We start from the raw sequence: 55,463 nt of genomic DNA, 5'->3' as shown, positions 1-55,463 counted from the left end.
CGTCGAGGAGGCCGGCGCCAAGGCGAGAATCGTCGCCAATTCGCTCGCCGAACTCGGCGAGACACGGGCGGCGCTGAAGGCGGACGCGACCATTCCAGGCACGTCCTGGGCGACCGACCCGGTCAGCAACAAGGTCGTCGTCACCGCCGACCGTACGGTGTCCGGCGCCGAGTGGACCAAGCTGAGCAAGGTGGTCGACGGGCTCGGCGGCACGGCCGAACTCAAGCGCTCGCACGGGGAGTTCAAGCCCTTCCTCGCCGGCGGCGACGCCATCACCGGCTCCGGCGGGCGCTGCTCGCTCGGCTTCAACGTGGTCAAGGGCGGGCAGCCGTACTTCCTGACCGCCGGGCACTGCACCGAGGCCATCTCCGACTGGTCGGACTCCTCCGGCAAGGCCATCGGCACGAACGAGCAGTCCAGCTTCCCGGGCAACGACTACGGGCTGGTGAAGTACACGGCCGAGGTCGACCACCCGAGCGAGGTCGACCTCTACAACGGCTCCACCCAGAAGATCACCGGTGCCGCCGAGGCCACCGTGGGCATGAAGGTCACCCGCAGCGGGTCGACCACCCAGGTGCACTCCGGCACGGTCACCGGGCTGAACGCCACCGTCAACTACTCCGAGGGCACGGTCAGCGGTCTGATCCAGACCGACGTGTGCGCCGAGCCCGGGGACAGTGGCGGCTCGCTGTTCTCCGGCAGCGACGCCATCGGCCTGACCTCCGGCGGCAGCGGCGACTGCACCTCCGGCGGGGAGACCTTCTTCCAGCCGGTCACCGAGGCCCTGTCCGCCACGGGGTCCCGGATCGGCTGACCCCCGTCCTCCGCAGCCCCGTCCCGGCCCTGTCCGGGGCGGGGCTCCGTGCTGTGCGGCGGGGCGTTTGCGCAGGTGGGAGGCGGTCGAACGGATGTCGTACATGCGTTCGAGAATGGGGGTATGGTGGGGGGTGAGGTAGGGAACTGATGTTCGAGAGTCGTTCGGGACCGACGAGTGCGGGAGGTGTGTGTGCCGGGCTTCGCGCATCTGCACACCGTCTCCGGGTTCTCCCTGAGGTACGGGGCGTCCCATCCGGAGCGGCTGGCCGAGCGTGCCTCGGAGCGGGGCATGGACACCCTCGCCCTGACCGATCGCGACACCCTCGCCGGGGCGGTGCGCTTCGCCAAGGCGTGTGCCGGGGCGGGCGTCCGTCCGGTGTTCGGGGTGAATCTGGCGGTTGCGGGGGAGGGCGCACGGCGGACGGGCGTTCCCCCGCGCGAGCGGAGCCGGGAGGGGGAGAGGCGGCGTACCCCGGTGCGCGGTGGCGCCTTCACGGACGAGTCGGCTCCCCGGGTGACCTTCCTCGCCCGGGACGGCGCTCGCGGGTGGGGCGATCTGTGCCGGCTCGTCTCGGCCGCGCACGCGGACGGGGCGACCCCGCTGCTTCCCTGGACCGCCCAGCAGGGCGAGGGGCTGGTGGTGCTGCTCGGGCCCGGGTCGGACGTGGGGCGGGCACTGGCCGCCGGGCGTCCCGACCGGGCGGCGGCGCTGCTCGCCCCGTGGCGCGAGGTCTATGGCGACGCGCTGCGGCTGGAGGCCGTCTGGCACGGCCGCACGGGTACGGGGGCCGGCTCCCTGCGGCTCGCGGCCCGCACCGTCGGGTTCGCCGCCGAGCAGGGGGTGCGGCCGGTGCTCAGCAACGCCGTCCGCTACGCCGATCCCGGTCAGGGGCCGGTCGCCGACGTGCTGGACGCCGCGCGGCGGCTGGTGCCGATCGATCCCCGGGGCGAGCTGGACTCCGGCGAAGCCTGGCTGAAGGACGCGCAGGCCATGCTGGATGTCGCCGAGCGGGTCGTGGAGGCCGCCGGGTACCGGCGGGACACCGCCCATCGGCTGCTGGAGCAGACCCGGGCGACCGCCGCCGAGTGCCGGGTCGACCCCGAGGGCGATCTCGGCCTCGGGACCGTTCACTTTCCCGAGGCGCACCTGGTCGGCGCCGGCCGGCGCACCGCCCAGCGGGCGCTCGCCTCGCGGACGGCCGCCGGCATGCTGCGGCTCGGGTACGGCGGCCGGCGCGCGTACTGGGAGCGGATGCACCACGAGCTGGACATCATCGCCCACCACGGCTTCGCCTCCTACTTCCTGACGGTCGCCCAGGTCGTCGACGACGTACGGGAGATGGGGATCCGGGTGGCCGCACGTGGCTCCGGCGCCGGGTCGCTCGTCAACCACCTGCTCGGGATCGCGCACGCCGATCCCGTCGAGCACGGGCTGCTGATGGAACGCTTCCTGTCCAAGGAGCGCGTCGTGCTGCCGGACATCGACATCGACGTGGAGTCCGCCCGGCGGCTGGAGGTCTACCGGGCGATCATCGGCCGGTTCGGGGAGGAACGGGTCGCGACCGTCTCCATGCCGGAGACCTATCGGGTCCGGCACGCCATCCGGGACGTCGGTGCCGCGCTGTCCATGGACCCGGCCGAGATCGACCGGGTCGCCAAGTCCTTTCCGCACATCCGGGCCCGGGACGCGCGGGCCGCGCTGGAGGAACTGCCCGAGCTGAAGAAGCTCGCGAGGGAGCATCAGCGGGAAGGTGCGCGGTACGGCAGGCTGTGGGAGCTGGTCGAGGCGCTCGACGCGCTGCCGCGCGGGGTCGCCATGCACCCGTGCGGGGTGCTGCTGTCCGACGCCTCGCTCCTCGCCCGTACGCCGGTGGTGCCGACCAGCGGCGAGGGGCTGCCCATGTCGCAGTTCGACAAGGAGGACGTGGAGGACCTCGGGCTGCTCAAGCTGGACGTGCTGGGCGTGCGGATGCAGTCGGCGATGGCGCACGCCGTCGCCGAGGTGGAGCGGGTGACGGGGGAGAGGATCGACCTGGACGCGGTACCGGCGGGGGACCCGGAGACGTACCGGCTGATCCGGTCGACCGAGACGCTGGGGTGTTTCCAGATCGAGTCGCCCGGGCAGCGGGACCTGGTGGGGCGGCTGCAGCCGAGCACCTTTCACGACCTCGTCGTGGACATCTCACTGTTCCGGCCCGGCCCCGTCGCCGCCGACATGGTGCGGCCGTTCATCGAGGCGCGGCACGGGCGGGCACCGGTGCGCTACCCGCACCCGGACCTGGAGGAGCCGCTCGCGGGGACGTACGGCGTCGTCGTCTTCCATGAGCAGGTCATCGACATCGTCGCCCGCATGACCGGGTGCGGGCGGGGCGAGGCCGACCGGGTGCGGCGCGGGCTGTCCGACCCGGAGTCGCAGGAGCGGATCAAGGTGTGGTTCGCCCAGCGGGCGGCGGTCCGGGGATACAGCGCGGAAACGATCCAGCGGACCTGGGAGATCGTGGCGGCCTTCGGGTCGTACGGCTTCTGCAAGGCGCACGCCGTCGCCTTCGCCGTGCCCACCTACCAGTCGGCGTGGCTGAAGGCCCATCACCCGGCCGCCTTCTACGCCGGGCTCCTCACGCACGATCCGGGCATGTACCCCAAGCGGCTGCTGCTGGCCGACGCCCGGCGACGGGGGGTGCCGATCCTGCCGTTGGACGTGAACGAGTCCGGGGTCGCCCACCGGATCGAACTGGTGTCTGAATCGCCGGAGGTGTGGGGGCTGCGGCTCGCCCTCTCCGACGTGCACGGCATCAGCAAGGCCGAGGCCGGCCGGATCGCGGACGGGCAGCCGTACGCCTCCCTGCTGGACTTCTGGGAGCGGGCCCGGCCCAGCAGGCCGCTGGCGGGGCGGCTCGCCCAGGTCGGCGCCTTGGACGCGTTCGGCGCCAACCGGCGTGATCTGCAACTGCACCTGACCGAGCTGCACCGGGGCGCCCGGGGCGGTGGCGGCGGCCAGCTCCCCCTCGCCGGAGGCAGGAAGACCGCGCCCGCCGGCCTGCCGGACCTGACGTCGGCGGAGAAGCTCAGCGCCGAGCTGGGCGTGCTGTCCATGGACGCCTCGCGCAATCTGATGGACGACCACCGGGAGTTCCTCACGGAGCTGGGCGTGGTCTGCGCACGCCGGCTGCGCGAGGCCCGGCACGGCGAGACCGTGCTGGTCGCGGGCGCCAAGGCGGCCACCCAGACCCCGCCGATCCGCTCCGGCAAGCGGGTCATCTTCTCCACCCTGGACGACGGCACGGGCCTGGTCGACCTCGCGTTCTTCGACGACTCGCACGACGCGTGCGCCCACACCGTCTTCCACTCGTGGCTGCTGCTGGTGCGCGGAGTGGTGCAGCGGCGCGGGCCGCGCAGCCTGAGCGTGGTGGGATCCGCCGCCTGGAACCTCGCCGAACTGGTCGAACTGCGCGCCGAGGGCGGTCTCGACGAGGTGGCGGCGCGGCTCGCGGAGCCGGTGGCCGAGGGTGCGGGCGGTGATCCGACCGGTGGGCGGCGGATCCATCTGCCGACCGGATACGCGATGCACCCGTGGGCCGACCTGCGGCCCGCGGGCCAGGAGGCCGCACAGGGGCCCGCGGCGACACGGAAGTTGTGGCACCAGAGTCCGGGGAGTGCGGGATGACCATTCTCTGCGTACGTTTCCAGCTGCCGCCGATGTACGAGGCGGCCCTGCCGGGACTGCTCGGGTTGCTGGAGGAGTTCACCCCGGTCGTGGAGGCGCTGCCGCCGGACGGGGCGCTGGCCGATCTGCGTGGCGCCGAGCGGTACTTCGGGCGCAGCGCGGTGGAGCTGGCCTCGGTGATCCGGGTGCGGGCCCTCGCGCGGTACGGCGTCGACTGCGCGATCGGCGCCGGGCCCGGTCCGATGCTGGCCCGCGTGGCGCTGCGTGACGCCCGGCCCGGGGTGACGTGTGCCGTCCCCGAGGACCCGGACGGCATCGCGGAGTTCCTCGCCGAGCGGCCCGTGTCCGCGCTGCCCGGCGTCGGTACGGCCACCGCCCGCACCCTGGACGAGTACGGCCTGGACACCCTGGGCCGGGTCGCCGCCGCGCCGCTCTCCACGCTCCAGCGGCTGATCGGCGCGCGGGCGGGCCGTGAGCTGCGCGAGAAGGCGAGCGGCGTCGACCGCGGCCGGGTCGTGCCGAACGCCGTCTCGCGCTCGCTGATGACGGAACGGGCCTTCGGCATCGACGAACTGGACCCCGGCCGGCACCGCAGGGAGCTGCTGTCGGCCGCCGAGGAGATCGGCGCCCGGCTGCGCGTGGTGGAGAAGGTCTGCCGCACCCTGACCCTCACCGTGCGCTACGCCGATCGCTCCTCGACCACCCGCAGCCGCACCCTGAAGGAGCCGACCGCGCACTCGGCGGCCCTGGCCAAGGCGGCCTACGGCATGTACGAGGCGCTCGGCCTGCAACGGGCCCGGGTCCGCGCGCTGGTCCTGCGCGCCGAGGGCCTGACCGCCGCCGACCAGGCCTCCTACCAGCTCACCTTCGACCCCGTGGACGAGAAGGCCCGCCGTATCGAGGAGGTCGCGGACCGCGCGCGGGCGAAGTTCGGGCCCAGGGCGGTGATGCCGGGGGCGCTGGGGCGCGGCGGCGGCTCCTCGGCTGTCAGTTGGCCCAGGGCGGCGTGATGCGGGTGCCGTCGGCCAGCTCCGCCTCCAGGCCGATGGAGGTGGTGACCCAGGAGAGCGCGGTGTGGTCGGTCGGGTTCTCCACGCCGAAAGTCGCACCGGGGTTGACGATCACCGTGTCGCCGGCGGATATCCGCTCGGTCCGGCCGTCGAGCGTGATCAGCAGCTCCCCGACGAGCAGATGGAAGACCTCCTCGCGGCTGACGGTGTGGGCGGGTGCCTTGGTGCCGGCCGGGATCTCCCCGCGCCAGGCGCACAGCTCCTTGCTGCCGGTGAGCGGGGTGGCGTACGAGACGAAGCGGGCGCCGTGGATCTCATGAGTCGTGGCCTCGGACGAGCGGATGACGGGCATGGCGGTGATCTCCGTTCAAGTGGTCAAGTGGCTTGACTATATGGTCAAGCTGCTTGACTAAACTGTCAAGGGTGTTTGAATGCCTCCGTGCAGAACTCCGAAGCCATGGCCCTGTCCGCCGCCGTGCTCGCCGTCGCCGGTGACCTCACGCAACGCATCCACGAAGGGGTGATGGCGCGCGGGTTCACCGACCTGCGGCCGGCACACGGCTTCGCCTTCGCGCGGCTCGCTCCGGGCGGCGCCACCGTCACCGACCTCGCGACGCACCTCGGGGTGACCAAGCAGGCCGCGAGCCAGTTGGTGGACGAGATCGTACGCAAGGGGTACGCCGAGCGGCGGCCGCATCCGCAGGACGCGCGGGCCCGGCTGATCGTGCTGACCGAGCGCGGGTGGGCCTGCACCCGGGCGGCCGAGGGCGCGGCGGCCGAGGTCGTGGAGGGGTGGGCCGAACTGCTGGGCGAGGGTGAAGTGCGCGTGTTGGGCCAGCGTTTGGCGCGGATCGCTCCCTATGGTCCGATCAGGCCCGCCTGGTGACGATCCGTCAACCCCCGGTGATGCTCCGGTTATCACTGGAAGTTTTTACTGCCGCGTAACTTCACACCTGGACTACTCGCCCGTAACTTGACGAGTGAACAGCATCCTCGTGATCCGGATCACAGGGTAAGGCCCCCACCTCCCTTGAGCCGCAAGGAGATCACCCGATGCTGCCCTGGAAACGAGTGCTCAGACCCCTCGCCGCGCTGCTCCTCACCGCCGCCGTCGCCACCGTTCCCGCCGCCGCCACCGCCGCTGCCGCCGACACCGCCCCCTCCAGTGGCTGGAACGACTACTCCTGCAAGCCCTCCGCCGCCCACCCCCGCCCCGTCGTCCTCGTCCACGGCACCCTGGGCAACTCGGTCGACAACTGGCTCGGCCTCGCCCCCTACCTGCAGAGCCGCGGCTACTGCGTCTACTCCCTCGACTACGGCCAACTGACCGGCGTCCCCTTCTTCCACGGCCTCGGCCCCATCGACAAGTCGGCGGAGCAGCTGTCCGCCTTCGTCGACAAGGTGCTCGCCGCGACCGGAGCCGCCGAGGCCGACCTGGTCGGACACTCCCAGGGCGGCATGATGCCCCGCTACTACCTGAAGTTCCTCGGCGGGGCGGGCAAGGTGAACGCCCTCGTCGGCATCGCCCCCGACAACCACGGCGCCAGCCTGAGCGGTCTCACCAACCTGCTGCCGTACTTCCCCGGCGCCGAGGACCTGGTCAAGGCCACCACCCCCGGCCTCGCCGACCAGATCCCCGGCTCCGCCTTCCTCACCAAGCTCAACGCGGGCGGCGACACCGTCCCCGGAGTGCGCTACACGGTCATCGCCACCAAGTACGACGAGGTGGCCACGCCCTGGCGCAGCCAGTACCTGAGCGGTTCCGACGTCCACAACGTCCTGCTGCAGGACCTGTGCTCGCTCGACCTGTCCGAACACGTCGCGATCGGCCTGCTCGACCGGATCGCCTTCCACGAGGTGGCCAACGCGCTCGACCCGGCGCACGCCACCGACACCACCTGCGCGTCCGTCTTCAGCTGACGTGCCGCCGGGGCCTGTCCGGCCTGAGCCGCCGGACAGGCCCCGGAACCCTCACCGGCGGTGGCCGCCGCCCGCCGCGCGCCGCCGCACCGACAGGAACAGCGCGGCCGAGCCCACCGCCAGCGCCGCCGCGCCGCCGATCGCGAGGTACGAGGTGCCGGTGGACGCACCCGTCTCGGCGAGGTCCGCCGAAGTCCCGGCCGCCTTCGGCCGGTTGGCCGCGGCGGCGGTGGGCTCGGCCGAGGTGCTCGCGTCGTCGTCCCCGTGCCCGTGGTGCTCGACCGTCGACTTGTCGGCACCGGCGGAGATCTGCTCGTCCGAGGGTGCGGAGGCACTCGGCGCGGGGGTCGTACCGCCGTCGCCGCCGCCGAAGTCCACGTCCGAGCAGGAGTAGAAGGCCTCCGGGCTGTCCGAGCGCTGCCAGACCGCGTACAGCAGCTGCCGGCCGGACCGCTCGGGCAGGGTGCCGGAGAAGGTGTAGAAGCCGCCCGACGGGGCCGGGTCGGTGGCCGTCGCCACCGGGTGCTCCAGATCCAGGGCGGACCAGGCCAGCGGCTTCGCCGGGTCGTACCCGGGCTTGGTGACATAGACCTTGAAGGTGCCCTTGTGCGGGGCGGTCACGCGGTACTTGAAGGTGTACGACCCGCCGCGCACGCTCGTCGCCGGCCAGTCGGCGCGGGCCAGGTCGAGCCCCTTGAACTCCTCGTTGTTCGCGCTGCACAGCTTGCCGTCCGGGATCAGCTCCTGGTGCCGGCCGGCCGCGTCGCCGATCCGGATGCCGTTCCAGTCGTACAGCGCCTGGGTGCCGCCGGCCGCCACGGCCGCCTTGCACGCGGCCGACTCCGGGCTCTCCGGTCCCTCCGCGTAGCACTGCGAGACCCGGCTGACCGGGTCGCCCATCGAGCCGTGCGCGGACGCGGGGACGGCGGACAGCGCGAGCGCGGTGCTGCCGAGGGCGGCGACGGCGGCGGCCTTGCGGCGTGCGGACATGGGGAACTCCTCGGAACGGTCCTCGGGCGTGGGTGAATCCCGTGGGGGCGATCAGAAACTAGCCCCGAGAAACCGTGAAATCGCCTGCTGGGAGCGTGCGGAGGAGATCCTTATGGTTCGCTTAAGGAGGTGCTCAGGCTGCGCTCAGGTACTAGCGTGCCGCCATGATCGACAAGGACCTCGACCGGGGTGAGGAACGCGTCCGGCCCGCCGTCGCGGCGGACGTGCCGGCCGTGAAGGCGGTGACGGACGCGGCCTACCGCCACTACATCGAGCGCATCGGTGTGGTTCCGCAGCCCATGGAGGCGGACCACAGGGCGGACGTCGGCGCCGGCAAGGTGTTCGTCACCGGGGAACCCGTCGTCGGACTCGTGGTGATCGAGGCGTTCGCCGACCATCTCTTCCTGGACAGCATCGCCGTCCGTCCCGCGGCCCACGGCACGGGCGTCGGACGGCGGTTGCTGCGCTTCGTCGACGCACGCGCGCGGGAACTGGGCCTGGACGAGATCAGGCTCTACACGAACGCGATGATGTGGGAGAACCAGAGGATCTACCCGAAGTACGGGTACGAGGTCGTGGAGCGCCGGGTCGACGGTCCGTACGACCGCCTCCACTACCGCAAGCGGCTGGACTGAGGAGTCCCGGCGTCAGGCGTCGGGCCACCAGGTTCGTGCTATGTCCCTGCGCACTTCGGGGCGTCCCGCCGGGCGTTCGTCCGCCTCCTCACGGAGCCGCCGGCTGTCCGTCCTCTTCGGGGGCTTCTGCATGGTCACGCGGCGCATGGCTGCCTCCTTCAGAGCCTACCGAGTTCCGCGTTGTCACGGAGGTAGACGCTTTTGGGGAGAGTTCCTCATCGGTGCCGAGATGTCAGTGGTGTGTGTCACTCTCCGGGCATGACGAGCAAGAGCACACACACGGTTGCGGCTGCCCCGGAAGCGGACTGGGATGCGCGGGCCGCCGCCTTCGACGACGAACCGGACCACGGCCTGCGCGACCCCGAGGTCCGCGCGGCCTGGGCGGACCGGCTGCGCGCCTGGCTGCCGGGGCACCCCGCCGACGTCCTCGACCTCGGCTGCGGCACCGGCAGCCTGTCACTCCTCGCCGTCGAGCAGGGGCACCGGGTGACGGGTGTCGACCGGTCCCCGGCGATGGCCGAGCGGGCCCGGGCCAAGCTCGCCGGGCACGCCGCGACGATCCTGTGCGGGGACGCGGCGGCCCCGCCGGTGGGGGAGCGGCGCTTCGACGTGGTCCTGGTACGGCATGTGCTGTGGACGCTGCCGGACCCGGCCGGGGTGCTGCGGCACTGGCGGGACCTGCTGCGGCCCGGGGGGCGGTTCGTGCTGGTCGAGGGCGTCTGGGGGAAGCTCAGCCCGGTCGGCATACCCGCCGAGCGGCTCGCCGCCCTCCTGGCGCCGCTGACCCGGGACGTGCGCGTGGAGCGACTGTCCGGCCACTCCGTGCTGTGGGGAAAGGAGGTGGACGACGAGCGGTACGCGGTGGTGGCCACGGTGTGACACCGCGCCGCCCGGGCGGGTCAGGCCAGCAGCTCCTCGAAGCCGCCGGCGCGGCCCGCCAGCGCCTCCAGCGTGTCGAGAGCGGCCACCGCGGCCGACGCGGCCTCGGGATCCGTCTCCGCCAGCCCGCTCTCGGCGAACTCGTCCTCGTCCAGCCGCCGCACGTCCCGCCCGTCCGCGGAACGCCACAGGTCCAGGTCCAGGTCCTCCACCACCAGATCCGTGCCGGTGCGGACCGCGGGGCGGGTGATGTCGCAGTACCAGCCCTTGACCGAGCCGTCCGCGGCACGGACCTCCTTCACCGAGTACCACCGGTCCCGCCAGTAGTACTCGGTGAACACGTCACCGGGCTCGAAGCGCACGAATCCGAAGTCGCGGACCCCGGCGCCCGCCCAGGGGGCGCGTACGGCGATCCGGGTGCCGTCGTCCCGGAGCAGCTCCGCCGGATAGCGGATCTTCGTCCGGCCCGCCTTGACCAGGACGACCTCCAGCCGGTCTGCCGGCTCAGCCGAGTTCGCGGACATAGCGCACCTCCGTGGCGCAGGTCTCGTACCCGAGCCACTTGTTGACGGCGATCATGGGGGCGTTACCGGTGTCGTTGCCCGTGAAGGCCTCGGTGATGCCGGCGGCCCGGGCCCGGTGCAGGGAGTGGATCTTGGCGAGCTTGGCCAGACCACGGCCGCGGTGGGCGCGGGCGGTGCCGGTCATCGCGGTGGAGTAGCGGCCGTCGCCGTCGGTGTAGGCCACGGTGAAGGCAACCGGACGGCCGTCGACACAGGCGGCCACGGTCAGCTCCCGGTCCAGCAGCGGGTGGTTCCAGTTCTCCGCGAGCCAGACGTCGTAGTCCGTGAACGCGAAGTCCACGTCGCTCGGTTCGTCGAGCGTCGTCTCCGCGTCCAGCTCGAACAGCGGCCGGGGATCGTCCGCGAAGTCGGCGGCCGTACGCAGTTCGACGCCGGGCGGGACCTCCAGGAGCGGCGGGAGGGTGCCGTGCGCGAGATCGAGCCGGAGGAAGTGGGCGGAGCGGCCCAGGCGGTAGCCGCGCCGCTCGGCGAAGGCCCGGTTGGCCGGCTCGTCCAGGGCCCAGGCGAACAGCTTGGTCGCGCCCAGACCGGTGAGGTACTCCTCGGCGGCCTCCGCCAGAAGCCGGCCGGCGCCGCGGTGGGTCCGGTCCGGGCGGACGTAGATGTTCAGGGCGCCCTGGCCCGGGTCGCGGCTGTCAGGGATCAGATGGACCTGAGCCGTACCGATCACCTCGCCGTCCTCCTCCGCGACCAGCGGCCGGAAGCGGGCGTCGGGGTGCATGTGGGCGGCGGTGTGCCGGACCGAGTCGGGGGTGAACAGGATGTACGGCAGAGCGAGCCGGCGGACACGGGCGAAGCCTTCGGCGTCCGCGGGAACGTCGGCCCGGAGAGGGCGCACGAGGACGGTCATGATCAGGCACCGTACGGGGCGGGGACGCCCGGCTGCCTCTCATTTTCCGGCGGGTGCGGGACAATCGGCCCTGTGAGCCTGAAGATCCGCATCGATGACAGCGCGCCCCCGTACGAGCAGGTGCGGGCGCAGATTTCCGAGCAGGCGCGGTCCGGGGCGCTCCCGGTGGGGTACCGGCTGCCGACCGTGCGGGGGCTGGCCGAGTCCCTGGGGATCGCGGTGAACACGGTGGCCAAGGCGTACCGGGCGCTGGAGGGCGACGGGGTGATCGAGACGCGGGGGCGCAACGGCACGTTCGTGGCCGCCGCCGGCTCGGCCGCGGTGCGTGAGGCGTCATTGGCCGCGCAGGCCTACGTGGAGCGGGTGCGGCGGCTCGGGCTCACCGAGGACGAGGCGTCGGCCGCCGTGCGGGACGCCCTGCGGGCGGCTTACGGGGAGTAGGAGCGGCATCGGGGTCCGGGACGGGGAGAGCCGGGCACCGCCGGAACGCGTCGTCGTGGTCGGCCGGGTTGCGTGGGCGCGGCGGATGCCGGAGTCACCGGTGTGTCGCCGGCTCCGGGGTCCGGGTCGTCCTCAGGTTCGCCCTTCTCGCCGTCCTCCCGAAGGTCACCGCGTCCTCCACCGCCGCCCCGCCCGGGTCGTTGTTGAAGTAGGCGTACACGTCCTCGGCGTCCGACCACGTCGTGGCGATGCGGTCCACCCAGGTCTCCAGGGACCGTGTGCCGTAGCGCGGCCAGGGGCGGGCGCGGCCCTCGTGGAAGCGGACGTAGCCCCAGTCCGTGGTGCGCCACAGGGGAGTCACCGGGCGGGCCTGCACGTCCGCCCAGCACAGGGCCGCGCCCCGGGACTCCAGCACCGCGCGCACCTGGGGTGTCCACCACGAGTCGTGGCGCGGCTCGACCGCGACCCTCGTACCGGACGGGAAGCAGGCCAGGCAGGCGTCCAGCAGGGCCGCGTCGGCGCGCAGGGTGGGCGGGAGCTGGAGGAGGACCGGGCCGAGGCGGTCGCCCAGCCCCGCCGCGTGGGTCATCAGGCGGTCGACCGGTTCCCCGGGCTCCTTCAGACGCTTGATGTGCGTGAGGTACCGGCTCGCCTTCACCGCGACCACGAAGTCGTCCGGCACCCGGTCCCGCCAGGCCGCGAAGTTCTCCCGCGTCGGCAGCCGGTAGAACGCGTTGTTGATCTCCACCGTGGCGAAGCGCCTCGTGTACTCCTCCAGCCACAGCCGGGTCGGACAGCCGTCCGGGTACAGGACCCCCCGCCAGTCCTTGTACTGCCACCCGGACGTGCCGACGAACAGGGTCATACCCTCATGAAAGCACTACAGGTACAGCCCCGCGTCCGCGCCCTCCCGCGCCCCCGGCACCGACGTCGGCGCCGTGCCCCGGCGCAGCGCGTACAGCTCGGCCAGGGTCGCGCCCTCGCGGCCGACGGCATCCTCCCGGCCGGGGGCCTCGCTGCCGAGCCAGTTCACCGCCTCCTTGCGGGTCAGCGGGCCCACCTCGATGCGGGCGAGGCAGCGGCCGGGGCGCACCACGGCCGGGTGCAGGCGTTCCAGGTCCTCGTTGGTGGTGACGCCGACGAGCACGTTGCGGCCCTGGCCGAGCAGGCCGTCGGTGAGGTTCAGCAGCCGGGACAGGGCCTGGCCCGCCGTGTGCCGGGCCTCGCCGCGGATCAGCTCGTCGCAGTCCTCCAGCAGCAGGAGGCGCCAGCGGCCCTTGCCCGCGACGTCGTCCTCGCCGATCGCGATGTCCATCAGATAGCCGACGTCCGAGAAGAGGCGTTCCGGGTCGAGCACGCAGTCGACCTGGCACCAGTCCCGCCAGGAGCGGGCCAGGGTGCGCAGCGCGGAGGTCTTGCCGGTGCCCGGCGGGCCGTGCAGCAGGAGCAGCCGGCCGGCGATGTCCTCGGGGGTCGTCTTCATCAGGCGGTCCATGGCGTCCGCCACCGGTGCCGTGTAGTTGGGCCGGACCTCGTCCCAGGTGCCGGCGGAGATCTGACGGGTGGTGCGGTGCGGGCCGCGCCGCGGCGAGACGTACCAGAACCCCATCGTCACGTTCTCCGGCTGCGGTTCCGGCTCGTCGGCCGCGCCGTCCGTGGCCTGGTCGAGGATCCGCTTGGCCAGTTCGGCGGTGGTCGCGGTGACCGTGACGTCCGCGCCCCGGTTCCAGCGGGAGACCAGCAGGGTCCAGCCGTCCCCCTCGGCGAGGGTGGCGCTGCGGTCGTCGTCGCGGGCCACCCGCAGCACCCGGGCGCCCTCCGGCAGCAGGGTCGCGCCCGAGCGCACCCGGTCGATGTTCGCCGCGTGCGAGTACGGCTGCTCGCCCGTCGCGAAGCGGCCGAGGAACAGCGCGTCGACGACATCGGAGGGTGAGTCGGAGTCGTCGACGTGGAGCCGGATCGGCAGAGCGTCGTGCGGGTTCGCAGGCATGCCGCCATGATCCGGCACGGATGCGCTCCGTGCACGGCATTTCCGCCCGTTGCTCCGGGTGTTGCACGACGCCTCCCGGCGTACCGGACGCCATCGCTCCCGGTGTTCCCAAGTCCCGCCCGGCGCCCGTCTTCGGCCATTACTGTTGTCCACGATGACACGTCATGGGTGGGATGCGGAGAATCGGCGGTGGCGCCTGACCGCCCTGCTCGGTGTGGCCGGGGCCGTACTGGCCCTGGTCGTGACCCTGATCAACACGCTGCCCGGCGACCCCGGCACCGCCGGCACCACCCGCGACGGCGACAAGGCGCACGGCACCCCCGCCGCCCCGGCCGGGCGGCCGAAGCCGTACGTCGGCTGGGGCTTCACGCACACCCAGTACAGCGCCGACCAGGGCGTCCCGGCCGCCACCGCGCGCGTGCGGCGGTTCCTCGGCGGGGCCGGCGGGCTGCCGCAGAACCAGCACATCATGGGCTGGGGCGCCGACAACCCCGAACCGGTCGAGGGGCACTACGACTTCGGCGCGCTGGACCGCCGTATCGACTTCGTCCGCGCCTCCGGCGGCACCCCGGTGATCACCCTGTGCTGCTCCCCGGACTGGATGAAGGGCGGCGAGCCGGGGGTCGGCAGGACCGACTGGAGCCAGGTGGAGACCGCGCCGCGGCCGGACCACTACCAGGACTTCGCCGACCTCGCCGCGACCGTCGCCCGGCGCTATCCGGACGTACGGCACTTCATCGTCTGGAACGAGTTCAAGGGCTTCTGGAACAACGCCCGGTCCCGCTGGGACTACGAGGGCTACACCAGGATGTACAACCTCGTGTACAAGGCGCTGAAGAGGGTCGACAAGGACATCATGGTCGGCGGCCCGTACCTGGTCATGGACAGCGTCGACCCGCGCGACGACAACGCCTCCACCGCGCTCAGGGGCCCCTGGGGCGCCATGGACCAGCGCGTCCTGGACGCCTTCACCTACTGGAACACGCACAAGGCCGGCGCCGACTTCACGGTCGTCGACGGCTCCAGCTACACCCGCGACGACGAGCTGCTGCCCGACGAGTTCGCGGCCACCGCCAAACTCACCGCCGTCGGCGCGTGGGTACGGCGGCAGACCCACGACCTGCCCCTGTGGTGGGCCGAGTACTACGTCGAGCCCGGCGACGGCGACGGCGAGCGCGCCGGCTGGACCGAGCCGCACCGCGTGGCCGTCCAGGCCACCGGCATGATCGCCATGGCGGAGGGCGGCGCCGACTCCGGCTTCTACTGGAACCCGGAGGAGCGGACGGGCCGCTGCCCCGGCTGCCTGTGGTCCCCGACGGACACCGGCGGCGGGGGCCGGGAGCTGCCCATGCACGCCCTGGTGTCCCGGTTCGCGAAGGCGTTCCCGCCGGGCACCCGGTACGAGACGGTGTCCGTCGCCCCGGACGACGTGCCCAACGTCCGCGTGCTGGCGACAGGGAAGACCGTCCTCGTCGTCAACATCCGCAACCGGACGATCAGCGCGCAGGTCGACGGCCGACGGTTCGACCTGGGCGCCTACGAGGTGAAGTGGCTCGACCGCTGAGCCGGAGCCACCCCGCCGTCACTTCATGGTCAGGAACCGCTGCACCAGCGCGCCCAGCACGACCGCCAGCAGCGGCAGCGAGAACCAGAAACCGCCCTGCAGCAGCCGCAGCCCGCGGGTGCCGGGCCGGACCGCGACCCGCACCAGCTCGCGGGCGGCCAGCAGCAGGACCAGAGCCACGGCGGCCAGCGCGCCGACCACCGACCACGGCGTCCACGTCACCTGCGGCCCGATCGGCCCCGGATCCGGCTCCGGCACCGGACCCGCCGGCCGCGTGCGCAACGCGTACACCGTGACGTCCTCGTTGACCAGGACCTTCGTCAGCTCCGCCCGGCCGTCCAGGTGCCCGATCAGCCGGGGCTCCCAGGTCACCGGGTAGCCGGCGTCCAGCTCCAGATAGGTCACCTGACTCCGGTTGATCATCAGATACGAGTCGGGTCCGGAGTCCTTGAGCGCCTTGACCAGGCCGGACACCAGCGCCGGGTCGATCGGCGCCGGCGTCGGCACGTAGTTCACCCGCTCCATGTCCCGCGCGCCCCACGGCAGCGCCGGCGTCACATCGTTGACCGGGTCCTGGGTCAGCCACAGCAGCCGTACCGTCGGTCTGTCATGGGCGTACACCCAGTTCATGGCCGCGACCTCGCCGGGCCGGGTCCGCTCGAACGGCTCGTTGCCCCAGCGGGCCACCAGGAAGCCGCCCATCAGCAGCAGCCCGGCGAGCAGCGCGGCCACCGGGGCCAGACGCGGCCGGCGCTCCTTCGCGGGGGCACCGGTGCGCGGGAAGAGCGCGAGCCCGCCGAGCAGGGCCGCGCCCGGCACCGCGAACATGAAGACCCGCAGCGCCATCTCACCGCCGTACGACTGCATGCCGAAGCCGAGGAACGGGACGAACGTGAGGACCAGCAGAGACCGGTCACGGAACCGGTGGTGGCGGCGCCACCACCAGCCCCAGCAGGCCAGGCCCAGCACCGAACCGGCCAGCAGCACCCGGGTGTACAGCACCAGCTTGTGGGTCGAACTCCCGCCCTGGATACGGCCGGAGACCGAGGTGGACACATTGCCGCCGACCCCGCCGATCCCGCCGAACAGCTCGTCGAAGTGCCCGGACCAGTACGGCTCGGCCATGAAGCCGACCCAGACCGCGACCAGCACGGCGAACAGCAGGGGCAGGCCGCGCGGTTCGGACCGGCCGAGCAGGACGAGCGTCGTGAGCACGCCCAGCATCACGAACGGGGTGAGCTGGTGCGCGGGCACGGTCGCCGCGTACAGGCCGATCAACAGCAGGAGCAGCACGGCCTTCTGGCGTCTGCCGGCCTTCTCCACCTCGGCCTCGCCGGGGCGCAGCCGCGTCCAGATCACCCGCGGCGGGCGGAACCAGACCAGCAGGATCGCCACGAACACCAGGTACAGCAGATAGGTGAAGCCCTGCGGGGAGAAGTAGTCCTGGCCGACCCAGCCGCTCAGCGCGAAGAGCCAGACGCCCGCCCACTTCGCCCGCCAGCTCGCCCGCAGGGCCCGCGTGAGCAGGAACAGCGGTGCCAGGTAGGCGAGCTGGACGGCCGTCGGCCACCAGCGGATGACCTCGGTGAAGTCGCTGATGCCGCAGGCCCGGCCGACGAACGCGGCCACCGCGAAGAAGCCCGGCCAGCTCCAGCGGGCGTCCAGGTCCGGGACGGCGGAGCCGGTGCGGTCGATGTAGTCGATGAACCCGAGGTGCTGCCAGGCCGTCGGGAACCGGGGCGCGGGCTCGATCACCGCGGGCAGCGCGTGCAGCGACACCACGGTCGCCAGCAGGGTGACCAGCAGCAGCGCCCGGTGCTCGGCGCGCCGGCGGAGCAGCGCGGCGAAGACGACGATCAGCAGGGCCGCCCCGGCCAGCGTCGGCGGCGGCAGCACCGACACCAGCCCGAGCCCGCCCATCCGGTCCAGATCGGCCTCGCCGAGCCGCAGCGCGGGCACCCAGTACAGCAGCAGCGCGGCGACGAGCAGACAGCCGAGGACGACTCCGGCACGGGTCGGCAGCCGACGGCTGCGCCGGGCCACCGACGGCTCCTCGGCCACCGCGTCCTCGGGTACGGCGTCCTCCGGTGCGGCGTCCTCGGGTACGGCGTCCTCGGGTTCGGCCTCCGGCCGGCGTTCCACGTGGTCCAAGTCCGCCCGGACCTTGAGGGCCAGTGTGCCGGCGTCCGGCGCCCGGGCCGGGACCTCGCTCGCCCCCAGGTCGGCGAGGTCCCCGTCCGGTGCCGCGGTCTCGGGCAGCGCGGCGGGCGCGGCCCGTACCGTCCGCCACAGCTTCGGCGCGGCGATCGCCACGATCACCGCGAGGCTGGAGATCTCGGCGACACCCGCGCCGGTCAGCCCCATCCGGGGCAGGAGCAGCAGCGTCAGGCCCAGCACCAGCACGCACAACAGGCCCTGCAGCCAGGCCAGTCCGGCCGTACGGCTCTGCGCGCGCAGCACCGCGAAGTGGGTCTCCATCACGGTCCGCAGCACGGCGCCGACCGCGAACCAGCGCAGCAGCGGGGTCGCCGCGTCCGCGTAGCCGGCGCCGAACACGCCCAGGATCCAGGGCGCGCCGACGAACAGCAGACCGGCGACGGGCAGCATGATCCGGGCCATCCGCTTGAGCGCGGCCCGGGTGTTGGCGGCCAGCCGGGCCGGGTCGTGGGAGCCCTCGACGGTGAGGGAGGCGCCCATGTTGATGGCGAGCAGGTTGGTCGTGCCGCCGATGGTGGTGGTGATGTAGAAGTACGCGTTCTCCTCCGAGCTGACCTGCGCGGCGATGATCACCGGGACGAGGTAGACCACGGCGAGGGAGAACAGGGAGCCGGTGTAGTCCCCGGCCAGGAATCTGCCCAGCTCCTTCGGCGTCGGCGGGCCGGCGCGGCCCTCGGTCGCCTTCACATGCCGGGGCACGAGCCGCCGGAACACCAGCCAGCCCAGCGGCACCACCGAGGTGGCGATGGCGGCCACCCAGGACACGAAGACCCCGGTGGTCGGCAGGGCGGCGGCGAACGCGGCGAGCAGGGCCAGCTTCACCGCCGAGAACACGGTGTTGCCGACCGGCACCCAGGGCGCGCTGCGCAGCCCGGTCAGCACGCCGTCCTGGAGGGTGAGCAGGTTCCAGGCGGCGACGGCCACGATGAAGCCGAGCCCGTTGACCGTCCCGTGCAGGAAGCGGTACGACGGCCCCCACACGTCCAGCGTCAGCAGGAAGACGCCGGCGGCCAGCGCCACGATCAGCGAACTGCCCGCGTAGGTACGGCGGATGAGCCGGCCGGTGCGCTCCCCGGACACCGGGATGAAGCGGGCCAGAGCACCGGTCAGGGTCACCGCGGTCAGCCCGGCGAGGAACTTCATCGCGGCGATGGCGGCCGAGCCCTGACCGACCGCCGAATCGGAGTAGTAGCGTGCCGCGGCCAGCCAGAAGCCGAGTCCGAGGACGGCGGATATGCCGGTGTTGAGCATCAGCGCGTAGGCGTTGCGGAACAGCGGGCTGCCGCCGGACCGGCCCGTGCCGGGCGCCGGGGCGTCGGGTGTCTCGGTCTCGGTCGTGGTGGTCGTGTCAGACACGGGAACGGATGGCCTTCCGGCGGACCTGGCGGGCTCTGCGGACGAGGGCGTAGCCCTTGGTGAGGGCGCGGTCCCTGGCGAAGGTGCGGGCGATGGCGTGGCCGAGGAGCAGCCGCTCGAACTCCTCGGCGCCGGTGCTCCGGCGGACCGTGACCCGCTCCAGGGCGTACGGGCCCTGGCGGCGGCGGGCGAGGGCGTTGCCGACGGCCAGCGCCTGGGCGTACCCGGCCGCGCGCACGGCCTGGCGGACCCGGCGGCTGGAGTACCCGTACGGGTAGGCGAACGACAGCGGGCGCGCGCCGAGTTCGCCGGTGACGATCTCCGTGCAGCGGGCCAGCTCCGTGCCCAGCTCGGCGTCGGGCAACTGGTCGAGCTGGGGGTGGGTGTGGCTGTGCCCGCCGATCTCGACGCCGGCGGCGGCCAGTTCGCGCACCTGCCGCCAGTCGAGCATGGTGTCCGGGCCGCCTCCGGTGTCGTGGGTGCCCCTGAGCCAGCCGGTGGAGACGAACAGCGTGGCCGGGAAGCCGTGCCTGGCGAGCACGGGCAGCGCGTGCCGGTGCACGCCCTCGTAGCCGTCGTCGAAGGTGATCAGCACCGGCCGGGCGGGCAGCGGCCGACCGGAACGCCAGCGGCCGGCGAGGTCGGCGGTGGTGACCGGGGTCAGCCCCAGGCCACCGATGACCGCCATCTGCTCCCCGAACGCCTCCGGCGCGACCGACAGCGCCCGGGTGGCATCGCTGGGGACGGCCGCGACGGAGTGATACATGAGAATCGGCACGACCACGTCACGCATGACTGCCCCCTGGGGTGAACGCCTGGTCGGGAGCCGGGTTGAGAGGTTGGCCGGGGGCCGGGGCGACTGCCTGGCTGTGAGCCGGGTTGAGGGATTGACCCGGAGCGGGGTCGTGCGCCGGGTCGGGAGCTGGGGCGCGCGTTGGGTCGAGTGCCGCGGCGGGAGCCGGGGCGGCCGCCTGGTCGGCGGCGGGGGCGTGGGCCGGGTCGGTTGGTGGGTTGTGGGGCTGGTCGGGCGTTGGGTCGGGCGGCAGGTCGACTGCCTGGCTGGGGGCCGGGTTGAGGGATTGGCCGGGAGTTGGGTCGAGTGCCGCGGCGGGAGCCGGGGCGGCGGCCCGGTCGGCGGCGGGGGCGTGGGCCGGGCCGGGTGGCCGATTGGGAGGCTGGGCGGGGATCGGGTCCGGCTGCGGGGCGAGCGTATGGCCGGGGGCCGGAGCCGGTGTTACGGCCGGCGCTCGGTCGGGTGTCTTGTCCAGTGGCGGTGCGTCGTGAGTCCGGTCGGGTGCTGGGGTCGTCGGACATACCGGTGCCGGTGTGAAGCTTGTGTCGCTCCAGCGGGCTCGTACGCTGCCCATCGCGTAGCCGGCGGCGGCGCTCACTGTGCCGGTGACGATGGCGGCCGCGCGGCCCGCTCCGCCCGGGCGGCCGAGGGCGGCGTCCCTGAGGCCCCGGACGACCCCGGCCGGCAACACCCGGGTGGTGTACCGGCGTTCGGACTCCAGGCCCTTGCCCGCGCCGACGCTGCGCGCGACCAGAGCCTTGGACAGGCCCTCGGCGTAGGTGCGGGTACGGAAGTAGGCGAAGCGTTCCCGGAGCCGCGGTACCCGGTGGTGGATCACCGCGCGGTCGTCGATGAGCAGGACGGCGTCGGGGCGGGCGCGGGTGAGGCGGATGCACAGCTCCGTCTCCTCGCAGCCCAGCGGCCGGCGGTCGCCGTCGCGGCCGATGCCGGTGGCGAAGCCGCCCGCCGCCTCGAACGCCGTACGCCGGAAGGAGGCGTTGCCGCCGAGGACGTTGCGGACCTGCACCCGGCCCGGTGGCAGCCCCTTGTAGGTGCAGCCCACGACCCAGTCGAACTCCTCCGGGAACCAGGCCGGCCGCCGGCCCGACGCCCAGCTGGGCACCGTACGGCCGCCGACCGCCAGCACGCGCGGGTCGGCGTACCCGGCGGCGAAGTGGCGCAGCCAGTCCCGCTCGGCCACGGCGTCGTCGTCCAGGAAGGCGATGACCTCGCCGTGGGAGGCGGCGATGCCGGTGTTGCGGCCGGCGGACAGGCCGCGCGGGCCCGCGTTGGGCAGGACGCGGACGCCCTCGGTCTCCTTGTACTCACGGGCCAGCCGGCCGTGCAGGCCCGGGTTGTGGTCCACGACCAGGAGGGTCTCCAGCGCCGGATACGACTGCGCGCTCACCGAGGAGACCGCCGCGAGGATGTCCTCCCAGCGGTCCTCGGTGTACACGCAGATCACGACGGAGATGCCGGGATCCGTCAAGAGATCTCTCCCTGCCCGGTGCGCAGCAGCGGGGAGTGGCGGATGCGGCGCCGCAGGTCACGCCGGTTGGACCGCTCCTTCAGGATCACTTTCAGCACCCGCAGCCCGTCCCGGACGGCCCGCAGATTGCTGGTGCCGTGGATCCGGAGGTACTCGTGGCTCGGGATCTCCTGCACCTTCAGGCCCGCCTTGACCACTCTGATGTTCATCAGCGTCTCGACCTCGAAGCCGGTGCAGTCGAGGTCGATCTTGTCCAGGCAGTGCCGCCAGAAGGCGTTGTACCCGTAGCACAGGTCGGTGTAGCGCGCGCCGAACTTGCGGTTGACGACGGTGCACAGCGCCCAGTTGCCGAGCTTGCGGATGAAGGTCATGTCGTCCGTGCCGCCGCCGTTGGCGAACCGCGAGCCCTTGGCGAAGTCGGCCCCGGAGACCAGGGCGGAGACGTACGACACGATCTCGCCGCCGTCGGCCGAGCCGTCCGCGTCGACCATCACGATGATGTCGCCGGCGCACGCCTCGAAACCGGTGATCAGGGCATCCCCCTTGCCCTTGCCCCGCTGTTCGACGACTTTGACGTCGGGCCGCAGGGAACGCGCCACGTCGACGGTGTCGTCGGTGGAATTGCCGTCCACGAGGACCACTTCGTGTATCCAGTCCGGCAGGCTCTTGAAGACGTACGGCAGATTCTCCGCCTCATTCATGGCGGGAATCACCACGCTCACCGGCGGAGTGATCGCCAGGTGAGAGGAAATGGGCCGGAAGTCGGCGGCGACCGAGGGATCCTGCCCCGAACTCGGCGGGCGCACAACGGAACTCATGAGTGTTTTTCCCTCTCGTCCGGTGGACCGCCCGCCCTGGGGCGGTCCGGCTCTGTGTCCGGTTCGAAAGGGGGGTTCTCGTCTTGGTCACGGCAGACCGAGGTGCGGACCGAGGCCCGCGGCGCTCTCCGTTTCCGCTGACGAGCTGGCAAATCTGGCCGGCCTGCCGGGAAAAGACGGCAGCCGGTCGCGCGGCACGGCTCGGTCATCCTTGCGGTCACCGAGCACGGCACCCCCCTACCGCGCCCCGCGCCGGAATCGCCGCGGTCCTGAACCCTCCCCGGGAACCCTGTGCGACGAGCCGGTGCGAGTGAGTCGTACGACGGTATTGACGATTGAAACTCAGAGGCAGGACCGGGAAGGCCGCCTCAGTTTGTTGTTGGTTCTGCCATTACACAACCTTGGCCCATGTTGTTCAGCTTTGCGTGTGCTTTCCGGAAATTCGCGCCCGGAGCAAGCCGAACAGCAGAACCAGTGCGCTCGGCACGCCCACCGTGGCCACCCCGCCGCGCGCCGACCAGTGGTGCACGGCCAGCATGCCCTGGGCGACCAGCATGTCGACGACGACCGCGCCCGCAAGAGCGGTGACCCCCCGGGCGAAGGGATCCAGCCCGCGCAGCACCGCCCCGATCGCCGCGGCCGGCGAGGCGAGCAGGAAGAACAGCGTGCACGGGCCACGCAGCGGTGAAGCGGAGTCGGTCAGCGCGAGCAGCGCACCGGCCATCGCGACGGCGGTCGCGGCCCCGGCGAGCAGCGGTGTCAGGTTCCTCCCCGGTCCTGGCCGCGGCCCGTCGGCGCCCGCTTCGGCGCCGTCCGGTGAAGGTGGCTTGATACCTAAGGTCTGCATTGGCGACTTTGCCCCCCGACGCGCCGGATGCCGGGCTTCAATGTGGCGCAGGCTCGGGCGGGCCGTCAAGACGACCCCACCTCTGGCACAAGTGTTCTACGAGGTGGGCGGGTTGGCGGGGCGTCAACGGACCGGGCATGCACATGCAATAGATGAGCAGTGAACATCTCGGGTCGATCCTGTTGAGAACGCAAAAGTTCTTGGCATGAACACTTCCAGTCAACACGCGTAGCTGCTACCACGGTTATGGCAGAGATCCTGCTAAAGGGAGGTTCCATGAGACGTTCCCGACTTACCGGATTCGTTACCTCGCTCCTCCTCGCCGTCGGCCTCGGGCTCACCGGGGCCGCTTCGGCGCAGGCGTCCTCGACGGCCGCGGCCGGCGGTTACGTCGCGCTCGGCGACTCCTACTCCTCCGGGGTGGGCGCCGGCAGCTACATCAGCTCCAGCGGCGACTGCGACCGCAGCACCAAGGCGTACCCGTACCTGTGGAACGCCGCGCACGCCCCGTCCTCGTTCGCCTTCAACGCCTGCTCGGGCGCCACGACCGACGACGTGCTCGCCGGCCAGCTCGGCTCCCTGAACTCCTCCACCTCACTGGTGTCCATCACCGTCGGCGGCAACGACGCCGGTTTCGCCGACGTCATGACGACCTGCGTGCTCCAGTCCGACAGCTCCTGCCTCTCCCGGATCAACACCGCCAAGGCGTACGTCGCGAACACGCTCCCCGGCAAGCTGGACACCGTCTACAACGCGATCAGCGCCAAGGCCCCGTCCGCCCGGGTGGTCGTCATCGGCTACCCCCGCTTCTACCTGCTCGGCCAGTCGTGCCTCGGCCTCTCGGAGACCAAGCGGTCCGCGATCAACGACGCCGCCGACTACATCGACGCCGCGATCAAGGCCCGCGCCACCGCCCACAACTTCGTCTTCGGCGACGTCCGCACCACCTTCTCCGGCCACGAGATCTGCTCCAGCAACTCGTGGCTGCACAGCGTCAACTGGCTCGACATCGGCGAGTCGTACCACCCCACCGCGGGCGGCCACTCCGGCGGCTACCTGCCCGTGCTCACGAACGCGGCATGACCGGCACGACCCGTACGGGCTCGCCCGGCAGGGTGAACGTTCCGGATCCTTTCCCGGACTGAGCCCGGGGGCGTCCTCAGGGTGAGGCCGACGGTGAGGCGGAGGCTCCGTTCGACGGGGTCTCCGTCGCCGTCGTACAGGTCACCGAGAACGGCACGGAGTCCGACGCGACCCGCACCGGGGCGCGCACTTCCACGCTGATCCCGTTCTCGACCGTCCCGCCGTCGGCGTACGTCGTCACCGTGACCTGCCGCTGCCGGGTGCGCGGGCCGTCCGCCGGGAACGGCAGCGTCTGCCAGCCGGGGTCCGACACCGAACCGTGCGCGAGCACCCACCGGTACTCCACCTGCGCGGGCAGCCGTCCCACGGTGAACGTCGCGGTGAACGCGGGCGCCTGCGCGGCCGGCGGCGGACAGGTCCCGGAGTACTCCGTGTGCGCGCCGGCCAGGGTGACGTGCACCGACTGGGCCGGCTGACCGCTCGCCGACGCGCTGCTGTGGCGGGGCGAGGGGGTGGGGGTGTCCGCGTCGGCGCTGCCGCTCGGCGTGGGGGTGTGCGCGCCGCCGGTCGTCCGCCCGGTGCTCGCGGTGTCGTTCCTCCGCTCGGGCCCGTCGTCGCGGTTCAGCAGCGCGTACGTCAGTCCGGCCAGTGCCAGGAGGACGGCCAGCACCCCCGCGATCAGTACGACGGCGGCGCGGCGGTCGCGCTCCGGCCGCCGACCCGGCTCGGCGACCGCGGTGCGGGAGTCCGGGTACCCGGTGGGTGCCGGCACCGGCGCGGTGCGGGACGGCTCGGGCGGCTGCGCGGGCGCCGTCGGTGCGTACGCCGCCGGCACCGGCGCGCCGCCCGCCCGTGACGACCCTCCCCCAGAGGGGGCACCCCCGGCCGCGACCAGCCGAAGCTCCCGCTCCGCCTCGGGGGCGGGCAGCCGCTCGGCGGGGTCCTTGCGCAGCAGCCCCCTGATGACGGGCGCGAGCGGCCCGGCCCAGCGCGGCGGCGGCAACTCCTCGTCCACCACGGCCCGCAGCGTGCTGAGCGGGGTGTCCTGCCGGAACGGGGAGATGCCCTCGACGGCCGCGTACAGCAGCACCCCGAGCGACCACAGGTCCGACTCGGGTCCCGGCGTCCGCCCCAACGCCCGCTCCGGCGCCAGGAACTCGGGGGAGCCGACCACCTCGCCGGTCATGGTCAGCGCCGAGCTGCCCTCCACCGTGGCGATCCCGAAGTCGGTGAGGACCACCCGGCCGTCATTGGCCACCAGCACGTTGGCCGGTTTCACGTCCCGGTGCAGCACCCCGGCGGCGTGCGCGGCGCGCAGCGCGGACAGTACCTCGGCGCCGATGTGCGCGACCCGCTGCGGCGGCAGCGGCCCCTCCGCCTCCAGCTGATCGGCGAGGGACAGCCCGCGCACCAGCTCCATCACGATCCACGGCCGGCCGCTCTCCATCGCCACGTCGTACACCGTGACCACGTTGCGGTTCGCGACCCGGGCCGCCGCCCACGCCTCGCGCTCCAGGCGCGCGTACATCCGCTCGACGTCGGGGCCGGGCAGCCCCGCCGGCGCCCGCACCTCCTTGACGGCCACCTCGCGGTGCAGCACCTCGTCCCGGGCACGCCACACGGTCCCCATGCCGCCCTCGCCCAGCGGGGACAGCAGACGGTAGCGGCCCGCGATCACACGTTCACGGCCCGGCTCTTCGGACACGGGCGCCCCCCAAGGCATCTCGCGCGAATCCTCCACAAAAGTAGCTCAGCCCAGCGCGGATGCGGCCCCCTTGAGCACCAATCCCGTGCCCAGTGCCAGCACGACCAGAGCGGACACGAGCGGCAGGGTCCGGCGCGTCAGGGCGGCCAGCGGATGGGCGGTCCAGCGCGGGCGCCGCTCCAGCACCCGGGCCGCCCCCGATCCCAGCCGTACGACGGCGAACCCGGCGGCGGTGAGGGTCAGCGCGAGACCGGCCCCGTACGCCACGACGAGCAGCAGCCCGAACCAGGCCTTGCCGAGCGCGGCGGCGCCGACCAGCACGACGACGGCGGACGGGCTGGGCACCAGACCACCGGCGAACCCGAGCAGGATCGTGCCGCGGAGGGTGGGCGCGATGGGATGGGTGTGCGTGTGACCGCCGTGGGTGTGGGTGTGGCCGCCGTGCGTGTGCTCCCCACCGTCGTCGTGATGGTGGTGGTGATGATGGTGGTCGTGGTCGTGGTCGTGGTCGTGGTGGTGGTGGTGGTGCGCGGCGCTGTGGCCGGCGCCCACGGTCGCCAACTCCCGGTGCGCGACCTCCCCCTGGGGCGCGGCGGTCATGTGCGCCCGGTTGCGCCAGGCCCGGCGTACGAGGGTGACGCCCGCCGCGAGCACCAGGACGCCGCTGGCGATGCCCAGCCAGGAGATCACCGTGGGCGTGGCGGCGGAGCCGGCCGTGACGAGGAGACCCAGGGCGACCACGCCGAGGGTGTGGGTCACGGTGACCGACGCGGCCAGCGGCAGCACGTCCCGTGGCCGGGCCCGGCCCCCGCGCGCCGCCGCCGTCGCGGCCATCAACGTCTTGCCGTGGCCCGGCGCGAGGGCGTGCATCGCGCCCAGGGCGACCGCGATCAGCAGGGCCAGCCCGGCGAAGCCGACCGTGAGGTCGTGCCGGGCCACGAGGTCGTCCAGGGCCCGGGTCCAGCGGTCGGCGCCCCGGGGGAGCACGCCGGCGCCCGGGGCCGCCTGCCGCTCGTCGTCCGCCGCGAGCGCCGGGCCGCCGGGCCGCACCCGCACCGAGGCGGCGCCGGTGTCGGCGGGCGAGGACAACAAGTCCTTGGGGTAGGTGGTCAGTTCCCGCGAGACCGACTGCTTCGGCACGTCCGTCGCGGTGAGTGTCATCCGGTCGCCGCGTGCCGTGATCTCCCGCCAGCCGGGCCCGCCGGTGGCGCCCGCGCTGCGGAAGCCGAGGGTGACGGTGGCGCCGCGGGGGAGCGGGGCGGTGAGCCGGCACTCCACGCGCAGGGTGTCGAGCCCGGCCTGGCCGGGACGCAGCCGCGCGCTGCTGCGCTCGGCCGTCAGGGTGGCCGTACGCCCGTCGACGCTGAGCCTGCTGCCGGCGGCGGCCCGCGCGCAGCGCTGCCGGGCCCACGCGCTCAGCCCCAGCTCTTCGATGCCGGGCTTGGCCTGGGTCGCCGGGATCTCGGCGAGGTCCTCCACATGGTCGACGCGGAGCTGTCCGGGAGCGGCGACCAGACCGTCGTACCGGTTGACGGTGAAGTTGCCGAGGGGGTGCGCGCTCGCGGTGCCGGCCGGCAGGAGCGCCAGGGCGCACACGGCGAGGAGGACGCACAGCAGACGCGGCTTCACTCGGCTCCCTCCAGCGCCTTGCGGGCCCGCGCGGCGCCGAGCGGGGAGAAGCCGGGGTTCAGCTTCAGGGCCGCGGCGAGCGAGGCGCGGCCGGCCGCCCGCCGGCCCGTGGCCAGCTCGATCATGCCGCGGTGGTACAGGAAGGCGGCGTTGCGGTAGCCGGTGGCCGTGGCCCGGCGGGCGTACGGCAGGGCCTCGGTGTCGCGGCCGTTGACGTGCAGCGCCCAGGCGAGCGCGTCCGCGGTGTGCACGGTGTGCCGGCGGGCCCATTCGGCGCGGGCCGCGCGCAGGGCGGCCCGCTTGTCGCCGTGGTCGGCGGCGGCCAGCGCGGTGTCCAGGTCGGCGTTGACACCGTTGGCGCGGGCCAGCGCGGTCCAGGCGTCCACCAGCGCGTACTGCCTCCGGGCCCGCGCCGCGTCGCCGGCCGCGCCCCGCGCCTCGTACAGCTCGCCCAGCTCGACCAGCGGACCGGGCAGCGGAGCGCGGGCGACCAACGCCTCCATGTCCTTGATCGCCGTGGCGCGGTCACCGCCGGCCGCCCGGGCACGGGCCCGGCCCTCCAGCGCCGGGAGGTAGCCGTCGTCGGCGGCCAGGGCGCGGGCGTAGTACGTGACGGCCGTCTTGTGGTCGCCCTGGTTCCAGGCGAGCTGGCCGAGCTGCGTGGCCACGTACGCCGTGTCGCCCGGCGACGTGGCGGCGGACAGCGCCTGTTCGAGGACGCGGCGGGCCGTGCCCACGTCCCCGCGCAGCTCGTGCACATAGGCGTACCGGGTGAAGACCGGCACGCCCGGCCTGCGCGCGTCGGCGGTCTTCGCGGCCTCGTCGGCGTCGGCGTACCGGCCGAGTTCGACCAGGGCGTCGATCCGGGAGGACAGCGCGCGCTCGCTGTACGGGTTCTGCCGCAGGGCCGCGTCCGCGAAGCCCAGGGCGTTCTTGAAGTCGTGCCGGGCGGCGGCGAGGGCGGCGCGGCCGGCCAGGGCCTGGTCGCCCGCCGGCGCCAGCGCCAGGGACCGCCGCAGCGCCTGCTCCGCCTGCGGGTACCGGGCCGGGTCGCCCTTGGTCCGCGCCTGCTCGACGTAGGCCAGGCCGAGGGTGGCCCAGCTGCCGGAGTCCTTCGGCTGGGCCCGCAGATGTGCCTGGAGCGCGGTGATGCTCGCGTCCAGGTCCCCGCCGCCCAGGACGCCCGGGTCTGTGGCAGCGGCGGCGACAGGCGCGGACGCCGGCGCCCGGTCACTGCCGAGCGCGAGCGCACCGCCGGTCATGGCGACCGCCAACAGCGCGGCACAGGCGGCGAGTTGCGTGCCCTGCCGCCACCGACGCCCGACGGCCCCGACCCGCCGCACGGCAGCGACACGCTCATCGGCACCCGAGGGTGGCGACGGGGGCGTCGGTGCGGACGGTGTCGGTGACTCGTTCTCCGTCGTGTCCGTCCGCAGTCCGGCCTGCTCGTCGCTCACCCTCTGCCCGTCCTGCTCGTCGTCCTGCCCGCGCGGGCCCATGCCTTCTCCTCCGTCGGTCGTGTGGAAGGCGCGGCCCGCCGTGGGGGAGGGGGAGTACGGGCCGCGCCGGTCTGGGTGGTGCGGGGATCAGTACGCGCGCTGCATGCGCCGGCGCCACCACGCGAAGGCGGCGCCGATCAGCAGGATCCCGGCCGCACCGGAGGCCGCGGAGGCGGCGATCAGCATGGTGTTGTCGGAGCCGCCGGAGGAGCCGGCCGGCTGGAGGGCGTCCCCGAGCTGGCTGCGCACGTCCGTGCCCGCCGTCGTGCCCTTGGCGAGCGGGCCGCGCGAACCGGCCGTGGGCTGGGCGACGTACGGGAAGTAGCTCTCGAACTTCTTGTCGTTCTTGTCGACCGCGTCACCCAAGTCGTTCTTGGAACCGACCAGTTCGCCCTCGACGACCTGCAGCGCCTCGTCGATCACGTCGTCGGTGAGCCGACGGCCGTTCGGGAAGCCCGCGTTGTCGCCGTCCAGCACGCCCAGCCGCTTGGGATGCATGGCCGGCTTGATCGAGGTGTTCAGCCGCAGCTGCTCCGAAGCCTTCACGTTCGGCGGCTGGTTGAGACCCTTGACGCCCTTGAGGAAGACGTCGACCAGGTCGTTGCGCGGCTCGGCCGGCGCCTTGATCTTGTAGATCCCCTCGATGAGCTTGGGCAGCTCCGGGTTGGTGACGTTCTTCAGGAACTGCCCGTCGTACCAGGGCTGGGACGCGTTGAACTTGTCCTTGTCCTTCTGCGGGTTGACGACCTCGTTCACCAGCGGATTGCCGAGGCGGGAGACCTGCGTGTAGTAGCCCTGGGCGTTACGGCGCTGGGTGGTGGACCAGATGCCGACGATCGGCTGGTGGCCGGACTCGCGGATCAGCTCGTTCGGCACCTGGAGGGCGATGCTGTTGACGTTGTAGCCCTTGAGGGTGTCCCGGCCGACCTCGCTGAGGTTGCCGCCGTACAGCAGGTCGAAGACGCGCAGGTCCAGGAAGAACGGGTCGTCCGCCTGCCCGGCGAAGGTCGTGGCCCCGCCCGCCGTCTTGTACACCGCCTGCGAGCGCAGCTTGCCGTAGTCCGGCATGGACGCCTTGCCGACGTTCGACGGTGCCACCGGTACGTCGTCCGCGAGCTTCGTCTTCGACATCACGTGCTCGTTCTTCAGCCGGATCAGGTCGATGTCGTACGTCTGCGTGACGTTGAGGTCGGGGTCGTCCAGACTGGTGACCGGACCGGTGTTGTACAGGAACGTGTTCCCGTTCTTCGTATGCGTCTTGAAGGTGTAGCGGAAGACCAGCTCGCCCTGCGCGTCACCGTTGTTGTCGATGTGGAGGTCGTACTGCGCGTCGTCGGCGAACGTGTAGAAGTTCGGTCCGCCGGCGGGATCCTCGAACGGGATCCAGTTCGCCACGATCGTCGTCGTGTCGGGCTTGTCCGGGCTGACGAACGCGTACAGGTCGGTGTTGTCGTACTGCGGGGTGCCCGAGATCAGCGGAGCCTCCCGGTGGGAGGAGGCGGAGGCCTCCCCGGGTGCCAGCGTGGCGACGCCGGCGGCCGTGAGCCCTCCGGCGGCCAGCGCGCCGCAGATGAGCGTGACCAGGCCCGTGCGTCCCGTGCCGCTCCTGGAGAAATGAGGTGTCATGCCGTCCGTCCTCAGTGCCGACTTGCCTTTGACGGACGGGTATACGGAGCGGAACCCCCGATCGGTTTGGTCGGACGGCGAAAAACTTTTCCCGGTTCCAAACCCGCGTTTTCGGCCCGCTGATCCGTAACCCCTCGGGGAGGTGTGTCTCGGTGCGGATGCGCGGTGCGCGGGGAAGAGCCGGCTGCGGCCACGGAGAGGGGGCCCGCATGCAGGCGGACGAGTTGCTGCTGCTCGTGGCCGGCGGCGACCAGAGGGCGTTCGAGGAGCTGTACGGACTGGTGTCCGGGCCGGTGTACGGGCTCGTACGACGGGTGGTGCGCGACGCCGCCCAGTCCGAGGAGGTCGCCCAGGAGGTGCTGCTCGAACTGTGGCGCTCCGCCGCCCGGTTCGACCCCGGCCGGGGCAGCGCCCTGTCCTGGATCCTCACCCTCGCCCACCGCCGCGCCGTCGACCGGGTGCGCAGCGCCCGCGCGGCCGGGGAACGCGAGCAGCGCGAGGCCCTGCGCGCCGGGGAACCCGCCTTCGACCAGGTCGCCGAGGAGGTCGAGGCCGGTCTGGAACGCGAATGGGTGCGCCGCTGCCTGAACCGGCTCACCGCCCTGCAACGCCAGTCGGTGACCCTCGCCTACTACGACGGCTACACCTACCGTGAAGTGGCCGAACGGCTCTCGCTGCCGCTCGGCACGGTCAAGACGCGGATGCGCGACGGACTCACCCGGCTGCGCGAGTGCCTGGGAGGCGCCGCATGAGCATCCTCGGCAGGCTGCTGCGCCGGGAGGACCCGCACTCCCTCGCCGCGCCCTACGCGCTGGACGCCCTCGAACCGGGCGAGCGGCGCCGCTTCGAGAAACACCTGGCAGGCTGCGAGCGCTGCGCCGCCGAGGTGCGGGACCTCGCCGAGGACGCGGTCCGCCTCGCCTGGTCCACGGCCGCCCCCGCGCCGGCCGCCCTGCGCGACCGGGTGCTGGCCGCCGTCCGCACCACCCCGCAGGAGCGGGTGCCGGCCGCGGCCCACGCCGCCGGGCAGGAGCGGACACCGTTCGGCAACCCCGCCGCGCCGGAGCAGGCGCCGGGCCGGGGCCGCACGCGCCGGCTGCCGCCGCACGTCTGGGGCACCCAGCCCCCGCCGGGACGCACCCGTACGCCGCGGACGCGCCCCCTCTTCGTCCCGTTCGCCACGGCCACCGCCGCCGCGGCCCTCGTCGTCGCCTCCCTCTTCGCGGTCCAGGCGCACCGCACCGGGGACCGGCTCGCCGCCGAGCAGGCCCGGGCACGTGAGATCGCCCACGTTCTGGCCGCGCCCGACGCCCGCGCGGCGAGCAGCGAGGACGCGCGGGGCCGCAGTATCGGAGTAATCGCTTCCGCCTCCGAGCGGGAGGCCGTCGTCACCCTCAGCGGATACGGCACCCCGCCCGGCGGGCACGTACACCAGCTCTGGCTCATGCGCCCCCGCGTGCAACCGCGCTCCCTGGGGCTCCTCGCGGGCGACACGCCCTTGATCGCGAAGGGCCTCGACACCTCCTCGACGTCACTCGCTGTGACCGTCGAGCCTGACGGTGGGTCAGCGCAGCCCACCGGCCAGCCCATTGTCCAACTCACCCTGAAATCGGTCGGATTCGGAGAGTAGTCAAAGAGGGATGGTCAACCCCCTTACGGGGAAGGTGAATCCTGTGGCCGAGATACACGCGTGCCCCACTGGGGCGATAGGGTTACCCTGCCCGGGCCGGGTGACTCGTACGGGTGGGGAGTGACATGGATCAGATAACAGTGCGCAGCAGGGCCAGGGTCCCTGCGATCACCTGCGGGAGCAGCGCGACCAGTTCGCGCCTCGACCGCCATCTGTCGGTGCTGGCGGGTCCCGCCATACCGCAGCGTGAGGCGGCCGAGGCGACCTTGCTGATGCGTGAGCTGACGGCGCGTGACACCACGCATCAGCGCAGCGACCGGGGTGCGCGGGTCAGCCGCGTCTCCCTCTTCGCGCCGCTGCGTCGACTGCGCCGTTCGCTGTTCGGCGGTCGCTGACCGCACCGCAGGGCCCCTGACCCGAGCAGGGGTGCCCGCGCTCAGGCCGCCACACCGTCCCGGCGCAGCGCTGCGATCTCGTCGTCCGTCATCCCCACGGCATGCAGCAGTGCTCCGGTGTGCTGGCCGAGTGCGGGCACGTCGCCCATCCGTGCCTCCTCCCCGCCCGGCAGCGTGATGGGAGGCAGCAGCGCCTTCAGCGGTCCGGCCGGCGACCCCACCTGACGCCACCGCTCCCGGGCCGTCAGCTGCGGATGCTCCGCCAGTTCGTGCAGATCCCGCAGCCGGGCGCAGGCGATGCCGGCCTTCTCCAGCCGGGCCAGCGCCTCCTCGGCCTCCAGCACCCGCAGCGCCCCGGCGACCAGCGCGTCGGTCCGCTCGCGGTTCGCCACCCGTGCGGCATTCGTCGCGTACGCCGGATCCGTCCCCCACTCCGGGCGGCCTATGACCTGTTCGGCCAGCCGCCGCCACTCCCGGTCGTTCTGCACGGAGAGCAGCACCCGCCCGCCGTCCGCCGTCGGATAGGCGTCGTACGGCGCGATCACCGCGTGCGCGAGGCCGGTGCGGGCGGGCGGCTCGCCGCCGTGCATCGCGTGGTGCAGCGGATGGCCCAGCCACTCGGCGAGCGCCTCCAGCATGGACACCTCCACCGGCCCGCCGCGCCCGGTCGTCCCGCGCCGCACGAGCGCGGCCAGCACACCGGAGAAGGCGTACATGGCCGCCGCGATGTCCGCCGCCGGGATGCCCGCCTTCACCGGCTGCTCCGGCGTCCCGGTCACCGACACCAGCCCCGCCTCGCACTGCACGAGCATGTCGTACGCCCGCTTGTCCGTGTACGGTCCCGAGCCGCCGTAGCCCGAGATGTCCACGGCGATCAGCCGCGGGTGCGCGGCGCACAGGGTGGCCGCGTCCAGGCCGAGCCGGGCCGCCGCGCCGTGCGCGAGGTTCTGCACGAACACGTCCGCGTCCGCCACCAGCCGCCGTACGACGTCCAGGCCGCGCGGGTCCTTGAGGTCCAGCGCGATGGACTCCTTGCCGCGGTTGCACCACACGAAGTGCGAGGCGAGGCCGCGGGCCGCCGTGTCGTAGCCGCGCGCGAAGTCGCCGCCGTCGACCCGCTCCACCTTGATGACCCGGGCGCCCAGGTCGGCGAGCTGCCGGGTCGCGAAGGGCGCGGACACGGCCTGTTCGACGGCGACGACGGTGACGCCCTCCAGGGGGAGGGGCTGCTGGTGCGGGGGCTGCTGCCGCGCGGGCTGGTCCATCGGCTGATCCATGACCGGATCATGGCCCCTGAGCGGCGGCTCTGTCAGCAGTGCGCGGTCATTCGGCCCGCGCGTACCGGCGTACCGCGAGCGGCAGGAACACCGCGGTCAGGGCGAGGCTCCAGGCGAGCGACCCGGCGACCGGGTGGGCCACCGGCCAGGCGGCGCCCTCCGGGGCGGGCGCGTTGCCGAAGAGGTCCCGCAGGGCGGTGGTCACCGCGCTGATCGGGTTCCACTCGGCGAGCGTGCGCAGCCAGACCGGCAGGCCGTCCGTCGGGATGTAGGCGTCGGACAGCAGCGGCAGCACGAAGGAGGAGGCGCCGAGCTGCCCGGCGGCGTCCTCGCTGCGGGTCAGCAGGCCCAGGAAGATCCCGGCGCAGGTGCAGGCGAACCGGAAGAGCAGCAGCAGGCCCACGGCACCGGCCGCCCCGGCCGCGGACCCCTCGATCCGCCAGCCGACCGCGAGGCCGACCAGCAGCAGCGGCACCGTCCCGACGGTCGTGACGACGAGGTCCGCGACGGCCTGCCCGAGCGGTACGGCGGCCCGGCTCACCGGCATCGTGCGGAACCGGTCCATCACCCCGCGGTGGGTGTCCTGCGCTGCCTGGAACATGCCGGTCATCAGCCCGCCGGCGGCGGTGGCGACGAGGAGTCCGGGCACGAGGAAGGAGCGGTACTCGCGGCCGGGCATCGCCAGCGCGCTGCCGAACACATAGCCGAAGAACAGCAGCATGTTGACCGGCATCAGCTGGGTGAGGACCGCCAGGCCCGGATTGTTGCGGACCCGGCGCAGCTGCCGGCCCGTCATCGCCAGCCCGTCGTACGCCAACCCGCTCATGCCACCCGCTCCTTGCTGTCGGTGGTCTCCCCGGTGAGCCGCAGGAAGACGTCGTCGAGAGTGGGCGGCCGGATGCCCGCGTCCAGCAACGGCACACCGGCCGCGTCGAGTTCCCGCACCAGGCGGGGCAGGGTCAGGGTCGGATCGGTGGTGACCGCGCCGACGGCGTTCCGCTCGCGGTCGAACGCCGGCTCCCGGCCGGTCAGTCGGTCCAGCACGGCCGCCGCCCGGGACAGCGCCCCCGCGTCCGCGACCACCGCCTCCACATGCGACCCGATGAGCGCCTTGAGCCCGGCCGGCGAGCCGGTGTGCGCGACCCGGCCGCGGTCCACCAGGACGATGTCGTCGGCGAGTTGGTCGGCCTCCTCCAGGTACTGCGTGGTCAGCAGCACCGTCGTGCCGTCCGCCTTCAGGTCGCGCACGGCCTGCCAGACACGGGCGCGGCTGGCCGGGTCGAGTCCCGTGGTCGGCTCGTCCAGGAAGAGCACGCCAGGACGGCGGATCAGGCTCGCGGCGAGGTCGAGACGGCGCCGCATGCCGCCCGAGTACGTCGCGGCCCTCCGGTGCGCGGCCTCGGTCAGGCCGAAGCGCTCCAGCAGTTCGTCGGCGCGGGCGGCCGGCCCGCGCACCCGGTGCAGCCGGGCGAACAGCCGCAGGTTCTCCCGGCCGGTGAGGTCGCCGTCGACCGAGGCGTACTGCCCGGTGACCCCGATCCGGCGCCGCACGGCCGCCGCCTCCCGGACGAGATCGTGCCCGGCGACCCGTGCCGACCCCCCGTCCGGGCGCAGCAGCGTGGTCAGCAGCCGCACCGCCGTCGTCTTCCCCGCCCCGTTCGGCCCCAGCAGGCCGCAGACCGTGCCCTCGGCGACGGCCAGATCCAGCCCGCGCAGGGCACGCACAGCGCCGAAGCGTTTCTCCAGACCCTCACTGAGTACAGCGTACGTAGTAGTCATGCCGGGACCATACCGCACTACGTACGGTGTACGTAACTACGATGGTGGCCGAGGTGATGACCGATGGCAGTCCGAGGGACCGTTCCCGAGGTGATCTGGGCGCGTCCCGAGCGCACGGGCCGGGGTCCGAAGCCGGCGTACACGCGCGACGACATCGCCGCCGCCGCCGTCCGGATCGCCGACGCGCGGGGGCTCGACGCGGTGTCGATGCGGCACGTCGCGGCCGAGCTGGGCTGCGGCACCATGTCGCTGTACAACTACGTCCCCCGCAAGGAGGACCTGTACGAGCTGATGATGGACGCGGTCAGCGCGGAGCACGAGCTGTGGGAGCCGGGCGGCGACTGGCGGTCCGATCTGCGCCGGGTCGCGCACCAGACCCGCGCGCTGATGCGCCGCCATCCGTGGGTGCCGCGCTTGATGTCCCCCGTCTACGGCTTCAGCCCGCACGCCCTGCGCTATCTGGAGCACTGCCTGGCCTGCCTGGACCCGCTGGACCTGCCGTACGGCACCAAGCTGGAGCTGATCGCCACGCTGAACGGCGTGGTGACGACGTACGTCGGCAACGAACTCGACACCGCCGAGCGGGTCCGCGCCCTGCCGTGGTCGGAGGACGAGGAGAACGCGGTCCGCATCGCCTACCTGGCCGGCCGGATCGCCTCCGGCGCGTACCCGAGGATGGCGGCGGCGTTCCAGGAGGACGCCGGGCCGATCGACCTGGAGGCGGTGTTCGAGAGGGTGCTGGACCGGGTCCTGGACGGGTTCGCGCCGGCCCGGGACGACCGGTGAACCAGGACCGCGCCCGACGTCAGCTCGCCCTGATCGCAGAGTCCCTGGGGGCGGCCCGCGACAACGGCATTCCGCTGTGGCTGCGCGGCGGCTGGGCCATGGACTTCTTTCTCGGCGAGGTCACCCGGGACCACGGGGACATCGACTGGTTCGCCTGGGCGCAGGACGCGGCAGCCCTGGCCGGTGTTCTGACCCGGCTCGGTCACACGCCGGTGCCCGGGCCGCCCGCCGGCCTTCAGCTCGACTTCGAGAAGGGCGGCCTGGAGAGCAGCTTCACGCTGGTCGACAGGGACGCGGAGGGCCGCGTGACGGTCGCGGGCGGGCCCTGGGCCGGAACTCCGTGGCCGGACGGGCTGCTCGGTGCCGAGCCGGGCCGCATCGGCGCGCTGGAGGCGCCGATCGTCGATCCGCGGGTCCAGATCGAGATCAAGCGCATGATGCCCGTCTGGGATCCGTCCCGGCCGCGCCGGGCCAAGGACGCCGAGGACATCGCCCGGCTGGAGGCCGCGCTGCGGCTCCGCTAGAGCAGCGCGAACTGGCCGTCCGGGCCCTCCTCATGATGGTCCAGGACCGAGGCGGGGCGGCGGGCCGGCTCCGGCACCGGCAGGACCCCCGCCTGTCGCAGGTCGGCCGCGGTGACCGGTGACGTCACCTTCAAGTCGGCCCGCAGGGGCCGCAGTTCCGCCAGCAGGGCCAGCACCGTGATCAGCTCCAGCAGCTCCGACGTCCAGGTCTGCGGCCAGGCCGCCGGGCGGATCGCGGCGAGCGTGCCCGGCTCGGCCGGTGCGGTGCGGGCCGTGAACCAGGTCTCCAGGACCCGGCCGCCGGCCACCTCGTAGTCCCAGGCCTCGGGCGGGACGGGGGAGATGCGGCCCTCGTCCAGGTGCAGGGTCTCCTCGTCCTCGTCGTAGTGCAGGGTGCACGGCCGGGCCGGCAGGGGTGCGCGGACGTAGGGGCGGCGGCCGCCCGGCAGCTTGGGGCGTTCGCCGTCGCGGCGCATCAGCCACAGCATGCGGTGGCCCCACTCGACGCCGGCGCGCCACAGTCCGGTGTCGTCGGTGAGCGGCACGGTGAGGTCCGGTCGGACCGTCGCCAGGATCCACGCCAGCACGTCCGGTGCCGTGGGGCGGGTGCCCAGGCGGGCCGCCAGATGGTCCAGCAGGCCGGGGGCCAGGTTGGGTTCCGTGCCGCCGGGGCGGCGGTGGAGCGGGCGGATCCGGCCGGTGCGCAGGGTGGGCAGGAGCCCGGTGGCCAGCAGCGGGGTGTCCGCGTCGCCCGTCTCGACCGCGAACACCTGGTGGGCGTCCGCCACCCGCCACAGCTCCGGGCGGGCGGTGTCGATCAGCCGGTGGTCCGGGATCAGCCACTGCTCGTCGAAGGGGGCCGTCAGTACCCGCACCGGCTCCGCGCAGGGTCCCTCGGCGCGCGCGAGCCGTTCCGTGCCGGTGGACTGGCCGGGCAGCTGGCCCACCGCCGACTGGAGCGTACGGGCCCGGCTCGGCTCGAACAGGGCCTCCCGGTCCGCCCCTTCGGCCTTCAGCAGGGCGTCCCAGCGGGCCTTCGGCGAGGCCGGATCGGGCGCCGTCGGCCAGGCGCGGCCCGGCCGCAGCGGTGCGACGGACCACGGCATGAGGTCCGCCAGCAGCGGAGCGTCGTCGTGCGTCACGCTGGGCATCGTACGGCCTCACCCGCCCCCGGATCAGGTGGCATCGAGAGTGACCGTGAACGAGAACCGGTCGCCCCGGTAGTGGATGACCGCCACGTCCAGCACCCGGCCCTCGGTGTCGTACGTCACGCCCGTGTAGTGCAGGATCGGGCTGAGCAGCGGGACTTCGAGGAGCCGTGCCGTCTCCGGGTCGGCGAGCCGGGCCTCCACGGTGTCCGTGATCCGGCTGATGTCCGCTCCCACCACGTCCCGCAGCACCTTGGTCATCGGCCAGCGGACCAGATCCTCCGGGTCGATGCGTTCGGCCAGCTCGGGGCGGATGTGGTTGACGGCGTGGTTGGTCGGCTCGCCGGTCTTCTCGTCGCTGCGCAGCCGGTGGTACGCCGCCACCTCCGCGAGGTCCGGGAAGTACTCGGCGAGCCCGGCCGGCACGGGCACCCGGCCGTGGTCCAGCAGCTCGGTCCTCATCCCGGACTGCTGGGCCACGATCGCGTCCACCGAGCCCAGCAGCCGCACCGGCGCCCCGCGCCGGACCCCGGGCTCGATGAACGTGCCGCGCCGCCGGTGCCGGCTGATCAGCCCCTCGTCCTCCAGTTCCTTCAGCGCCTGCCGCATGGTCAGCACGCTCACGCCGTAGTGCCCCGCCAGCTGCTCCTCGGTGGGCAGGCGCAGCGGGTCCGCGGGGGAGCGGCCCAGTATCGAGGCGCGCAGCGACTGCGACACCTGGTACCACAGCGGCAGCTTGCGGTTCAGGACGATCGAATCCGGGGCGAAGGAGGTCACGCGGCTATCCGTACCTGGCGAAGAACGTTCGGCGCAACGGGCGGCGGCTCGGCCGCCGTCACACCCGGAAGTGGCGCTCCAGCCCCTGCCACACCTCGTCGTAGTGCTGCTGGAGGTGGTCCGCGCCGGCCGCGTGCGGGGTGAGGGTCACCGGCCAGCGGGTCTCGAACATGAAGGCCAGCCCGTCGTCGATCTTCTGCGGCTTCAGCTCGGCCGCGCTCGCCCGGTCGAAGGTCTCCCGGTCCGGGCCGTGCGCCGACATCATGTTGTGCAGCGAGCCGCCGCCGGGCACGAAGCCCTCCGCTTTCGCGTCGTACGCGCCCTCGATCAGGCCCATGTACTCGCTCATCACGTTCCGGTGGAAGTACGGCGGCCGGAAGGTGTCCTCGCCCACCAGCCAGCGCGGCGCGAAGACCACGAAGTCCACGCCGGCCAGGCCCGGGGTGTCCGACGGGGAGGTCAGCACCGTGAAGACGGACGGGTCCGGGTGGTCGTACGAGATGGTGCCGATCACATTGAAACGGCGCAGGTCATAGACGTACGGCACATGGTTGCCATGCCAGGCGACCACGTCGAGGGGGCTGTGGTCGTAGGTGGCCGTCCACAGGTTGCCGCAGAACTTGTTCACCACCTCCACCGGGCCCTCGACGTCCTCGTACGCGGCGACCGGTGCCCGGAAGTCGCGGGCGTTCGCGAGTCCGTTGGCGCCGATGGGCCCCAGGTCGGGGAGCTGGAACGGTGCGCCGTAGTTCTCGCACACATAACCCCGCGCGGACTCGTCCAGCAGCTCCACACGGAAGCGCACCCCACGCGGAATCAGCGCCACATGGGCCGGCTCCACATGGAGCCTGCCGAACTCGGTGTGCAGCAGCAGCCCGCCGCGCTCGGGCACGATCAGCAGCTCGCCGTCGGCGTCGGAGAAGACCCGCTCCATCGAGGCGTTGGCGTGGTACAGGTGCACCGCGATGCCGGTGCGCTGGGTCGCGTCACCGTTGCCGCCCAGCGTCCACAGGCCGCCCAGGAAGTCGGTGCCGGCCGGCGGCTCCGGCAGCGGGTTCCAGCGCAGCCGGTTGGGGTCGGGCACCGTCTCGGCGAAGGGGGCCGTACGGAGCGCGCCGTTGTCGGTGCGGGCGAACGCCGGGTGCGCGGCCGAGGGGCGGATGCGGTAGAGCCACGAGCGCCGGTTGTGCGCCCGCGGCTCGGTGAACGCCGTACCGCTCAGCTGCTCGGCGTACAGGCCCAGCGGCGCGCGCTGCGGCGAGTTGCGGCCCTCGGGCAGGGCGCCCGGCACCGCCTCCGAGGCGTGCTCGTTGCCGAACCCGGTCAGATACGACAGCCCCTCGGCGGTCTTGCGTGCGTCCCCGCTCATGATCGCTCCCTAGCGCCTTCCCGATTCCTATGTATCACCGTAGGAATGAGGGGGAGGGCCGCGCAAGAGGGTTCCGGGGTCCTCCCGCAGAGGTACGGCGGGAACCAGACTTCAGGGGGATCCGGGTTACGGGGGCGCTGGCATACGCTCCCGGTCATGTCGTGGACGAAGTGGAAGCGTGGACGTCTTGCCGCGCTCGCGGTCTGTGTCCTGCTGCCGCTGGGAGCGGCGGCCTGCACCAGTGGTGAGGCGCACGGGGACACGGTGTCGCCGTCGCCCGTGGGCAAGGTCCTGGACGGCACCGACGAGACCGGCCGGAACCTGCGCGAGGTGCCCGAGCGGAACGCTCCCGAGGTCGCCGTCGAGGTCACCCCGGACTCGGCCGGCGGCTGGGACGTCCGGCTGACCTTCCGCCACTTCCGCTGCTCCGCGCCCGGCACCCGGCCCGCGGCGGCCATCGGCCGCGGCTTCGCCCACCTCTTCGTCGACGGCCACCGGGTCGCCCGGCTGCGCACCCCGGCGTACCACCTGTCCGCCCGCCTCGTCCCGCACGGCACCCACCAGATCACCGCGCGTCTGTACGCCGACGACGGCACGGTGTGGGCCGTCCGCGGCAAGCCGGTCGAGAGCACCGCCGACATCACGGTGTCCGGCGCGGAGACGGGCGCGCCGGAGCCGGCGGCCGAGGCCCCGTCCCCCTCCGGCGGTGAATGAGTTCACGGGCCGTCCTTCTCCGTACTGTGGGGCGAGGTTCACCTGATCCCGGCGGAAAGGCATCATGAAGTCCGTGCCCCACGCGACATCGCTCCGCCGCGCGCCGGTCCAGCGGCGCAGCGCCGAACGGCTGACCAGGATCCTGGACGCCTGCGCCGAACTCCTCGACGAGGTCGGCTACGACGACCTGAGCACGCGCACGGTCGCCCAGCGCGCCGGCGTCCCCATCGGCTCGGTCTACCGCTTCTTCGGCAACAAGCGGGAGATGGCCGACGCCCTCGCCCAGCGCAACCTGGAGCGGTACGTCGAGCGCGTCACCGAGCGGCTGAAGGGGGCCCGCAAGGGGGACTGGCGGGCCGCCATGGACGCCGTGCTGGACGAGTACCTCGCCATGAAGCGCACCGCGCCCGGCTTCTCCCTGGTCGACTTCGGCAACCAGATCCCGGTCGGCTCCCGCCACGCCGAGCCCAACACCCGGGTCGCCGACCGGCTCACCGGCCTGCTCGCCGACTATCTCACCCGCACCCCGGACGCGGATCTGCGGCGGGTCTTCCTGGTCGCCGTGGAGAGCGCCGACACCCTCGTCCAGCTGGCCTTCCGGGTGGATCCCCAGGGGGACGCGGCGATCATCCACGAGACCCGGGAGCTGCTGCGGGCGTATCTGGGCCGCGTGCTCGACTGAGCGCTGCCGGAAAAGGGGCTCCCCTCCGTGCATACCGGTCGGTATGCTCCCCGTGAGCGCCTTCGCGCTGCCACGGCACCGCCGCCGACCCTCCGGGAGGACCCGTGTCCCGCACCGCCCTGCGAATCTGCCCCCTGTGCGAGGCCACCTGCGGGCTGACCCTCACCATCGAGGGCACCCGCGTCACCGGCGCCCGCGGTGACCGGGAGGACGTCTTCAGCAAGGGGTTCGTCTGCCCCAAGGGCGCCTCCTTCGGCGCCGTCGACGGTGACCCCGACCGGCTGCGCACCCCCCTCGTCCGCAAGGACGGCGAGCTGCGCGAGGCCACCTGGGAGGAGGCCTTCGACGCGGTCGCCGCGGGCCTCGGCCCGGTCGTGGAGCGGTACGGCCCCGACGCCGTCGGCGTGGTCCTCGGCAACCCCAACGTGCACACCGTGGCCGGCGGCCTCTACCCGCCGGTGCTGCTCGGCGCCCTGCGTACCCGCAGCCTGTTCACCGCCTCCACGGTCGACCAGATGCCGAAGCACGTCTCCAGCGGGCTGCTGTTCGGCGACGCGGGCGCCATCCCGGTGCCGGACCTCGACCACACCGACCATCTGCTCCTGATCGGCGCCAACCCCCTGGAGTCCAACGGGAGTCTGTGCACCGCCCCCGACTTCCCCGGCAGGCTCAAGGCCCTCAAGGCCCGCGGCGGCCGGCTCACCGTCGTGGACCCGCGCCGCACCCGCACCGCCCGGCTCGCCGACCGGCACCTGGCGATCCGCCCCGGCGCCGACGCCCTGCTGCTCGCGGCGATGGCGCACACCCTCTTCGCGGACGACCTGGTCGACCTCAAGGACCTCGCCCCGCACGTCCAGGGGCTCGACGAACTCCGGGACGCCCTCGTCGACTTCACCCCCGAGGCCGTGGCCCCCGCCTGCGACCTGGACGCCGGGGTCATCCGCGGCCTCGCCCACGACCTCGCCGCCGCCCCGACCGCCGCCGTCTACGCCCGCATCGGCAGCTGCACCGTCCCGCACGGCACCCTGGCCAGCTGGCTGGTCGACGTCCTCAACATCCTCACCGGCAACCTGGACCGGCCCGGCGGCGCCCTCTTCCCGCAGGCCGCCACCGACAGGACACCCCGCCCGGCGGGGCCCGGCCGCGGCTTCCAGCTCGGCCGCTGGCACTCCCGGGTGAGCCGGCACCCCGAGGCGAAGGGGGAGTTGCCGATCTCCGCGCTCGCCGAGGAGATCGACACCGCGACCGACGAGGGCACGCCGGTCCGGGCACTGATCGCCATCGCCGCCAACCCCGTGCTCTCCGCGCCCGACGGCGACCGGCTCGACAAGGCCCTGGGCTGCCTGGACTTCATGGTCAGCGTCGACCCGTACCTGAACGAGACCTCGCGCCACGCCCATGTCGTGCTGCCGCCGCCCCCGCCCGCGCAGAGCCCGCACCACGACTTCGCCTTCAACGCCCTCGCCGTGCGCAACCAGGTCCGCTACAGCCGCCCCGCCGTCCCGCTGGAACCCGGCCGCATGGCGGAGACCGAGATCCTCGCCCGGCTGATCCTGGCCGCGACGGGCATGCACGGCGCCGATCCGGCCGCCGTCGACGCGATGGTCGTCGACCAGACCCTCGGCAAGGCCGTCCAGGACCCGCACTCGCCGGTGCACGGCCGGGACCCGCGCGACCTCGCCGGGCAGCTGACCGGCGCGGACGGCCCCGAGCGGCGGCTCGACATGATGCTGCGCCTCGGCCCCTACGGCGACGGCTTCGGCGCCCGCCCCGACGGGCTGACCCTTCAGAAGCTGCTCGCACACCCGCACGGCATCGACCTCGGCCCGCTGCGCCCCCGCCTGCCGCAGCCGCTCAAGACCCGCAGCGGCCGGGTCGAGCTGCTGCCCGAGCCCATCGCCGGCGACCTGCCCCGGCTCCGTGCGGCCCTGCGCGAACGCCCCGCGGGGCTCGTCCTCGTCGGCCGCCGCCATCTGCGCTCCAACAACAGCTGGCTGCACAACGTGCCCGCCCTCACCGGCGGCAGCAACCGCTGCACCGTGCACATCCACCCCGAGGACGCCGCCCGCCTGGGCGTCCAGGACGGCGCCGACGTCCGGGTGAAGGGCGCCGGAGGAGAGGTGGTCGCGCCCGCCGAGGTCACCGACGGGGTCCGGCCCGGCGTGGTGAGCCTGCCGCACGGCTGGGGCCACGACCGGCCCGGCACCCGGCTGCAGCACGCCGCCGGCGATCCCGGCGTCAACGTCAACCAGCTGCTCGACGGCAGCATGCTCGACCCGCTCTCGGGCAACGCGGTCCTCAACGGCGTCCCCGTCGAACTCGTCGCACTGCTGTGACCAGTACTTTTGCGCTTATTGCTCGCGCGTCAACGTCTTGTTAACGCCGTTTGAACGGACCTAACGTCATCGCACCGCCGACCCCCAGGTGGGATGTTCAAGGGCGAACGTTAGGTATCCATTCATGCTGACCATCCTCGGCTTCGCCATGATCGCGACCTTCCTGGTCCTGATCATGCTGAAGAAGATGTCGCCGATCGCGGCGCTCGTGCTCATCCCCGCGCTCTTCTGCGTGTTCGTGGGCAAGGGCGCCAAGCTCGGCGACTACGTCATCGACGGCGTCACCGGCCTCGCCCCCACCGCGGCGATGCTCATGTTCGCGATCGTCTACTTCGGTGTGATGATCGACGTCGGCCTCTTCGACCCGGTCGTACGGGGCATTCTGAAGTTCTGCAAGGCCGACCCGCTGCGCATCGTCATCGGTACGGCGGTGCTCGCCGCGATCGTCTCCCTGGACGGCGACGGCTCCACCACCTTCATGATCACCGTCTCGGCGATGTACCCGCTGTACAAGCGCCTGAAGATGTCCCTGGTCGTGATGACCGGTGTCGCCGCCATGGCCAACGGCGTGATGAACACGCTGCCGTGGGGCGGCCCCACCGCCCGGGCCGCGACCGCGCTGAAGCTCGACGCGAGCGACATCTTCGTGCCGATGATCCCGGCCCTCGCCATGGGCCTGCTCTTCGTCTTCGCCCTCGCCTACGCCCTCGGCCGCCGCGAGCGCAAGCGGCTCGGCGTGCTCACGCTGGACGAGGTGCTGGTGGAGGAGACCGAGCCGGTGCTGGTCGGCGCGGGTTCCGGCACGGAGGCGGCCAAGAAGGCCGGCGGTTCCGGCTCCGGTGCGGACCTGCCCGAGGACCCCGCGGACGACGAGGGCTTCCAGGGCCTGGACCCGAACCGCCCCACCCTGCGCCCCAAGCTGTACTGGTTCAACGCGCTGCTCACGGTCGTCCTGCTCACCGCCATGATCATGGAGTGGCTGCCGATCCCGGTGCTGTTCCTGCTCGGCGCGGCCCTCGCCCTGACCGTCAACTTCCCGCACATGCCGGACCAGAAGGCCCGGATCGCCGCCCACGCGGAGAACGTCCTCAACGTCTCCGGCATGGTGTTCGCCGCCGCCGTCTTCACCGGCGTCCTGCAGGGCACCGGAATGGTCGACCACATGGCGAAGTGGCTGGTGGACAACATCCCCGCCGGCATGGGCCCGCACATGGCCTTCGTCACCGGCCTGCTGAGCATCCCGCTCACCTACTTCATGTCCAACGACGGCTTCTACTTCGGCGTCCTGCCGGTGCTCGCCGAGGCGGGCCAGGCGCACGGCGTCTCCTCGCTGGAGATCGCCCGCGCCTCCCTCGTCGGCCAGCCGCTGCACATGTCCAGCCCGCTCGTCCCGGCCGTGTACGTCCTGGTCGGCATGGCCAAGGTCGAGTTCGGCGACCACACCCGGTTCGTGGTCAAGTGGGCCGCGCTCACCTCACTGGTGGTCCTCGGCGCGGGAATCCTGTTCGGCATCATCTGATCACTCGACGGAGGTCGTGCCCATGGCGCCCGGTGGGAACCGCGGCTGGCTGCTCCGCCTCGTCATCGCCTTCGGCTGCGCGCAGGGGGCGGTGTCCATGGCCCGGCCCGCCGTCTCCTACCGGGCCCTCGTGCTGGGCGCCGACGAACGGGCGGTCGGTGTCATCGCCGGTGTGTACGCCCTGCTGCCGCTGTTCGCCGCCGTACCGCTCGGCCGGCGCACCGACCACGGCCGCTGCGCCCCCCTCCTCCCGGTCGGCGTGGTCCTCATCGCCGGCGGCTGCGTCCTCAGCGGGCTCGTCAACTCCCTGGCGGCGATGGCCCTGTGGAGCGGGGTGATGGGTCTCGGCCACCTCTGCTTCGTGATCGGTGCCCAGTCGCTGGTGGCCCGCCGGTCCGCGCCGCACGAACAGGACCGCAACTTCGGCCACTTCACCATCGGCGCCTCCCTCGGCCAGCTCATCGGCCCGGTGGCCGCGGGCGCCCTCATCGGCGGCACCGACATGGCGCACAGCAGCGCCCTCGCCCTGGTCGTGGCGGGCGTCGGTGCGGCGGTCGCCTTCACCTCGCTGTGGCGCATCGAGGACCGTACGGCCGCCGGCTCCCGCTCCCCGCGGGGCGAGCGGGTGCCGGTCGGCGGCATCCTGCGCGCCCGGGGCGTCCCCGCGGGCATGCTGATCAGCCTGTCGGTGCTGTCCGCGACCGACATCCTCACCGCCTACCTCCCGGTGGTCGGCGAGCACCGGGGCATCGCCCCCTCGGTCGTCGGTGCCCTGCTGAGCCTGCGGGCCGGCGCCACCATCGCCTGCCGGTTCGTCCTCACCCCGCTGCTCCGGCTGCTCGGCCGGCGAGCGCTGCTCACCGTGACCTGTCTGCTGGCGGCCCTGCTGTGCGCGGGGGCCGCGCTGCCGGTGCCGGTGTGGGCGCTCGGTGCGATGCTCACCGCCCTCGGCTTCTGTCTGGGCGTGGGCCAGCCGCTGTCGATGACGACGGTGGTGCAGGCCGCGCCCGCCGAGGCCCGCTCCACCGCGCTGGCCCTGCGGCTGACCGGCAACCGGCTCGGCCAGGTCGCCGCGCCGGCCGCCGCGGGCCTGGTCGCGGGACTGGCGGGGGTGGCGGCGCCGTTCGTGATGCTGGGAGCGCTGTTGCTGGTGTCGTCGGGGGTCGCCCTGAGGTCGCCGGGGCGACCCCGGGAAGAGGCCGACCGGGTGACACGGGAGCGGCGGAAGCGCTCCGGATTGCGCCGCACGAGCGATCTCTGACGGCGCGTCGTGCGTCGGTGCCGCCGGGCACGGGGTGCATGACGCAGAGTCCAGGCGAAAGAGCGATTTGTATGAAAATCGTCTGACTCGGAGGAGTGCTCATGCCCACCCTGAAACTCCCACGTAGCCTCGGCTCTCGCACGGGTGCCGCTGTCATCCTCACCGCTTTCGCCGCGTCAGGCGCGTCGTGGGTGGCGGCGCCGCCGGCCGTGGCCCAGGGGGCGAACGGCGACATCAGGATCCACCGTGTGGGTGTGCCCTACGGAGTCTCGAAGGACGATCCGGTGGTCTGCAGGTTCTACCTCGACGCCGTCAACTTCGACATCCTGCCCAATATCGCCTACATCATCCAGGCCCAGCCCCCGCTGCCCACCGCCGCCACCGTCACCGGCATCATCCAGCTCGCCGGCGGCGCCGGGCACACCGACCCGATCAGTCTGACCGACGGGCAGTACCAGCTCACCTGGGTGGCGGCGGGTGCCGTCAAGGAGAAGCTCTTCCGCGTCAACTGCCACGACGACAAGCATGACGGGGAGAACGGTCCCAACGGGCAGATCGCGGACCACCAGCAGGACGACGGGGCCTGGGGGAAGGGCGACAAGGACGATCACGACGGCCCCAAGGGCGGGGTGCACGCGGGCGGCGGCGGCCTCATCGACACGGCCGCCGCGTACTCGCCGGTGGCCGCCGCGGCGGCCGTGGGCCTGGTCACCGTCAGCGGTGTCGTGTACGTCCGGCTGATCCGCCGGCGGCCCCATGGTGCCGCGTAGGTACCGACGCAGGCCCTGGTACCGGACCCGCGCCTACCGACTCGCCAGGACGGCCCTGCTGGTGGTCGTCCTGGTGACGGTGGGGTCGCGCTGCGGATCGGACGGCAGTCCGGCCGCGCCCGGCGGGGCAGGCGGCGCGGACGTCGTGGCGGCCCCCGGCGCCGGCTCCGACCCGGCCGACGCCGAGCCCTCCGATCCTCCGACGCCGCCGCCCCGCCCCCTGCCCCGGTCCCGGCCGATGAGCTTCCGCATGCCCTTCCTGGGGATCGACGCCCCGATCGTCCCGCTCCGCCTCGACCGGAACCGGCAGCTGGAGACACCGCCCGTCGACAAGCCCAAGCTGGTCGGCTGGTACCAGGGCGGCCCCACACCGGGCGAGAACGGCACCGCGATCGCCGTGGGGCACCGCGACACCAGGACCGGACCCGCCGTGTTCGCCGGGCTCGCCCAGGTCACGCCCGGCAGACGTATCGAGATCAAGCGGGCGGACGGCCGTACCGCCGTCTACGCGGTGGACCGGGTGAAGGTCTACGACAAGGCCGGCTTCCCCGACAAAGAGGTCTACGGCCCGACCGGGCGCCCGGAGCTGCGGGTCATCACCTGTGGTGGCCTGTTCAGCCGGCGGACCGGCTACACCAGCAATGTGGTGGTCTTCGCCCATTTCTCCGCGACGAAATGACCGACGGAACGACCGGCGGACCGGCCGGTGCGGACTCCCTGCCCGCGCCGGCCGGTCCGTTCGTCATGATGTCCCGGTACGTCTGCGGCCCAGGAACGTCTGGCGCACGAAAACTATCATCGCTAGTTTGTGTGCCGGACGACGCGGACCCGCCGGGAGGAAACAGCATGAAGGCACACGACGGCCTGTACATCGACGGCGCCTGGCGCCCCGCCGAGAGCAGGGACGTGATCGACGTCGTCAACCCCGCCGACGAACAGGTCATCGGCCGGGTCCCGGCGGGCGGCGCCCTGGATGTCGACACCGCCGTCCGCGCGGCCCGCACCGCCCTGCCCGGCTGGGCCGCCACGTCCCCGGCCGAGCGCGCCGCGCGCCTGACCGCACTCCGGGACACCCTCGTCGCCCGCAAGGACGAGATCGCCGAGACGGTCACCGCCGAACTGGGCTCCCCGCTCCCGTTCTCGCAGACGGTGCACGCGGGCGTGCCGATCGCGGTCGCGGGCTCCTACGCCGAGCTGGCCGCGACCCACGTCTTCGAGGAGAAGGTCGGCAACTCCACCGTCCTGCACGAGCCGATCGGCCTGGTCGGCGCGATCACCCCCTGGAACTACCCCCTCCACCAGATCGTCGCCAAGGTCGCCCCGGCGCTCGCCGCCGGCTGCACGATCGTCCTCAAGCCCGCCGAGGACACCCCGCTCACCGCCCAGCTGTTCGCCGAGGCCGTGCACGAGGCGGGCGTCCCGGCCGGCGTGTTCAACCTGGTCACCGGCCTCGGACCGGTCGCCGGACAGGCCCTCGCGGAGCACCCGGGCGTCGACCTGGTCTCCTTCACCGGCTCCACGGCGGTCGGCCGGCAGATCGGCGCGGTGGCCGGCGCGGCCGTGAAGAAGGCCGCCCTCGAACTGGGCGGCAAGTCCGCCAACGTCATCCTGCCGAGCGCCGACCTCGCCAAGGCCGTCAACGTCGGCGTCGCCAACGTGATGTCCAACTCCGGCCAGACGTGCAGCGCCTGGACCCGCATGCTGGTCCACCGCGACCGGTACGCCGAGGCCGTCGAGCTGGCCCGGGCCGCCGCCGCCAAGTACGGCGACCGCATCGGCCCGCTGGTCAGCGCCAAGCAGCAGGCCCGGGTGCGCGGGTACATCGAGAAGGGCATCGCCGAGGGCGCCCGGCTGGTCGCCGGCGGTCCCGAATCCCCGCGCGAGCGGGGCTACTTCGTCAGCCCGACCGTCTTCGCCGACGTCACCCCGGAGATGACGATCGCCCAGGAGGAGATCTTCGGCCCGGTCCTGTCGATCCTGAAGTACGACGACGAGGACGACGCCCTGCGCATCGCCAACGGCACGGTGTACGGCCTCGCGGGCGCCGTCTGGGCCGCCGACGAGGCCGAGGCGGTCGCCTTCGCCCGCCGCATGGACACCGGCCAGGTCGACATCAACGGCGGCCGGTTCAACCCCCTGGCGCCCTTCGGCGGTTACAAGCAGTCCGGCGTCGGCCGGGAACTCGGCACCCACGGACTCGCCGAGTACCTGCAGACCAAGTCCCTCCAGTTCTAAGGAAGTCCGAGACCCATGGCCGTACGAGCCGCTGTCCTGCCCGCCATCGGCGCGCCCCTGGAGATCACCGAGATCGACCTGCCGGCCCCCGGCCCCGGCCAGGTCCGCGTCCGGCTGGCCGCCGCCGGTGTCTGCCACTCCGACCTGTCCCTGACCAACGGCACCATGCGGGTGCCGGCCCCGGCGGTCCTGGGTCACGAGGGCGCCGGCACGGTCGTGGCCGTCGGCGAGGGCGTCACCCACGTCTCACCCGGCACCCCCGTGGTCCTCAACTGGGCCCCCTCCTGCGGCGCCTGCCACGCCTGCACGCTCGACGAGGTCTGGCTGTGCGCCAACGCGCTGAACGGCGCCGCCGACGTGTACGCCCGCACCGCCGACGGCACCGACCTCCACCCCGGCCTGAACGTGGCCGCGTTCGCCGAGGAGACGGTGGTCTCCGCGTCCTGTGTGCTGCCGCTGCCGGAGGGGGTGCCGCTGGTGGACGCCGCCCTGCTGGGCTGCGCCGTGCTCACCGGGTACGGCGCCATACACCACGCGGCGAAGGTCCGGCCCGGCGAGACGGTCGCCGTGTTCGGCGTCGGCGGGGTGGGCCTGGCCACGCTCCAGTCGGCCCGCATCGCGGGCGCGTCCCGCATCATCGCGGTCGACGTCTCCCCGGAGAAGGAGGAGCTGGCCCGCGCGGCCGGCGCCACCGACTACGTCCTCGCCTCCGACAACACCCCCCGCGAGATCCGCGCCCTCACCGGCAAGCAGGGCGTCGACGTCTCCGTGGAGTGCGTGGGCCGCGCCGTCTCCATCCGCGCGGCCTGGGAGTCGACCCGCCGGGGCGGCCGTACGACGGTCGTCGGCATCGGCGGCAAGGACCAGCAGGTCACCTTCAACGCCCTGGAACTCTTCCACTGGGGCCGCACCCTGACGGGCTGCGTCTACGGCAACAGCGACCCGGCCCGCGACGTCCCGGTCCTCGCCGAGCACGTGCGGGAGGGCCGCCTGGACCTCTCGGCCCTGGTCACCGACCGCATCGCCCTGGAGGGGATCCCGGCGGCCTTCGAGAACATGCTGGCGGGCAAGGGCGGCCGGGCCGTGGTGGTGTTCTGAGCCTCAGCCGACCTTCTCGGGTCGCGGCTCCCGGGCCGCGACCCGCCCGCCGTGCCCGCGCGCCCGGGACCGCGACACCGCCACGCCCGCGAGGCACAGCACTCCGCCCGCCAGCGTGAGCGGACCCGGCACCTCCCCGAGCGCCAGCCACGACATCAGCACGACCAGGGCCGGAACGGCGTACGTCGTCGCGCCCATCCGGCCGGCGGTGGTGCGGGCGAGGGCATAGGCCCAGGTACTGAAGGCGAGAGCGGTCGGAAAGAGGCCCAGGTAGACCATGTTCAGGGTGGCCGACATGGGCGCGTGGGCGGCCTCGTGCACCAGTCGCCCGGCGAACGGCAGACACGCCACGGCACCGACCAGGCAGCCGAACGTCGTCACCTGCAACGGGCTCGCCCGCCCCAGGGCGGGCTTCTGCGCGACGACCCCGAAGGCGTACGCGACGGCCGCGAGCAGGCACAGCAGCACGCCGAGCACGGAGGCCCCGCCTTCGCCGGACATTGACAACCCCACGGTCACCGCACCCGCGAACGACACCGCCATCCCGGCCAGCAGCCTCGGCGGCATCGACTCCCCGAGCAGCCGGGTGCCCAGCAGGGCGATCAGCAGCGGGCCGACGTTCACGACCAGCGCCGCCGTGCCCGCGTCCACCCGCTGCTCGCCCCAGTTCAGGGCGACCGTGTAGAACCCGAACCACAGCAGCCCGGAGAGCAGGATCCCGCGCCAGGCCGCCCGGGGCGGCAGGCCCTCCCGGCGTACCGCCCAGACGACCCCCAGGGCGAGGGCACCCGCGGTGAGCCGCCCGAGGGCCAGCGCGCCGGGGGAGTACGCGTCCCCCGCGCTCCGGATCGCCACGAAGGCGGAGGCCCACAGCAGGACGGTGACGGCGGCGGCGCCGGTGGCGAGTATGCGGGGTCGGTTCCGTGCGGTGCTCATCATGCTCCCGAGGCTAGGTAGGGACGGGTGCGCCGGCTGGCGGATATCGGACGGGGGCGTGCCACGGAGGGGCGCGGGGCTGTGATCGTCAGCGCAGGTCGTCCCTGGAGACGCCGAGCAGGTCGGACAGCACCCGCTCGCCCTCCGCGGTCACCTTCACCGCCCGGCCGCTGCCCACCCGCACACACCACCCCGCCCCCAGCGCATGCCGGCACAGGGCCGCTCCCGCCGCCCCCGCGAGATGCGGCCGTCGCTCCGTCCAGTCGAGGCACGCGCGGGCCAGCGGGCGCCGGCCGGCCAGGTCGAGCGGGATGCCCGCCGTACCGAACCAGGCCACCCCCGCGTCCGTCAGCGCGAACCCGGTGTCCTGCCGCAGCAGCCCGCGCTCGGTCAGCGCGTCCGTGACCGCGATGCCGAGCCGCCCGGCGAGGTGGTCGTAACAGGTGCGGCCCCGGGCCATGGCGGCCCCGGCGCCGGCCTCGCGCAGGGTGCGCGGAGCGTGTTCCACCGCCGCCGGCGACACCTGCGCGGCGAGATCCTCGACCAGTTGCGCCACGCGCGCGTCGGCCAGCCGGACATACCGGTGCCGCCCCTGCCGTTCCTCGGTGAGCAGACCGCCGGCCACCAGCTTGCCCAGGTGCTCGCTCAGGGTGGAGGCGGCGACTCCCGCATGCCGGGCCAGCTCACCGGCCGTCCAGGCCCGCCCGTCCAGGAGCGCCAGCAGGCACGCGGCGCGGGTCCGGTCGGCGATCAGCCCGGCCAGCGCGGCGAGGCCCGCCGCCCGGGGGCCCTTGATGTTCATGCACCCAGCATGGGACACCGTCACTTCGGCAGCGGCCGAAGCATCCTCACGCCCGTACCTGCTCGTACTGCTGCGCCAGCCCGTCCAGCAGCGCGCTCAGCCCCGCCTCGAAGGCCCGCTCGTCGATCTTCTCCTGCTGGTCGGCGAGCAGATGGGCCTGGCTGAGGTGGGGGTAGTCGGCGGGGTCGTACGCGCTCGCGTCGTCCACGAAGCCGGCCGCGAACGACCCGAGCGCCGAGCCCATGATGAAGTACCGCATCAGCGCGCCGATGGAGGTGGCCTGCGCCGGCGGCCAGCCCGCGTCGACCATCGCGCCGTAGACCGCGTCGGCCAGGCGCAGCGCGGCCGGGCGGCGGCCGGGGCCCCGGGCGAGGACCGGGACGATGTTCGGGTGGTCGCGCAGGGCGGCCCGGTAGGAGACGGCCCAGTCGTGCAGCGCGGTCCGCCAGTCCCGGCCGTCCTGGAACATCGACAGGTCGACCAGCGCGCTCACCGAGTCCGCGACCGCCTCCAGGATCTCGTCCTTGGTGCGGAAGTGGTTGTAGAGCGAGGGCCCGCTGACCCCCAGCTCGGTGGCCAGCCGGCGGGTGGAGACGGCCGCCAGGCCCTCCCGGTCCACGAGGTCCCGGGCCGTTTCGACGATCCGGTCGGTGCTGAGGAGGGGCTTGCGCGGTCGGGCCATGGCGCACATAGTAGGGCCGTGGCCGTAAACTAGCAGTGCTAATTTAAATGTACGGCTTTCAAGATCTGTCGGCGTATCCGTTCGGTGTTGGGGTGATCTCGTGGTGAACCTGGGACTCAGTGAGGAGCAGACGGCCGTACGGCAGCTGGCCCGGGACTTCGTGGAGCGCGAGATCGCCCCGCACGTGGTCGCCTGGGACCGGGCCGAGGAGGTCGACCGGGGCATCGTGAAGAAGCTCGGCGAGGTCGGCTTCCTCGGGCTGACCGTCGACGAGGAGTACGGCGGCTCCGGCGGCGACCACCTCGCCTACTGCCTGGTCACCGAGGAGCTGGGGCGCGGTGACTCCTCGGTCCGCGGGATCGTCTCCGTCTCCCTCGGGCTCGTCGCCAAGACCATCGCCGCCTGGGGCAGCGAGGAGCAGAAGCGGCGCTGGCTGCCCGGCCTCACCGCGGGCGCGTACGTCGGCTGCTTCGGCCTCACCGAGCCCGGCACCGGCTCCGACGCGGGAAGCCTCACCACCCGGGCCGTCCGCGACGGCGACGCGTACGTCGTCAACGGCACGAAGATGTTCATCACCAACGGCACCTGGGCGGACGTCGTCCTGCTCTTCGCCCGCTCCACCGACGCCCCCGGACACAAGGGCGTGTCCGCCTTCCTGGTCCCCACCGACACGCCCGGCCTGACCCGCCGTACCGTCCACGGCAAGCTCGGCCTGCGCGGCCAGGCCACCGCCGAACTCGTCCTGGAGGACGTGCGCGTGCCCGCCTCGGCGATGCTCGGCGAGGAGGGCAAGGGCTTCTCCGTCGCCATGTCCGCGCTCGCCAAGGGGCGGATGTCGGTGGCCGCCGGCTGTGTCGGCATAGCCCAGGCCGCGCTGGACGCGGCCGTCGGCTACGCCGGTGAGCGCGAGCAGTTCGGCAAGCCCATCGCCCGCCACCAGCTGGTGCAGGAACTGATCAGCGACATCGCCGTCGACGTGGACGCGGCCCGGCTGCTGACCTGGCGGGTCGCCGACCTGATCGACCGCGGCGAGCCGTTCGCCGTCGCGTCCTCCAAGGCCAAGCTGTTCGCCTCCGAGGCCGCCGTCCGCGCCGCCAACAACGCCCTCCAGGTCTTCGGCGGCTACGGCTACATCGACGAGTACCCGGTCGGCAAACTCCTGCGCGACGCCCGCGTGATGACCCTCTACGAGGGCACCAGCCAGATCCAGAAGCTGCTCATCGGGCGTTCCCTGACCGGGGTCTCGGCGTTCTGAGTACGGATCTGAGTAGGCCGGCGGATGTGGCGCGGACCACGTCCGCCGATCCTCGACGGCATGAGTGACACACCGGTCAGACAGCAGAGCACAGCCGCCTTCTACGGCCAGGCCGTCGCCTCCTTCGCGATCGCCATGACGGCCACCGCCATCGGCATCTTCCGGCTCGACGCCAGCGCCTGGGTCCGCGGCTTCCTGGCGATCGCCGTCCTCTACCTCGTCACCTCCGCCTTCACCCTCGCCAAGGTCATCCGGGACCGGCAGGAGGCCGGGCAGCTCGTCAGCCGCGTCGACCAGGCCCGCCTGGAGAAGCTGCTCGCCGAGCACGACCCCTACGAGAAGCTCTGAGCGGCTGATCTAAGCGCCCGCTCACCGTCGGCGGTATGGTGGAGCTCCTGTCACCGAGAGGGGCGAACAAGCGATGAGTACGGCGGAGGAGACGACCGGCGGCGAAGTGGAGCCGTGGGAAGAGGTCACCCCTGACGCGGCCCGGCGGCTGCTCGTCGCCGCCGTGGAGGCCTTCGCCGAGCGCGGCTACCACGCGACGACGACCCGCGACATCGCCGGCCGCGCCGGCATGAGCCCGGCCGCGCTCTACATCCACTACAAGACCAAGGAAGAGCTGCTCCACCGGATCAGCCGGATCGGCCACGACAAGGCCCTCGACATCCTGCGCACGGCGGCCCGCCGCGAGGGCACCGCCGCCGAGCGGCTGGCCGACGCGGTCAGCTCCTTCGTCCGCTGGCACGCCGGGCGGCGCACCACCGCGCGCGTCGTCCAGTACGAGCTGGACGCGCTCGGCCCCGACGCCCGCGCCGAGATCGTCGCGCTGCGCCGCCAGGTGGACGCGGAGGTGCGCGGGATCATCGAGGACGGCGTGGCCGCGGGCGAGTTCGACGTGCTGGACGTCCAGGGCACCACGCTCGCCGTGCTGTCGCTGTGCATCGACGTGGCCCGCTGGTTCAGCGTGAACGGCCCGCGCACCCCCGAGGAGGTCGGCGCGCTCTACGCCGACCTCGTGCTGCGCATGGTCGGGGCGGGCTAGATCCTCAAGGTGCTCACAGGTAGTACCGGGACACCGAC

The 55,463-nt window shown here is 73.0% G+C and carries 51 protein-coding genes and 1 pseudogene (2 of these 52 running past the window's edge); 27 read left to right on the top strand and 25 right to left on the bottom strand.

The genetic code is table 11. The annotated features are described in order from the left end of the window. The 3 genes from ABZ937_RS23775 to ABZ937_RS23765 all read left to right on the top strand — a co-directional run. Positions 1-814, top strand: partial view of a S1 family peptidase gene (locus ABZ937_RS23775; protein WP_361694966.1) — the 3' portion only. Its footprint begins 269 nt before the window's first position; only the last 814 of its 1,083 coding nucleotides appear in the window; its start codon lies off the left edge, out of view; its stop codon occupies positions 812-814. A 192-nt stretch (positions 815-1,006) separates the two neighbouring features. Continuing rightward, the gene (locus ABZ937_RS23770; protein ID WP_361694964.1) at positions 1,007-4,480 is read left to right on the top strand and encodes a DNA polymerase III subunit alpha; all 3,474 of its coding nucleotides are present in this window, start codon (positions 1,007-1,009) and stop codon (positions 4,478-4,480) included. After that, on the top strand, positions 4,477-5,490 hold the full coding sequence (locus ABZ937_RS23765; RefSeq protein ID WP_361694962.1) for a hypothetical protein: 1,014 nt from the start codon (positions 4,477-4,479) through the stop codon (positions 5,488-5,490). The genes ABZ937_RS23770 and ABZ937_RS23765 overlap by 4 nt, the downstream gene beginning before the upstream one ends. Here ABZ937_RS23765 and ABZ937_RS23760 read toward each other — a convergent pair. Further along, entirely contained in the window at positions 5,468-5,842 is a 375-nt protein-coding gene (locus ABZ937_RS23760; protein ID WP_361694960.1) for a cupin domain-containing protein, read from the bottom strand. The two genes, ABZ937_RS23765 and ABZ937_RS23760, sit on opposite strands and share 23 nt — an antisense overlap. A gap of 87 nt (positions 5,843-5,929) precedes the next feature. Between ABZ937_RS23760 and ABZ937_RS23755 the strand changes: the two genes are divergently transcribed. Next, positions 5,930-6,376, top strand: a complete 447-nt coding sequence (locus ABZ937_RS23755; protein WP_361694957.1) for a MarR family transcriptional regulator — start codon at positions 5,930-5,932, stop codon at positions 6,374-6,376. 167 nt (positions 6,377-6,543) lie between these two features. Beyond that, positions 6,544-7,410 (top strand): alpha/beta fold hydrolase, encoded by an 867-nt coding sequence (locus ABZ937_RS23750; protein WP_361694955.1) that lies wholly within the window; start codon positions 6,544-6,546, stop codon positions 7,408-7,410. A 51-nt stretch (positions 7,411-7,461) separates the two neighbouring features. Here the strand turns inward: ABZ937_RS23750 and ABZ937_RS23745 are convergent, their stop codons facing one another. Further along, on the bottom strand, positions 7,462-8,400 hold the full coding sequence (locus ABZ937_RS23745; protein ID WP_361694953.1) for a lytic polysaccharide monooxygenase: 939 nt from the start codon (positions 8,398-8,400) through the stop codon (positions 7,462-7,464). A 164-nt stretch (positions 8,401-8,564) separates the two neighbouring features. Here ABZ937_RS23745 and ABZ937_RS23740 point away from each other — a divergent pair, with 164 nt between their 5' ends. Further along, entirely contained in the window at positions 8,565-9,035 is a 471-nt protein-coding gene (locus ABZ937_RS23740; RefSeq protein WP_361694951.1) for a GNAT family N-acetyltransferase, read from the top strand. A gap of 258 nt (positions 9,036-9,293) precedes the next feature. Beyond that, on the top strand, positions 9,294-9,914 hold the full coding sequence (locus ABZ937_RS23735) for a class I SAM-dependent methyltransferase (RefSeq protein ID WP_361694949.1): 621 nt from the start codon (positions 9,294-9,296) through the stop codon (positions 9,912-9,914). A gap of 20 nt (positions 9,915-9,934) precedes the next feature. Here the strand turns inward: ABZ937_RS23735 and ABZ937_RS23730 are convergent, their stop codons facing one another. Both ABZ937_RS23730 and ABZ937_RS23725 read right to left on the bottom strand, forming a co-directional pair. Further along, on the bottom strand, positions 9,935-10,438 hold the full coding sequence (locus ABZ937_RS23730) for a DUF402 domain-containing protein (RefSeq protein WP_361694947.1): 504 nt from the start codon (positions 10,436-10,438) through the stop codon (positions 9,935-9,937). Further along, positions 10,419-11,348 carry a GNAT family N-acetyltransferase gene (locus ABZ937_RS23725; RefSeq protein WP_361694945.1) on the bottom strand — a complete coding sequence of 310 codons (930 nt, stop codon included), beginning with the start codon at positions 11,346-11,348 and terminating at the stop codon, positions 10,419-10,421. Before ABZ937_RS23725 ends, ABZ937_RS23730 begins: the two co-directional genes overlap by 20 nt. A 72-nt stretch (positions 11,349-11,420) precedes the next feature. Here ABZ937_RS23725 and ABZ937_RS23720 point away from each other — a divergent pair, with 72 nt between their 5' ends. Continuing rightward, positions 11,421-11,789, top strand: coding sequence for a GntR family transcriptional regulator (locus ABZ937_RS23720; protein WP_361694943.1), 369 nt, complete (start codon positions 11,421-11,423; stop codon positions 11,787-11,789). Positions 11,790-11,883: 94 nt separating this feature from the next. Here ABZ937_RS23720 and ABZ937_RS23715 read toward each other — a convergent pair whose 3' ends face one another. Together ABZ937_RS23715 and ABZ937_RS23710 are read right to left on the bottom strand one after the other, a co-directional pair. After that, positions 11,884-12,654, bottom strand: coding sequence for a DUF72 domain-containing protein (locus ABZ937_RS23715; RefSeq protein ID WP_361694941.1), 771 nt, complete (start codon positions 12,652-12,654; stop codon positions 11,884-11,886). Positions 12,655-12,669: 15 nt separating this feature from the next. Beyond that, a complete protein-coding gene (locus tag ABZ937_RS23710) occupies positions 12,670-13,779 on the bottom strand; it encodes a DUF5925 domain-containing protein (RefSeq protein WP_361694939.1) in 1,110 nt (369 codons plus the stop codon). Between the two features lie 154 nt (positions 13,780-13,933). Here ABZ937_RS23710 and ABZ937_RS23705 point away from each other — a divergent pair, with 154 nt between their 5' ends. Next, positions 13,934-15,343 (top strand): xylan 1,4-beta-xylosidase, encoded by a 1,410-nt coding sequence (locus ABZ937_RS23705; RefSeq protein WP_361694936.1) that lies wholly within the window; start codon positions 13,934-13,936, stop codon positions 15,341-15,343. An 18-nt stretch (positions 15,344-15,361) separates the two neighbouring features. Here ABZ937_RS23705 and ABZ937_RS23700 read toward each other — a convergent pair whose 3' ends face one another. From ABZ937_RS23700 to ABZ937_RS23680, 5 genes and pseudogenes are all read right to left on the bottom strand, one after another. Further along, on the bottom strand, positions 15,362-18,916 hold the full coding sequence (locus tag ABZ937_RS23700) for a lipopolysaccharide biosynthesis protein (RefSeq protein ID WP_361694934.1): 3,555 nt from the start codon (positions 18,914-18,916) through the stop codon (positions 15,362-15,364). Beyond that, the gene (locus ABZ937_RS23695; protein ID WP_361694932.1) at positions 18,909-19,709 is read right to left on the bottom strand and encodes a polysaccharide deacetylase family protein; all 801 of its coding nucleotides are present in this window, start codon (positions 19,707-19,709) and stop codon (positions 18,909-18,911) included. The genes ABZ937_RS23700 and ABZ937_RS23695 overlap by 8 nt, the downstream gene beginning before the upstream one ends. Before the next feature lie 553 nt (positions 19,710-20,262). Next, positions 20,263-21,198: pseudogene (locus ABZ937_RS23690) on the bottom strand (glycosyltransferase family 2 protein); the annotation flags it as partial. Next, a complete protein-coding gene (locus tag ABZ937_RS23685) occupies positions 21,195-22,016 on the bottom strand; it encodes a glycosyltransferase family 2 protein (RefSeq protein ID WP_361694930.1) in 822 nt (273 codons plus the stop codon). The gene ABZ937_RS23685 and the pseudogene ABZ937_RS23690, both read right to left, overlap by 4 nt. Positions 22,017-22,431: 415 nt before the next feature. Next, positions 22,432-22,740, bottom strand: a complete 309-nt coding sequence (locus ABZ937_RS23680; protein ID WP_361694928.1) for a hypothetical protein — start codon at positions 22,738-22,740, stop codon at positions 22,432-22,434. Positions 22,741-23,139: 399 nt separating this feature from the next. On the opposite strand from ABZ937_RS23680, the gene ABZ937_RS23675 reads away from it, so the two are divergent. After that, positions 23,140-23,946, top strand: coding sequence for an SGNH/GDSL hydrolase family protein (locus ABZ937_RS23675; RefSeq protein WP_361694926.1), 807 nt, complete (start codon positions 23,140-23,142; stop codon positions 23,944-23,946). A gap of 76 nt (positions 23,947-24,022) precedes the next feature. Here the strand turns inward: ABZ937_RS23675 and ABZ937_RS23670 are convergent, their stop codons facing one another. From ABZ937_RS23670 to ABZ937_RS23655, 4 genes are all read right to left on the bottom strand, one after another. Continuing rightward, on the bottom strand, positions 24,023-25,669 hold the full coding sequence (locus tag ABZ937_RS23670) for a serine/threonine-protein kinase (protein ID WP_361694924.1): 1,647 nt from the start codon (positions 25,667-25,669) through the stop codon (positions 24,023-24,025). Positions 25,670-25,696: 27 nt separating this feature from the next. Beyond that, positions 25,697-27,280, bottom strand: coding sequence for a nickel transporter (locus tag ABZ937_RS23665; RefSeq protein WP_361694922.1), 1,584 nt, complete (start codon positions 27,278-27,280; stop codon positions 25,697-25,699). Beyond that, positions 27,277-28,779: a tetratricopeptide repeat protein gene (locus ABZ937_RS23660; protein WP_361694920.1), complete on the bottom strand. Its 1,503-nt coding sequence runs from the start codon at positions 28,777-28,779 to the stop codon at positions 27,277-27,279. The genes ABZ937_RS23665 and ABZ937_RS23660 overlap by 4 nt, the downstream gene beginning before the upstream one ends. A gap of 87 nt (positions 28,780-28,866) precedes the next feature. Further along, entirely contained in the window at positions 28,867-30,405 is a 1,539-nt protein-coding gene (locus ABZ937_RS23655; protein ID WP_361694918.1) for a DUF4331 domain-containing protein, read from the bottom strand. A 209-nt stretch (positions 30,406-30,614) separates the two neighbouring features. Between ABZ937_RS23655 and ABZ937_RS23650 the strand changes: the two genes are divergently transcribed. The 3 genes from ABZ937_RS23650 (at position 30,615) to ABZ937_RS23640 (ending at position 32,430) form a co-directional block, all read left to right on the top strand. Then, positions 30,615-31,157: a sigma-70 family RNA polymerase sigma factor gene (locus tag ABZ937_RS23650; protein ID WP_361694916.1), complete on the top strand. Its 543-nt coding sequence runs from the start codon at positions 30,615-30,617 to the stop codon at positions 31,155-31,157. Next, the gene (locus ABZ937_RS23645; protein WP_361694914.1) at positions 31,154-32,035 is read left to right on the top strand and encodes an anti-sigma factor; all 882 of its coding nucleotides are present in this window, start codon (positions 31,154-31,156) and stop codon (positions 32,033-32,035) included. Before ABZ937_RS23650 ends, ABZ937_RS23645 begins: the two co-directional genes overlap by 4 nt. A gap of 125 nt (positions 32,036-32,160) precedes the next feature. Further along, positions 32,161-32,430 carry a hypothetical protein gene (locus ABZ937_RS23640; RefSeq protein WP_361694912.1) on the top strand — a complete coding sequence of 90 codons (270 nt, stop codon included), beginning with the start codon at positions 32,161-32,163 and terminating at the stop codon, positions 32,428-32,430. A gap of 41 nt (positions 32,431-32,471) precedes the next feature. On the opposite strand, the gene ABZ937_RS23635 is transcribed toward ABZ937_RS23640, so the two are convergent. Genes ABZ937_RS23635 through ABZ937_RS23625 form a run of 3 tightly spaced genes read right to left on the bottom strand, consistent with a single transcriptional unit; the run spans position 32,472 to position 35,486 of the window. Next, complete coding sequence (locus tag ABZ937_RS23635) at positions 32,472-33,707, bottom strand: CaiB/BaiF CoA-transferase family protein (RefSeq protein WP_361694910.1); 1,236 nt, start codon at positions 33,705-33,707, stop codon at positions 32,472-32,474. A gap of 46 nt (positions 33,708-33,753) precedes the next feature. Beyond that, positions 33,754-34,533 carry an ABC transporter permease gene (locus ABZ937_RS23630; RefSeq protein WP_361694908.1) on the bottom strand — a complete coding sequence of 260 codons (780 nt, stop codon included), beginning with the start codon at positions 34,531-34,533 and terminating at the stop codon, positions 33,754-33,756. Further along, positions 34,530-35,486 (bottom strand): ATP-binding cassette domain-containing protein, encoded by a 957-nt coding sequence (locus ABZ937_RS23625; RefSeq protein WP_361694906.1) that lies wholly within the window; start codon positions 35,484-35,486, stop codon positions 34,530-34,532. The genes ABZ937_RS23630 and ABZ937_RS23625 overlap by 4 nt, the downstream gene beginning before the upstream one ends. Positions 35,487-35,549: 63 nt before the next feature. On the opposite strand from ABZ937_RS23625, the gene ABZ937_RS23620 reads away from it, so the two are divergent. Together ABZ937_RS23620 and ABZ937_RS23615 are read left to right on the top strand one after the other, a co-directional pair. Further along, the gene (locus tag ABZ937_RS23620; RefSeq protein WP_361694904.1) at positions 35,550-36,272 is read left to right on the top strand and encodes a TetR/AcrR family transcriptional regulator; all 723 of its coding nucleotides are present in this window, start codon (positions 35,550-35,552) and stop codon (positions 36,270-36,272) included. Next, entirely contained in the window at positions 36,269-36,796 is a 528-nt protein-coding gene (locus ABZ937_RS23615) for an aminoglycoside adenylyltransferase (RefSeq protein WP_361694902.1), read from the top strand. Before ABZ937_RS23620 ends, ABZ937_RS23615 begins: the two co-directional genes overlap by 4 nt. Here the strand turns inward: ABZ937_RS23615 and ABZ937_RS23610 are convergent. Genes ABZ937_RS23610 through hmgA form a run of 3 tightly spaced genes read right to left on the bottom strand, consistent with a single transcriptional unit; the run spans position 36,793 to position 40,090 of the window. Then, complete coding sequence (locus tag ABZ937_RS23610; protein ID WP_361694900.1) at positions 36,793-37,947, bottom strand: type ISP restriction/modification enzyme; 1,155 nt, start codon at positions 37,945-37,947, stop codon at positions 36,793-36,795. The two genes, ABZ937_RS23615 and ABZ937_RS23610, sit on opposite strands and share 4 nt — an antisense overlap. Positions 37,948-37,971: 24 nt before the next feature. Next, positions 37,972-38,721: a GntR family transcriptional regulator gene (locus ABZ937_RS23605; RefSeq protein ID WP_361694898.1), complete on the bottom strand. Its 750-nt coding sequence runs from the start codon at positions 38,719-38,721 to the stop codon at positions 37,972-37,974. A 58-nt stretch (positions 38,722-38,779) separates the two neighbouring features. After that, complete coding sequence (gene hmgA, locus ABZ937_RS23600) at positions 38,780-40,090, bottom strand: homogentisate 1,2-dioxygenase (RefSeq protein WP_361694896.1); 1,311 nt, start codon at positions 40,088-40,090, stop codon at positions 38,780-38,782. A 156-nt stretch (positions 40,091-40,246) separates the two neighbouring features. Here hmgA and ABZ937_RS23595 point away from each other — a divergent pair, with 156 nt between their 5' ends. From ABZ937_RS23595 to ABZ937_RS23555, 9 genes are all read left to right on the top strand, one after another. Then, complete coding sequence (locus ABZ937_RS23595; protein WP_361694894.1) at positions 40,247-40,804, top strand: hypothetical protein; 558 nt, start codon at positions 40,247-40,249, stop codon at positions 40,802-40,804. Positions 40,805-40,868: 64 nt separating this feature from the next. Next, on the top strand, positions 40,869-41,486 hold the full coding sequence (locus tag ABZ937_RS23590; RefSeq protein ID WP_361694892.1) for a TetR/AcrR family transcriptional regulator: 618 nt from the start codon (positions 40,869-40,871) through the stop codon (positions 41,484-41,486). Positions 41,487-41,590: 104 nt separating this feature from the next. Next, positions 41,591-43,822 (top strand): molybdopterin oxidoreductase family protein, encoded by a 2,232-nt coding sequence (locus ABZ937_RS23585; protein WP_361694890.1) that lies wholly within the window; start codon positions 41,591-41,593, stop codon positions 43,820-43,822. A 124-nt stretch (positions 43,823-43,946) separates the two neighbouring features. Next, complete coding sequence (locus ABZ937_RS23580) at positions 43,947-45,341, top strand: citrate:proton symporter (protein WP_361694888.1); 1,395 nt, start codon at positions 43,947-43,949, stop codon at positions 45,339-45,341. 22 nt (positions 45,342-45,363) lie between these two features. Further along, complete coding sequence (locus ABZ937_RS23575) at positions 45,364-46,602, top strand: MFS transporter (protein ID WP_361694886.1); 1,239 nt, start codon at positions 45,364-45,366, stop codon at positions 46,600-46,602. 101 nt (positions 46,603-46,703) lie between these two features. Further along, a complete protein-coding gene (locus tag ABZ937_RS23570; protein WP_361694884.1) occupies positions 46,704-47,372 on the top strand; it encodes a hypothetical protein in 669 nt (222 codons plus the stop codon). Continuing rightward, positions 47,359-48,051: a class F sortase gene (locus tag ABZ937_RS23565; protein ID WP_361694882.1), complete on the top strand. Its 693-nt coding sequence runs from the start codon at positions 47,359-47,361 to the stop codon at positions 48,049-48,051. The genes ABZ937_RS23570 and ABZ937_RS23565 overlap by 14 nt, the downstream gene beginning before the upstream one ends. Before the next feature lie 167 nt (positions 48,052-48,218). Beyond that, a complete protein-coding gene (locus ABZ937_RS23560) occupies positions 48,219-49,607 on the top strand; it encodes an aldehyde dehydrogenase family protein (protein ID WP_361694880.1) in 1,389 nt (462 codons plus the stop codon). Positions 49,608-49,622: 15 nt separating this feature from the next. Next, a complete protein-coding gene (locus tag ABZ937_RS23555; RefSeq protein WP_361694878.1) occupies positions 49,623-50,705 on the top strand; it encodes a Zn-dependent alcohol dehydrogenase in 1,083 nt (360 codons plus the stop codon). A 3-nt stretch (positions 50,706-50,708) separates the two neighbouring features. Here the strand turns inward: ABZ937_RS23555 and ABZ937_RS23550 are convergent, their stop codons facing one another. The 3 genes from ABZ937_RS23550 to ABZ937_RS23540 form a co-directional block, all read right to left on the bottom strand. Next, the gene (locus ABZ937_RS23550) at positions 50,709-51,644 is read right to left on the bottom strand and encodes a DMT family transporter (protein WP_361694877.1); all 936 of its coding nucleotides are present in this window, start codon (positions 51,642-51,644) and stop codon (positions 50,709-50,711) included. A gap of 85 nt (positions 51,645-51,729) precedes the next feature. Continuing rightward, positions 51,730-52,443: a winged helix-turn-helix domain-containing protein gene (locus ABZ937_RS23545; protein ID WP_361694875.1), complete on the bottom strand. Its 714-nt coding sequence runs from the start codon at positions 52,441-52,443 to the stop codon at positions 51,730-51,732. Positions 52,444-52,489: 46 nt separating this feature from the next. Beyond that, entirely contained in the window at positions 52,490-53,125 is a 636-nt protein-coding gene (locus ABZ937_RS23540) for a TetR/AcrR family transcriptional regulator (protein ID WP_361694873.1), read from the bottom strand. 103 nt (positions 53,126-53,228) lie between these two features. Here ABZ937_RS23540 and ABZ937_RS23535 point away from each other — a divergent pair, with 103 nt between their 5' ends. The 3 genes from ABZ937_RS23535 (at position 53,229) to ABZ937_RS23525 (ending at position 55,425) form a co-directional block, all read left to right on the top strand. Continuing rightward, on the top strand, positions 53,229-54,380 hold the full coding sequence (locus ABZ937_RS23535) for an acyl-CoA dehydrogenase family protein (RefSeq protein ID WP_361695039.1): 1,152 nt from the start codon (positions 53,229-53,231) through the stop codon (positions 54,378-54,380). Positions 54,381-54,440: 60 nt separating this feature from the next. Beyond that, entirely contained in the window at positions 54,441-54,728 is a 288-nt protein-coding gene (locus tag ABZ937_RS23530) for a YiaA/YiaB family inner membrane protein (RefSeq protein ID WP_361694871.1), read from the top strand. A 73-nt stretch (positions 54,729-54,801) separates the two neighbouring features. Beyond that, entirely contained in the window at positions 54,802-55,425 is a 624-nt protein-coding gene (locus tag ABZ937_RS23525) for a TetR/AcrR family transcriptional regulator (RefSeq protein WP_361694869.1), read from the top strand. Between the two features lie 13 nt (positions 55,426-55,438). On the opposite strand, the gene ABZ937_RS23520 is transcribed toward ABZ937_RS23525, so the two are convergent. Beyond that, on the bottom strand, positions 55,439-55,463 hold the end of the coding sequence (locus ABZ937_RS23520) for a MaoC family dehydratase (protein WP_361694867.1). The gene runs 437 nt beyond the window's last position; 25 of the gene's 462 nt are visible here — the last part of the coding sequence; its start codon lies beyond the right edge, outside the window; the stop codon is at positions 55,439-55,441.

Source organism: Streptomyces sp. NPDC046727 (assembly GCF_040645635.1).
Taxonomy (GTDB): Bacteria; Actinomycetota; Actinomycetes; order Streptomycetales; family Streptomycetaceae; genus Streptomyces.
Note: the sequence above shows the minus strand (reverse complement) of the source record. Positions and strands in the feature narration are given on the sequence as shown.

What these genes read in the sequence shown, in the direction of transcription:
- ABZ937_RS23555 (WP_361694878.1), top strand. Translation starts at nt 49,623, where the DNA reads ATGGCCGTACGAGCCGCTGTCCTGCCCGCCATCGGCGCGCCCCTGGAG.
- ABZ937_RS23545 (WP_361694875.1), bottom strand. Translation starts at nt 52,443, where the DNA reads ATGAACATCAAGGGCCCCCGGGCGGCGGGCCTCGCCGCGCTGGCCGGG.
- ABZ937_RS23710 (WP_361694939.1), bottom strand. Translation starts at nt 13,779, where the DNA reads ATGCCTGCGAACCCGCACGACGCTCTGCCGATCCGGCTCCACGTCGAC.
- ABZ937_RS23570 (WP_361694884.1), top strand. Translation starts at nt 46,704, where the DNA reads ATGCCCACCCTGAAACTCCCACGTAGCCTCGGCTCTCGCACGGGTGCC.
- ABZ937_RS23635 (WP_361694910.1), bottom strand. Translation starts at nt 33,707, where the DNA reads ATGGATCAGCCGATGGACCAGCCCGCGCGGCAGCAGCCCCCGCACCAG.
- ABZ937_RS23540 (WP_361694873.1), bottom strand. Translation starts at nt 53,125, where the DNA reads ATGGCCCGACCGCGCAAGCCCCTCCTCAGCACCGACCGGATCGTCGAA.
- ABZ937_RS23760 (WP_361694960.1), bottom strand. Translation starts at nt 5,842, where the DNA reads ATGCCCGTCATCCGCTCGTCCGAGGCCACGACTCATGAGATCCACGGC.
- ABZ937_RS23670 (WP_361694924.1), bottom strand. Translation starts at nt 25,669, where the DNA reads ATGCCTTGGGGGGCGCCCGTGTCCGAAGAGCCGGGCCGTGAACGTGTG.
- ABZ937_RS23660 (WP_361694920.1), bottom strand. Translation starts at nt 28,779, where the DNA reads ATGGGCCCGCGCGGGCAGGACGACGAGCAGGACGGGCAGAGGGTGAGC.
- ABZ937_RS23765 (WP_361694962.1), top strand. Translation starts at nt 4,477, where the DNA reads ATGACCATTCTCTGCGTACGTTTCCAGCTGCCGCCGATGTACGAGGCG.
- ABZ937_RS23730 (WP_361694947.1), bottom strand. Translation starts at nt 10,438, where the DNA reads ATGTCCGCGAACTCGGCTGAGCCGGCAGACCGGCTGGAGGTCGTCCTG.
- ABZ937_RS23740 (WP_361694951.1), top strand. Translation starts at nt 8,565, where the DNA reads ATGATCGACAAGGACCTCGACCGGGGTGAGGAACGCGTCCGGCCCGCC.
- hmgA (WP_361694896.1), bottom strand. Translation starts at nt 40,090, where the DNA reads ATGAGCGGGGACGCACGCAAGACCGCCGAGGGGCTGTCGTATCTGACC.
- ABZ937_RS23525 (WP_361694869.1), top strand. Translation starts at nt 54,802, where the DNA reads ATGAGTACGGCGGAGGAGACGACCGGCGGCGAAGTGGAGCCGTGGGAA.
- ABZ937_RS23530 (WP_361694871.1), top strand. Translation starts at nt 54,441, where the DNA reads ATGAGTGACACACCGGTCAGACAGCAGAGCACAGCCGCCTTCTACGGC.
- ABZ937_RS23715 (WP_361694941.1), bottom strand. Translation starts at nt 12,654, where the DNA reads ATGACCCTGTTCGTCGGCACGTCCGGGTGGCAGTACAAGGACTGGCGG.
- ABZ937_RS23625 (WP_361694906.1), bottom strand. Translation starts at nt 35,486, where the DNA reads ATGACTACTACGTACGCTGTACTCAGTGAGGGTCTGGAGAAACGCTTC.
- ABZ937_RS23565 (WP_361694882.1), top strand. Translation starts at nt 47,359, where the DNA reads ATGGTGCCGCGTAGGTACCGACGCAGGCCCTGGTACCGGACCCGCGCC.
- ABZ937_RS23750 (WP_361694955.1), top strand. Translation starts at nt 6,544, where the DNA reads ATGCTGCCCTGGAAACGAGTGCTCAGACCCCTCGCCGCGCTGCTCCTC.
- ABZ937_RS23575 (WP_361694886.1), top strand. Translation starts at nt 45,364, where the DNA reads ATGGCGCCCGGTGGGAACCGCGGCTGGCTGCTCCGCCTCGTCATCGCC.
- ABZ937_RS23735 (WP_361694949.1), top strand. Translation starts at nt 9,294, where the DNA reads ATGACGAGCAAGAGCACACACACGGTTGCGGCTGCCCCGGAAGCGGAC.
- ABZ937_RS23650 (WP_361694916.1), top strand. Translation starts at nt 30,615, where the DNA reads ATGCAGGCGGACGAGTTGCTGCTGCTCGTGGCCGGCGGCGACCAGAGG.
- ABZ937_RS23560 (WP_361694880.1), top strand. Translation starts at nt 48,219, where the DNA reads ATGAAGGCACACGACGGCCTGTACATCGACGGCGCCTGGCGCCCCGCC.
- ABZ937_RS23695 (WP_361694932.1), bottom strand. Translation starts at nt 19,709, where the DNA reads ATGCGTGACGTGGTCGTGCCGATTCTCATGTATCACTCCGTCGCGGCC.
- ABZ937_RS23550 (WP_361694877.1), bottom strand. Translation starts at nt 51,644, where the DNA reads ATGATGAGCACCGCACGGAACCGACCCCGCATACTCGCCACCGGCGCC.
- ABZ937_RS23745 (WP_361694953.1), bottom strand. Translation starts at nt 8,400, where the DNA reads ATGTCCGCACGCCGCAAGGCCGCCGCCGTCGCCGCCCTCGGCAGCACC.
- ABZ937_RS23640 (WP_361694912.1), top strand. Translation starts at nt 32,161, where the DNA reads ATGGATCAGATAACAGTGCGCAGCAGGGCCAGGGTCCCTGCGATCACC.
- ABZ937_RS23705 (WP_361694936.1), top strand. Translation starts at nt 13,934, where the DNA reads ATGACACGTCATGGGTGGGATGCGGAGAATCGGCGGTGGCGCCTGACC.
- ABZ937_RS23675 (WP_361694926.1), top strand. Translation starts at nt 23,140, where the DNA reads ATGAGACGTTCCCGACTTACCGGATTCGTTACCTCGCTCCTCCTCGCC.
- ABZ937_RS23630 (WP_361694908.1), bottom strand. Translation starts at nt 34,533, where the DNA reads ATGAGCGGGTTGGCGTACGACGGGCTGGCGATGACGGGCCGGCAGCTG.
- ABZ937_RS23680 (WP_361694928.1), bottom strand. Translation starts at nt 22,740, where the DNA reads ATGGCCGGTGCGCTGCTCGCGCTGACCGACTCCGCTTCACCGCTGCGT.
- ABZ937_RS23580 (WP_361694888.1), top strand. Translation starts at nt 43,947, where the DNA reads ATGCTGACCATCCTCGGCTTCGCCATGATCGCGACCTTCCTGGTCCTG.
- ABZ937_RS23595 (WP_361694894.1), top strand. Translation starts at nt 40,247, where the DNA reads ATGTCGTGGACGAAGTGGAAGCGTGGACGTCTTGCCGCGCTCGCGGTC.
- ABZ937_RS23645 (WP_361694914.1), top strand. Translation starts at nt 31,154, where the DNA reads ATGAGCATCCTCGGCAGGCTGCTGCGCCGGGAGGACCCGCACTCCCTC.
- ABZ937_RS23725 (WP_361694945.1), bottom strand. Translation starts at nt 11,348, where the DNA reads ATGACCGTCCTCGTGCGCCCTCTCCGGGCCGACGTTCCCGCGGACGCC.
- ABZ937_RS23655 (WP_361694918.1), bottom strand. Translation starts at nt 30,405, where the DNA reads ATGACACCTCATTTCTCCAGGAGCGGCACGGGACGCACGGGCCTGGTC.
- ABZ937_RS23590 (WP_361694892.1), top strand. Translation starts at nt 40,869, where the DNA reads ATGAAGTCCGTGCCCCACGCGACATCGCTCCGCCGCGCGCCGGTCCAG.
- ABZ937_RS23610 (WP_361694900.1), bottom strand. Translation starts at nt 37,947, where the DNA reads ATGCCCAGCGTGACGCACGACGACGCTCCGCTGCTGGCGGACCTCATG.
- ABZ937_RS23620 (WP_361694904.1), top strand. Translation starts at nt 35,550, where the DNA reads ATGGCAGTCCGAGGGACCGTTCCCGAGGTGATCTGGGCGCGTCCCGAG.
- ABZ937_RS23685 (WP_361694930.1), bottom strand. Translation starts at nt 22,016, where the DNA reads ATGAGTTCCGTTGTGCGCCCGCCGAGTTCGGGGCAGGATCCCTCGGTC.